The 57,671-nt window shown below is 53.0% G+C and carries 55 protein-coding genes, 1 tRNA gene and 1 pseudogene (2 of these 57 cut by a window edge); 15 read left to right on the plus strand and 42 right to left on the minus strand.

From position 1 onward, the window contains the following. The 21 genes from nuoN to ACFQ1Z_RS06060 all read right to left on the minus strand — a co-directional run. Positions 1 to 1,392, minus strand: the 5' portion of a protein-coding gene (gene nuoN / locus ACFQ1Z_RS05960) for an NADH-quinone oxidoreductase subunit NuoN (RefSeq protein WP_379056345.1). The gene continues 54 nt to the left of window position 1, outside the view; the window shows 1,392 of its 1,446 coding nt (coding positions 1–1,392); it begins with the start codon at positions 1,390 to 1,392; the stop codon falls past the left edge of the window. A 16-nt stretch (positions 1,393 to 1,408) separates the two neighbouring features. Beyond that, positions 1,409 to 2,917, minus strand: coding sequence for an NADH-quinone oxidoreductase subunit M (locus ACFQ1Z_RS05965; protein WP_379056346.1), 1,509 nt, complete (start codon positions 2,915 to 2,917; stop codon positions 1,409 to 1,411). Then, on the minus strand, positions 2,917 to 5,001 hold the full coding sequence (gene nuoL, locus ACFQ1Z_RS05970; RefSeq protein ID WP_379056347.1) for an NADH-quinone oxidoreductase subunit L: 2,085 nt from the start codon (positions 4,999 to 5,001) through the stop codon (positions 2,917 to 2,919). The genes ACFQ1Z_RS05965 and nuoL overlap by 1 nt, the downstream gene beginning before the upstream one ends. 5 nt (positions 5,002 to 5,006) lie before the next feature. Next, complete coding sequence (gene nuoK, locus ACFQ1Z_RS05975; protein WP_055825950.1) at positions 5,007 to 5,312, minus strand: NADH-quinone oxidoreductase subunit NuoK; 306 nt, start codon at positions 5,310 to 5,312, stop codon at positions 5,007 to 5,009. Positions 5,313 to 5,314: 2 nt separating this feature from the next. After that, on the minus strand, positions 5,315 to 5,950 hold the full coding sequence (locus ACFQ1Z_RS05980; protein WP_379056348.1) for an NADH-quinone oxidoreductase subunit J: 636 nt from the start codon (positions 5,948 to 5,950) through the stop codon (positions 5,315 to 5,317). Positions 5,951 to 5,968: 18 nt separating this feature from the next. Next, complete coding sequence (nuoI, locus tag ACFQ1Z_RS05985; RefSeq protein WP_379030951.1) at positions 5,969 to 6,460, minus strand: NADH-quinone oxidoreductase subunit NuoI; 492 nt, start codon at positions 6,458 to 6,460, stop codon at positions 5,969 to 5,971. A gap of 52 nt (positions 6,461 to 6,512) precedes the next feature. Continuing rightward, on the minus strand, positions 6,513 to 7,541 hold the full coding sequence (nuoH, locus tag ACFQ1Z_RS05990; RefSeq protein ID WP_379056349.1) for an NADH-quinone oxidoreductase subunit NuoH: 1,029 nt from the start codon (positions 7,539 to 7,541) through the stop codon (positions 6,513 to 6,515). Between the two features lies 1 nt (position 7,542). After that, positions 7,543 to 9,975: an NADH-quinone oxidoreductase subunit NuoG gene (gene nuoG, locus ACFQ1Z_RS05995; RefSeq protein ID WP_379056350.1), complete on the minus strand. Its 2,433-nt coding sequence runs from the start codon at positions 9,973 to 9,975 to the stop codon at positions 7,543 to 7,545. Between the two features lie 151 nt (positions 9,976 to 10,126). After that, positions 10,127 to 11,461 carry an NADH-quinone oxidoreductase subunit NuoF gene (nuoF, locus tag ACFQ1Z_RS06000; protein ID WP_379056351.1) on the minus strand — a complete coding sequence of 445 codons (1,335 nt, stop codon included), beginning with the start codon at positions 11,459 to 11,461 and terminating at the stop codon, positions 10,127 to 10,129. A gap of 11 nt (positions 11,462 to 11,472) precedes the next feature. Next, entirely contained in the window at positions 11,473 to 11,952 is a 480-nt protein-coding gene (gene nuoE / locus ACFQ1Z_RS06005) for an NADH-quinone oxidoreductase subunit NuoE (RefSeq protein WP_379056352.1), read from the minus strand. 46 nt (positions 11,953 to 11,998) lie between these two features. After that, on the minus strand, positions 11,999 to 13,252 hold the full coding sequence (locus ACFQ1Z_RS06010; RefSeq protein WP_379056353.1) for an NADH-quinone oxidoreductase subunit D: 1,254 nt from the start codon (positions 13,250 to 13,252) through the stop codon (positions 11,999 to 12,001). 96 nt (positions 13,253 to 13,348) lie between these two features. After that, positions 13,349 to 13,945, minus strand: coding sequence for an NADH-quinone oxidoreductase subunit C (locus ACFQ1Z_RS06015; RefSeq protein WP_379056355.1), 597 nt, complete (start codon positions 13,943 to 13,945; stop codon positions 13,349 to 13,351). Between the two features lie 33 nt (positions 13,946 to 13,978). Beyond that, on the minus strand, positions 13,979 to 14,458 hold the full coding sequence (locus tag ACFQ1Z_RS06020) for a NuoB/complex I 20 kDa subunit family protein (protein ID WP_055825969.1): 480 nt from the start codon (positions 14,456 to 14,458) through the stop codon (positions 13,979 to 13,981). Positions 14,459 to 14,507: 49 nt separating this feature from the next. After that, complete coding sequence (locus tag ACFQ1Z_RS06025) at positions 14,508 to 14,837, minus strand: NADH-quinone oxidoreductase subunit A (RefSeq protein ID WP_379057182.1); 330 nt, start codon at positions 14,835 to 14,837, stop codon at positions 14,508 to 14,510. A gap of 196 nt (positions 14,838 to 15,033) precedes the next feature. Next, positions 15,034 to 15,118: transfer RNA gene (locus tag ACFQ1Z_RS06030), tRNA-Leu, on the minus strand. A 9-nt stretch (positions 15,119 to 15,127) separates the two neighbouring features. After that, positions 15,128 to 15,472, minus strand: a complete 345-nt coding sequence (gene secG, locus ACFQ1Z_RS06035; protein ID WP_379056357.1) for a preprotein translocase subunit SecG — start codon at positions 15,470 to 15,472, stop codon at positions 15,128 to 15,130. 66 nt (positions 15,473 to 15,538) lie between these two features. Next, positions 15,539 to 16,321 (minus strand): triose-phosphate isomerase, encoded by a 783-nt coding sequence (gene tpiA / locus ACFQ1Z_RS06040; protein ID WP_379056359.1) that lies wholly within the window; start codon positions 16,319 to 16,321, stop codon positions 15,539 to 15,541. 130 nt (positions 16,322 to 16,451) lie between these two features. Beyond that, positions 16,452 to 17,531 carry an alkene reductase gene (locus ACFQ1Z_RS06045; RefSeq protein ID WP_379056360.1) on the minus strand — a complete coding sequence of 360 codons (1,080 nt, stop codon included), beginning with the start codon at positions 17,529 to 17,531 and terminating at the stop codon, positions 16,452 to 16,454. Between the two features lie 99 nt (positions 17,532 to 17,630). Continuing rightward, complete coding sequence (locus tag ACFQ1Z_RS06050) at positions 17,631 to 18,203, minus strand: YceI family protein (protein ID WP_379056362.1); 573 nt, start codon at positions 18,201 to 18,203, stop codon at positions 17,631 to 17,633. Positions 18,204 to 18,230: 27 nt separating this feature from the next. After that, the gene (locus ACFQ1Z_RS06055; protein ID WP_379056363.1) at positions 18,231 to 18,803 is read right to left on the minus strand and encodes a flavodoxin family protein; all 573 of its coding nucleotides are present in this window, start codon (positions 18,801 to 18,803) and stop codon (positions 18,231 to 18,233) included. Between the two features lie 51 nt (positions 18,804 to 18,854). Further along, positions 18,855 to 19,565, minus strand: a complete 711-nt coding sequence (locus tag ACFQ1Z_RS06060) for a pirin family protein (protein WP_379056364.1) — start codon at positions 19,563 to 19,565, stop codon at positions 18,855 to 18,857. Positions 19,566 to 19,669: 104 nt separating this feature from the next. On the opposite strand from ACFQ1Z_RS06060, the gene ACFQ1Z_RS06065 reads away from it, so the two are divergent. From ACFQ1Z_RS06065 to tadA, 3 genes are read left to right on the plus strand one after another with little or no spacing between them, the layout of a single operon-like run. Next, positions 19,670 to 20,587, plus strand: coding sequence for a LysR family transcriptional regulator (locus tag ACFQ1Z_RS06065; RefSeq protein WP_379056365.1), 918 nt, complete (start codon positions 19,670 to 19,672; stop codon positions 20,585 to 20,587). 36 nt (positions 20,588 to 20,623) lie between these two features. Beyond that, positions 20,624 to 21,079: a phosphate-starvation-inducible PsiE family protein gene (locus tag ACFQ1Z_RS06070; protein WP_379056366.1), complete on the plus strand. Its 456-nt coding sequence runs from the start codon at positions 20,624 to 20,626 to the stop codon at positions 21,077 to 21,079. 5 nt (positions 21,080 to 21,084) lie between these two features. Next, entirely contained in the window at positions 21,085 to 21,549 is a 465-nt protein-coding gene (gene tadA / locus ACFQ1Z_RS06075) for a tRNA adenosine(34) deaminase TadA (RefSeq protein WP_379056367.1), read from the plus strand. A gap of 85 nt (positions 21,550 to 21,634) precedes the next feature. Here tadA and ACFQ1Z_RS06080 read toward each other — a convergent pair whose 3' ends face one another. The 11 genes and pseudogenes from ACFQ1Z_RS06080 to ACFQ1Z_RS06130 all read right to left on the minus strand — a co-directional run. Continuing rightward, positions 21,635 to 22,480 carry a PEP-CTERM sorting domain-containing protein gene (locus tag ACFQ1Z_RS06080; protein ID WP_379056368.1) on the minus strand — a complete coding sequence of 282 codons (846 nt, stop codon included), beginning with the start codon at positions 22,478 to 22,480 and terminating at the stop codon, positions 21,635 to 21,637. Between the two features lie 83 nt (positions 22,481 to 22,563). After that, positions 22,564 to 23,451, minus strand: coding sequence for a PEP-CTERM sorting domain-containing protein (locus ACFQ1Z_RS06085; RefSeq protein WP_379056369.1), 888 nt, complete (start codon positions 23,449 to 23,451; stop codon positions 22,564 to 22,566). Between the two features lie 353 nt (positions 23,452 to 23,804). Further along, positions 23,805 to 26,483 carry a TonB-dependent receptor gene (locus tag ACFQ1Z_RS06090; protein ID WP_379056370.1) on the minus strand — a complete coding sequence of 893 codons (2,679 nt, stop codon included), beginning with the start codon at positions 26,481 to 26,483 and terminating at the stop codon, positions 23,805 to 23,807. A 233-nt stretch (positions 26,484 to 26,716) separates the two neighbouring features. Then, complete coding sequence (locus ACFQ1Z_RS06095; RefSeq protein ID WP_379056372.1) at positions 26,717 to 27,403, minus strand: Bax inhibitor-1 family protein; 687 nt, start codon at positions 27,401 to 27,403, stop codon at positions 26,717 to 26,719. A gap of 153 nt (positions 27,404 to 27,556) precedes the next feature. After that, positions 27,557 to 28,456, minus strand: a complete 900-nt coding sequence (locus ACFQ1Z_RS06100) for an aspartyl/asparaginyl beta-hydroxylase domain-containing protein (protein WP_379056374.1) — start codon at positions 28,454 to 28,456, stop codon at positions 27,557 to 27,559. 83 nt (positions 28,457 to 28,539) lie between these two features. Next, entirely contained in the window at positions 28,540 to 29,586 is a 1,047-nt protein-coding gene (nagZ, locus tag ACFQ1Z_RS06105) for a beta-N-acetylhexosaminidase (RefSeq protein ID WP_379056375.1), read from the minus strand. A gap of 19 nt (positions 29,587 to 29,605) precedes the next feature. Continuing rightward, positions 29,606 to 30,733, minus strand: coding sequence for a methyltransferase (locus tag ACFQ1Z_RS06110; RefSeq protein WP_379056376.1), 1,128 nt, complete (start codon positions 30,731 to 30,733; stop codon positions 29,606 to 29,608). A 68-nt stretch (positions 30,734 to 30,801) separates the two neighbouring features. Further along, positions 30,802 to 31,494, minus strand: a complete 693-nt coding sequence (locus ACFQ1Z_RS06115; RefSeq protein ID WP_379056377.1) for a queuosine precursor transporter — start codon at positions 31,492 to 31,494, stop codon at positions 30,802 to 30,804. Continuing rightward, positions 31,494 to 32,294 carry an ABC transporter permease gene (locus tag ACFQ1Z_RS06120; protein ID WP_379056378.1) on the minus strand — a complete coding sequence of 267 codons (801 nt, stop codon included), beginning with the start codon at positions 32,292 to 32,294 and terminating at the stop codon, positions 31,494 to 31,496. Before ACFQ1Z_RS06120 ends, ACFQ1Z_RS06115 begins: the two co-directional genes overlap by 1 nt. Then, positions 32,291 to 33,202 (minus strand): nickel ABC transporter permease, encoded by a 912-nt coding sequence (gene nikB, locus ACFQ1Z_RS06125; protein ID WP_379056380.1) that lies wholly within the window; start codon positions 33,200 to 33,202, stop codon positions 32,291 to 32,293. Before nikB ends, ACFQ1Z_RS06120 begins: the two co-directional genes overlap by 4 nt. Positions 33,203 to 33,381: 179 nt before the next feature. Further along, positions 33,382 to 33,858 (minus strand): annotated as a pseudogene (locus ACFQ1Z_RS06130) (L,D-transpeptidase family protein); the annotation flags it as partial. Between the two features lie 149 nt (positions 33,859 to 34,007). Between ACFQ1Z_RS06130 and ACFQ1Z_RS06135 the strand changes: the two are divergent. Next, the gene (locus ACFQ1Z_RS06135; RefSeq protein WP_379056381.1) at positions 34,008 to 34,697 is read left to right on the plus strand and encodes a VIT1/CCC1 transporter family protein; all 690 of its coding nucleotides are present in this window, start codon (positions 34,008 to 34,010) and stop codon (positions 34,695 to 34,697) included. 54 nt (positions 34,698 to 34,751) lie between these two features. Here ACFQ1Z_RS06135 and ACFQ1Z_RS06140 read toward each other — a convergent pair whose 3' ends face one another. Together ACFQ1Z_RS06140 and rlmD are read right to left on the minus strand one after the other, a co-directional pair. Then, a complete protein-coding gene (locus ACFQ1Z_RS06140; RefSeq protein ID WP_379057183.1) occupies positions 34,752 to 36,218 on the minus strand; it encodes an ABC transporter substrate-binding protein in 1,467 nt (488 codons plus the stop codon). Between the two features lie 16 nt (positions 36,219 to 36,234). After that, positions 36,235 to 37,593 carry a 23S rRNA (uracil(1939)-C(5))-methyltransferase RlmD gene (gene rlmD, locus ACFQ1Z_RS06145; protein WP_379056383.1) on the minus strand — a complete coding sequence of 453 codons (1,359 nt, stop codon included), beginning with the start codon at positions 37,591 to 37,593 and terminating at the stop codon, positions 36,235 to 36,237. Positions 37,594 to 37,659: 66 nt separating this feature from the next. On the opposite strand from rlmD, the gene ACFQ1Z_RS06150 reads away from it, so the two are divergent. Then, a complete protein-coding gene (locus tag ACFQ1Z_RS06150; protein ID WP_379056384.1) occupies positions 37,660 to 38,172 on the plus strand; it encodes a hypothetical protein in 513 nt (170 codons plus the stop codon). A gap of 64 nt (positions 38,173 to 38,236) precedes the next feature. On the opposite strand, the gene ACFQ1Z_RS06155 is transcribed toward ACFQ1Z_RS06150, so the two are convergent. From ACFQ1Z_RS06155 to cysM, 6 genes are all read right to left on the minus strand, one after another. Continuing rightward, complete coding sequence (locus tag ACFQ1Z_RS06155) at positions 38,237 to 39,019, minus strand: 3'-5' exonuclease (protein ID WP_379056385.1); 783 nt, start codon at positions 39,017 to 39,019, stop codon at positions 38,237 to 38,239. 197 nt (positions 39,020 to 39,216) lie between these two features. Beyond that, positions 39,217 to 39,696, minus strand: coding sequence for a hypothetical protein (locus tag ACFQ1Z_RS06160; RefSeq protein WP_379056386.1), 480 nt, complete (start codon positions 39,694 to 39,696; stop codon positions 39,217 to 39,219). 189 nt (positions 39,697 to 39,885) lie between these two features. Beyond that, positions 39,886 to 40,371 (minus strand): YdbL family protein, encoded by a 486-nt coding sequence (locus tag ACFQ1Z_RS06165; RefSeq protein WP_379056387.1) that lies wholly within the window; start codon positions 40,369 to 40,371, stop codon positions 39,886 to 39,888. Next, positions 40,368 to 40,610 (minus strand): hypothetical protein, encoded by a 243-nt coding sequence (locus tag ACFQ1Z_RS06170; RefSeq protein WP_379056388.1) that lies wholly within the window; start codon positions 40,608 to 40,610, stop codon positions 40,368 to 40,370. The genes ACFQ1Z_RS06165 and ACFQ1Z_RS06170 overlap by 4 nt, the downstream gene beginning before the upstream one ends. Positions 40,611 to 40,702: 92 nt before the next feature. Then, a complete protein-coding gene (locus tag ACFQ1Z_RS06175; RefSeq protein WP_379056389.1) occupies positions 40,703 to 42,691 on the minus strand; it encodes a hypothetical protein in 1,989 nt (662 codons plus the stop codon). Then, on the minus strand, positions 42,691 to 43,584 hold the full coding sequence (cysM, locus tag ACFQ1Z_RS06180; RefSeq protein WP_379056390.1) for a cysteine synthase CysM: 894 nt from the start codon (positions 43,582 to 43,584) through the stop codon (positions 42,691 to 42,693). The genes ACFQ1Z_RS06175 and cysM overlap by 1 nt, the downstream gene beginning before the upstream one ends. Positions 43,585 to 43,818: 234 nt before the next feature. On the opposite strand from cysM, the gene ACFQ1Z_RS06185 reads away from it, so the two are divergent. Further along, positions 43,819 to 44,943, plus strand: coding sequence for a GGDEF domain-containing protein (locus ACFQ1Z_RS06185; protein ID WP_379056391.1), 1,125 nt, complete (start codon positions 43,819 to 43,821; stop codon positions 44,941 to 44,943). Between the two features lie 94 nt (positions 44,944 to 45,037). After that, positions 45,038 to 46,021 (plus strand): hypothetical protein, encoded by a 984-nt coding sequence (locus ACFQ1Z_RS06190; RefSeq protein WP_379056392.1) that lies wholly within the window; start codon positions 45,038 to 45,040, stop codon positions 46,019 to 46,021. A 40-nt stretch (positions 46,022 to 46,061) separates the two neighbouring features. Here the strand turns inward: ACFQ1Z_RS06190 and ACFQ1Z_RS06195 are convergent, their stop codons facing one another. Beyond that, positions 46,062 to 46,565 (minus strand): disulfide bond formation protein B, encoded by a 504-nt coding sequence (locus ACFQ1Z_RS06195; protein WP_379056393.1) that lies wholly within the window; start codon positions 46,563 to 46,565, stop codon positions 46,062 to 46,064. Between the two features lie 112 nt (positions 46,566 to 46,677). After that, complete coding sequence (locus tag ACFQ1Z_RS06200; RefSeq protein WP_379056394.1) at positions 46,678 to 47,703, minus strand: transglycosylase SLT domain-containing protein; 1,026 nt, start codon at positions 47,701 to 47,703, stop codon at positions 46,678 to 46,680. Between the two features lie 232 nt (positions 47,704 to 47,935). On the opposite strand from ACFQ1Z_RS06200, the gene xseA reads away from it, so the two are divergent. The 8 genes from xseA to prmB all read left to right on the plus strand — a co-directional run. After that, on the plus strand, positions 47,936 to 49,156 hold the full coding sequence (xseA, locus tag ACFQ1Z_RS06205; protein WP_379056396.1) for an exodeoxyribonuclease VII large subunit: 1,221 nt from the start codon (positions 47,936 to 47,938) through the stop codon (positions 49,154 to 49,156). Positions 49,157 to 49,263: 107 nt separating this feature from the next. Next, positions 49,264 to 51,147, plus strand: a complete 1,884-nt coding sequence (locus ACFQ1Z_RS06210) for a potassium transporter Kup (protein ID WP_379056398.1) — start codon at positions 49,264 to 49,266, stop codon at positions 51,145 to 51,147. Between the two features lie 89 nt (positions 51,148 to 51,236). Continuing rightward, positions 51,237 to 52,073: a M48 family metallopeptidase gene (locus tag ACFQ1Z_RS06215; protein ID WP_379057185.1), complete on the plus strand. Its 837-nt coding sequence runs from the start codon at positions 51,237 to 51,239 to the stop codon at positions 52,071 to 52,073. Positions 52,074 to 52,174: 101 nt separating this feature from the next. Next, entirely contained in the window at positions 52,175 to 53,002 is an 828-nt protein-coding gene (dapD, locus tag ACFQ1Z_RS06220) for a 2,3,4,5-tetrahydropyridine-2,6-dicarboxylate N-succinyltransferase (RefSeq protein ID WP_055826029.1), read from the plus strand. Positions 53,003 to 53,259: 257 nt separating this feature from the next. Beyond that, entirely contained in the window at positions 53,260 to 55,332 is a 2,073-nt protein-coding gene (locus ACFQ1Z_RS06225) for a bifunctional diguanylate cyclase/phosphodiesterase (protein ID WP_379056399.1), read from the plus strand. Positions 55,333 to 55,453: 121 nt separating this feature from the next. Next, positions 55,454 to 55,807, plus strand: coding sequence for an ArsC family reductase (locus ACFQ1Z_RS06230; protein WP_379056400.1), 354 nt, complete (start codon positions 55,454 to 55,456; stop codon positions 55,805 to 55,807). 5 nt (positions 55,808 to 55,812) lie between these two features. Continuing rightward, positions 55,813 to 56,952 (plus strand): succinyl-diaminopimelate desuccinylase, encoded by a 1,140-nt coding sequence (gene dapE, locus ACFQ1Z_RS06235; protein ID WP_379056401.1) that lies wholly within the window; start codon positions 55,813 to 55,815, stop codon positions 56,950 to 56,952. Positions 56,953 to 56,980: 28 nt separating this feature from the next. Next, positions 56,981 to 57,671, plus strand: partial view of a 50S ribosomal protein L3 N(5)-glutamine methyltransferase gene (gene prmB / locus ACFQ1Z_RS06240; protein WP_379056402.1) — the 5' portion only. It continues 212 nt past the right edge of the window; only the first 691 of its 903 coding nucleotides appear in the window; it begins with the start codon at positions 56,981 to 56,983; its stop codon lies beyond the right edge, outside the window.

Here is a 57,671-nt window from a genome sequence, read left to right on the forward strand (position 1 = left end):
GAACAGGCCCAGGCCCAGCAAGGCCAGCGAGTGTACGCTTAATACAAAACGCATGTCCACAGGGGCAGTCAGCGGTGAGTTATCCGCTGGCGCGTCGAAATACATTTTGCGTACGATATTCAGGTAGTAGAAAGCACCTATCACTGCCATCAATACCGCCAGCACCACCTGCCAGGTGAACCCGGCCTGCCATGCCGCCTGCAACACGGTGAACTTGGCGTAGAAGCCTATGGTAGGCGGGATACCAGCCATGCTGAACATAATGATCAACATCATGAAAGCAAACCACGGGTGGCGCTGATTCAGGCCTTTGAGGTCATCTATCTGTTCCGCTTCAAAGCCCTGGCGGCTCAACAGCAGGATAATGCCGAAACCTGCGATCGAGGTCAGCACATAGGTGCTGATATAGAAAAAGCTGGAGGCAAAGCCATTGGCGTTCGCACTCATCATGCCAAACATGATAAAGCCTACATGCGAGATGGTGGAATAAGCCAGCATGCGCTTGAGGTTGGTTTGCACTATGGCGCTGAAATTACCAATGACGATAGACAGCACAGCCATCAGCATCAGCATATCCTGCCAGTCCTGCGCCAGCGGATGCAGGCCTTGTACCAGCAAACGCACTGTCATGGCAAAGGCTGCCAGTTTAGGCACAGAGCCTATCAACAGGGTCATGGGCGTGGGCGAACCCTGGTACACATCTGGCACCCACATCTGGAAAGGCACAGCGCCAAACTTGAAAGCGATGCCCGACACCAGGAACACCAACCCCAGTATCAATATCGGGCTCTTCTCCTGCTGCAGTATGCTATTGGCGATATCACTGACATCCAGGCTGCCGGTCATGCCGTAGATCATGCTCATGCCATATAGCAGCATGCCGGAAGCCAGCGCACCGAGTACAAAGTATTTCATGGCGGCTTCTGAAGCGCGCGGGTTATCACGGTCAAATGCCACTAGTGAATACAGACACAGTGACAGCAGTTCCAGGCCGATATAAATCGTCAGCAGGTTATGGCCGGAAACCATGATCATCATGCCCAGCAAGCCAAACAGCACCATGGCATAAAACTCGCCCCGGTAGAGATTGCGGTCCTGCAGGTATTTGCGGCTATAGACAAAGATCAGCGAGGTGCCCAGATACATCATCATCTTGATCACGTCTGACAGCGTATCGTCTATAAACATATGCGAGAAGGCAAAGCCTACCGCAGGCGTCTGCGTCTTAACCGTGAAGAATGCCGCCGCAAACAGCGTGAACTGGCTCAGGCCATAAATGATGGAACGGTTTTGCGGCAGGATGAACAGATCCAGCAGCAAAATAAACATGGCCATGCCCAGCAATACCAGTTCCGGCAACAGGGCGAGCAAATCGAATTGCATATTATCCATTTTCTTACATCCTGCCTTAATAGCCTGTGACCGGCAATTTTGAGATCGCCATATGTTTCAGGAATTCACTACTGGTCGCCTGCATGACCTCGGTGATAGCTTGCGGGTACAGACCAAAGCCTATCACCAGAATAGCCAGAACGCCGAGGATCAGGAATTCGCGTTTATTTAAATCGGTCAGCTCTGCCACATGGTGGTTGTTGACGTCGCCGAAGAAGACGCGCTTGGTCATCCACAAGGTATAGGCAGCGCCAAAGATCAGGGTGGTGGCAGCAGCAAAACCTACCCAGAAGTTGAATTTCACTGCCGCCAGAATGACCATGAACTCACCGACAAAGCCCGAAGTGCCTGGCAGGCCGCTGTTGGCCATGGCAAACAGCACCGCGAACCCGGCAAATACCGGCATCTTGTTGGCAACACCGCCATACGCCGAAATCTCGCGACTGTGCACCCTGTCATACAGCACGCCTACACTGAGGAACATGGCCGAAGAAATAAAGCCGTGCGAGATCATCTGCACCATCGCGCCTTCCAGTGCCAGCTGGCCAAACATGAAAAAGCCCAGCGTGACAAAACCCATGTGCGAGATAGATGAATAGGCGATCAGTTTCTTCATATCGGTTTGCACCAGGGCGACCAGCGCGATATAAACGACGGCGATCAGCGACAGCACTATCATGGCGGTGCTGAAGTAATGCGAGGCATCCGGCGCGATAGGCATGGCAAAGCGCAGAAAACTGTAACCACCGAGTTTCAGTGCGATGGCTGCCAGCACTACCGAACCGCCGGTAGGTGCTTCCACGTGCGCATCTGGCAACCAGGTATGCACCGGCCACATCGGGATCTTGACCGCGAACGCCATAAAGAATGCGATAAAAATATAGATCTGCGCCTGCATGCTGAGCGGCAGCAGGTAGTAATCAGCCAGTTCAAAACTGCCGGTCTGGTGATACAGGTGTATAAACGCCACCAGCATCAGCAACGAACCGAGCAAGGTATACAGGAAAAACTTGACCGTGGCGTATACGCGGTTAGGCCCGCCCCAGATACCGATCACCAGGAACATAGGGATCAGCATCGCCTCCCAGAACACATAGTAAAGGATAGCATCCAGCGCGGTGAACACACCTATCATGATGCCGCTCATGATCAGGAAAGCCGCCATATACTGGGCGATATGCTTGGTGATCACTTCCCAGCCGGCCAGTACCACGATCACGGTCGTAAAGCTGGTCAGCAGCACCAGCGGCATGGAGAAACCATCTATGCCCAGGTGATAATGCATATTGAATGCCGGCACCCATGGCAGCAACTCTTCAAACTGGAAGAAGCCATCCTGCACATCAAACAGTGTGTAGAGCGGGATGGTGACCAGGAAACTGGCCAGGCTGCCAGCCAATGCCAGCCAGCGCGTCAGTGACGCCTTGTGGTCGCCCCCGAGCAGCAATACCAGCACACCGGAGAATACCGGTAGCCAGACGGCCAGACTTAACCATGAAATACTTGTGAGGTCGGCTTGCATCATTAATTGATTTTTACAAAAAGAGTCATGAGAAGGAATACGCCTATGATCATTGCAAAAGCGTAGTGATAAATTAAACCTGATTGCACATTGCGTAATCTGGCGGCGATCTTGCCCATGGTCCTGGCGGTGCCATTCACCATCGCGCCATCGATCAAGGTGATATCGCCAAACTTCCACAACAGGCGGCCCAGGTAACGCGAACCACCGGCAAAGAATTTCTCATTAAAGCTGTCGAAACCGTATTTGTTATCCAGTATGCGGTAAATCAGGTCGAAACGCTGTTTGATCGCAGCCGGGATATCCGGGCGCTTCATATAGAAGAACCAGGACAGCAACACGCCAGACGCCGCCAGGATGAATGGCAGGCTGGCAAAGCCATGTATCGCCATGCCGGCCGGGCTGTGCATGAATTCATGGTAGTGATGCGCCAGGTGCTCCATTGCCGGATGTGCTTCAGCATCGACAAAAATCACGTTTTTGAAGAAATCGCCAAATACCATGGGTTCCAGCGCAAAATAACCGATCAGCAACGACGGGATAGCCAGCAGTATCAATGGCAGCTTCACCACCCAGCCTGGCTCATGCGGATCATCCTCAGAGCCCAGGCCGTGGTGATGGGCGTCATCATGCGCGTGATCGTCAGCGTGGTCGTCGTGTGTTTTATGCGCATGCGCATCTTTGCTGTCATGACTGTGCTCAGCATGTGCGTGTGCCGCATGGCGCCACTTCTCCTCACCATGAAACACCAGGAAATACAGGCGGAAAGAGTAGAACGCGGTCACGAATACGCCGACGATGACGGCAAAGTAGGCAAAGCCGCTACCCGGGATATGCGACAACTCGACTGCTTCTATGATGCTGTCTTTGGAGTAAAAACCGGAGAAGAATGGCGTGCCTATCAAGGCCAGTGAGCCTATCAGCGAAGTGATCCAGGTGACAGGCAGGTATTTTTTCAGGTTGCCCATGTTGCGTATATCCTGGTCATGGTGCATGCCCATGATCACAGCACCCGCACCCAGGAACAACAGTGCCTTGAAGAAAGCGTGTGTCATCAGGTGGAAGATCGCCACCGAATAGGCGGAAGCACCCAGCGCGACCGTCATATAACCCAGCTGTGACAGTGTGGAATAAGCCACCACGCGCTTGATATCGTTCTGGATGATACCGAGGAAACCCATGAACAAGGCGGTAATGGCACCTATCACCATCACGGTAGACAAGGCCGTGGTCGATAATTCATACAGCGGCGACATGCGCGCGACCATAAAGATACCGGCGGTGACCATGGTCGCCGCGTGGATCAGGGCAGAGATAGGGGTCGGGCCTTCCATGGAATCCGGCAGCCACACATGCAAAGGCACTTGTGCCGATTTACCCATGGCACCGACAAACAACAGCAGGCAGGTGACGGTCATCAGCGACCAGGAACAGTTACCCAGCAGATTGACCTGCGCCCCGGCCAACGCAGGTGCACGCTCAAATACGGTGGCGTAATCCAGGCTGCCAAAATAGTAGAGCACCATGCCTATGCCCAGCAGGAAACCAAAGTCACCTACCCGGTTGACCAGAAAAGCTTTCAGGTTGGCATAAATCGCGGTCGGCCGGGTGAACCAGAAACCGATCAGCAGATAAGACACCAGGCCTACTGCTTCCCAGCCGAAAAACAGCTGCATGAAGTTGTTGCTCATCACCAGCATCAGCATGGAGAAAGTAAACAGCGAGATATAGCTGAAGAAACGGCTATAGCCCGGGTCTTCATGCATATAGCCTATGGTGTAGACATGCACCATCAGTGACACGAAAGTCACCACCACCATCATCATCGCACTCAGGTTATCGATCAGAAAACCGACTTCAAAATGAATATCGCCTGAATTCAGCCAGGTGTACACCGATTCATTGAGGGTAAAGCCAGCCAGCGTCTGGCTCAGTATATGCACCGACAAGGCAAACGCCGCGCCCACACCGGCAATGGTGATGACGTGTGCAGCCCAGCGTGGCAGGTAATTGCGCAACAAGCCGACCACCGCGGCTGCCAGCAAGGGCAGCAGAGGGATAAGAATCAGGATTTGTTTTATTGTCATTGCACTTAACCTTTTAACTGATCCAGATCATCAACATTGATGGTATGCAGATTACGGAACAGCACCACCAGGATGGCGAGACCTATCGCTGATTCAGCCGCCGCCACCGTCAGTATGAAAAACACGAACACCTGCCCGGCAATATCGTTGAGGTAATGCGAGAAGGCAATGAAATTCAGGTTCACCGCCAGCAGCATCAGCTCTATCGCCATCAGCAAAATGATGACGTTCTTGCGGTTGAGGAAAATACCGATCACGCTGATGGCAAACATCAGGGCACCCAGGATCAGGTAATGAGACAAGCCGACCATGATTATTTTTTCTCCTCTGTCGCCGGTGCAGTGGCAGGCGCCGGTGGCTCTACCTCGGCTGGCATGGACACAATACGCAGCCTGTCGCTACGTTTCACTTTTACCTGCTCGGACGGGTTCATCGATTTGTTATCCTGGCGCTCGCGCAACGTGAGTACGATGGCCGCGATCATGGCCACCAGCAGCACCACGGCAGCCAACTCGAACGGCAGCAGATAATCGGTATACAACACTTTGCCCAGGGCTGCAGTATTACTGTAACCATCAGGCGCGGTTACCGCCTGGCTGGGGTGCAGATTTTTGGCCGACAGCACCATCACCATCTCGCCCATCATGACCACGCCGAAGGTCAGCGCCAACGGCAGATTAGACCAGAAGCCTTCACGCAGCTTGTCGATATTGATATCCAGCATCATCACCACAAACAGGAACAGCACCATCACCGCACCTACATAAACCAGTATCAGCGCGATAGCGAGGAACTCTGCTTCGAGCAGCAGCCAGATGCCGGCAGCGGTAAAAAAAGCCAGTACCAGGAACAGCGCGGCATGCACCGGGTTGCGGGTAGTAATGACACGTATGCCGGAAAACAGCAGTATCGCTGCCAGCACATAAAAAACTATATCGGTGAATATCATGGATTTTCCTGTCCGCGCCTAGCGATAAGCCTTGTCCTGGGTACGATCGGCCGCGATCTCGGCCTCATATTTATCGCCGACTTCCAGCAACATTTCCTTGGTATATAACAGGTCACCGCGCTGCTCGCCGTGATAATCGAATATACGTGTCTCGACTATGCTGTCTACCGGGCAGGACTCTTCGCAAAAGCCGCAGAAAATGCACTTGGTCAGGTCTATATCGTAGCGCGTGGTTCGGCGGCTGCCATCTTCACGCTGGTCAGACTCGATGGTGATCGCCATTGCCGGGCACACCGCTTCGCACAATTTGCAGGCGATGCAGCGCTCTTCACCGTTAGGATAACGGCGCAAGGCATGCAGACCACGAAAGCGGTTAGACTGCGGCGTGCGTTCTTCCGGGTACTGGATAGTGATCTTCTTGGCAAAGAAATAGCGTCCGGTCAGGGCCATGCCTTTCAGCATTTCCCATAACATCAAACTGCCTAATGTATTTTTAATCGCGTTCAACATGGTAAGGTTTCTGTTATCCCTGTATGTGCATGGTCCAATATATGAATATCCATCAATGGAACAAGTAAGCCCACTGTGTTTGCATCATGGCGGCTACCACGACTATCCATACCAGTGTGATTGGAATAAATACTTTCCACCCCAGACGCATGATCTGGTCATAGCGGTAACGCGGAAAGGTCGCGCGGAACCATAAGAACATAAACAGCAGGAAAGCGACTTTGGCAAATAGCCACAAGATGCTATCCGGCAAGAATGGCAGTGGTGACAACCAGCCGCCGAGGAACATCAGTGCGGCCAGCATGGACACCAGTATCATATTGGCATATTCGGCCAGGAAGAACACCGCGAACGCCATCCCAGAATACTCGACATGGAAACCGGCCACGATCTCGGACTCACCTTCGGCCACATCAAACGGTGCGCGGTTGGTTTCGGCAACTGCGCTGATGAAATAGACAATAAACAACGGAAACAGCGGAATAAAGTACCAATGCCAGAAACCGCCCTCCTGCCCCATCACTATCTTGCCCAGATTGAGCGAGTTGGCACACATGAGCACACCCACCAGCGTGAAACCCATGGCGATCTCGTAAGACACGATCTGCGCGGCTGAACGCAGCGAGCCCAGAAAAGCGTATTTGGAGTTGGAAGCCCAACCGGCAATGATCACGCCGTAAACCGCGACTGACGTCATGGCCAGGATATACAGCAAGCCGGCATCGATATTGGCCAACACCAGCGTCGCATCGAACGGGATCACCGCCCAGGCCGCAAAGGCCGGCGCGATGGTCAGGATAGGGCCTATGAAAAACAGCACCTTGTTCGACGCCGTCGGCAGGATGATCTCTTTGAACAACAGTTTTAATGCATCGGCCACCGGTTGCAGCAAACCAAGCGGACCGACACGGTTAGGCCCTATGCGCACCTGCATAAAGCCTATCACCTTGCGCTCAAAATAGGTCAGGTAAGCGACGCAGACCATCAAAGGCAGCACAATGGCCACGATTTTCACCAGCGTCCAGCTCACCAGTTGCACATCTGGCCAGTAGGAACCAAATAATTCAGCAAAGAATTGCATGTTATGCCATCTCGGTCAGTTGTTTTTCGTAGATCACCACTTGCTCGGCGGCTGCTTTTTCTATGGTGATATCGCCCATCAGGTCACCCAGGCCCACGGTCAGCGGGTGTGCTGCGGCCACGCGTACGCAACCTTTGGCCACATGGTTATCCAGGCGCACCTTGAGTACAGCGCTGCCTTTATCCTGACGCGCGACCACGATATCGCCATCCTGCAGGCCCAACTCGGCCAGCTGTTCACCATGCATGCGTGCCATAGGGCGGATGTTGTATTTGGTTTTCTGCAACGGCGTTGAACGACGCACGATAGGATCAGACTCGTATTGCGGTACTTCACCTATGCGCTGCAGACCCAGTTTCTTGATATTGACCTGGATCTCAACCAGCTCTTTCAGGTTGTTGTTCAGGCTACGCCAGACCACAGCCGAAGGCTTCTCGCCATTGAAGACTGCATTTTTCACTTCTTCTGAACTGTTGTAGTCAAAACCAGGCAAGCCCAGGGTATTGGCCAGCACGCGTAACACTTTCCAGCCCGGGCGGCACTCGCCTAAAGGACGCGTCGCCGCCTGGAAGCTTTGTACCCGGCCTTCCATACTCATAAAAGTACCCGAGGTTTCGGTGAACGGCGCGATAGGCAACAGGATATCGGCGTTTTCCAGCGCGCTAGACTTGTAGGCGGTCAACGCCACCACGCATTCTGCTTTTGCCATGGCCTCATTGGCCAATGCCGCATGCTGGCAATCCAGTTCAGGTTCGATATTCAATAACAGGTAGGCCTTGCGCGGCACTTCGAGCATGGCGCGTGCATGCATGCCGGTGGCAGCTGGCATCACGCCTATCATGTGCATGCCGGTGCTGTTGGCTGCCGGTGGCAGGATACCGCCCTTGGCACCACTGATACCGCCTATGGCCTCGGCCATGCTGTACATTTCGGTAAAGCGCGGGTCGCTGAGCGCCATATTGCCGAGGAAGATACCGACTTTAGGCGCGATCAGGATCAGGTCTTCGCGGATACCGGCCAGGCTTTCTGCGATCTTCTGCGTGTTAGGACGGACCTGTATCTCTTCGAGTAACTTGTTCAGTGTCGGCGGCAGGCACAGTGACAGCTTTTGCAGGCCGGACATGCCTTTGAGGATCTGCCCGAGCACGTTCACCATATCGTTAGGGCGCACGATCACTTTGTGGGCGATATCCATCAGCGGGTCATTGTCTAGCGGGCTGACTATGCTGAGCTCGGCACCATTGGCGACCGCCTTGCGGATACGCTGCGCCAGCAGCGGGTGTTCGTTACGGATATTGGAGCCTATCAGCAGAATGCGGTCCAGCTCTTCTATCTCCTGGATATTGCAGCCCATCCACGGCGTACCGGTGCGCTTGCCATCCAGGCGGAAGTCAGTCTGGCGCAAACGGTAATCAACGTTGCCACAACCCAGGCCTTCGGCCAGTTGCTTGATCAGGTAGCCCTCTTCCATGGTGCTGTTAGGTGAAACCAGCACGCCCAGCGCATCGCCACCATATTGTTTGGTGATGTCCTTGAGCTGGCCGGCAGCGAATTCGAGTGCGGTTTTCCAGTCGGTCTCCTGCCATTGCCCGTTGTGCTTGATCATAGGCACTTTCAGGCGGTCCGGGCTGTTCAGGCCTTCGTAGGAGAAACGATCGCGGTCAGACAGCCAGCACTCATTGATAGACTCTTTTTCACGCGGCAATATGCGCATGACTTTGTTGTCTTTGACGTGGACTTCAACATGTGAACCCAGGCCGTCATGCGGGGCGATAGAAGGCCGGCGTACCAACTCCCAGCTACGTGCCGAATAACGGAACGGCTTGCTGGTCAGCGCGCCTACCGGGCACAGGTCTATGATGTTGCCACTGAGCTCGGAGTTGACCGATTGATCGACATAAGCGGTGATCTCGGCATGTTCACCACGGTTGACCAGACCCAGCTCCTGCATGCCACCGACTTCCTTGAGGAAGCGCACGCAACGGGTACACTGGATGCAGCGCGTCATATCGGTGCTGACCAGCGGGCCTATGTTCTTGTTAAAGACTACGCGTTTTTCTTCGGTGTAACGTGAACCGGAAGCGCCGTAAGCCACCGCGATATCCTGCAGATCACACTCGCCACCCTGGTCACAAATAGGGCAATCCAGCGGGTGGTTGATCAGCAAGAACTCCATCACGCTCTTTTGCGCTTCGACCGAGGCTTTGCTACGGGTGTAAATCTTCATGCCATCGGCCACCGGCGTCGCGCAGGCTGGCAATGGCTTATTGAATTTTTCTACCTGCACCAGGCACATGCGGCAGTTGGCGGCCACCGACAGTTTTTTGTGATAGCAGAAACGCGGGATGGCTATGCCTACCGCATCCGCAGCATCAATAATGGTGCTGCCGTGTTCGACCTCTAGTGGTTTGCCATCAATTTCAATATTTAGCATAGTTTCAGCACTGTATTATTCGTTACAAAACATATAGTTAAATGAGCGAGCGCGTGAAGGAGAAGGCGCACGGCACGCAGAAACCGGAATGTACTGATGTACATGAGGATTTCGAGTACCGCGCAACGCAGTCATTCGCACGCGCAGCCATTTAACGACCGTCAATCATGGACTTGCCATGCTGTATGTAGTACTCAAACTCCGGGCGGAAATGCTTGATAAAGCTCAGCACCGGTGTCGCCGCTGCATCTCCCAGCGCACAAATGGTGCGGCCAGAAATGTTATTGCTCAAATCGGTCAGCAGATCCAGGTCTTCCATCTTGCCTTTGCCATCCACGATACGCTCAATGATGCGATAGACCCAGCCGGTGCCTTCACGGCAGGGCGTACACTGGCCACAACTTTCTTCATAAAAGAAATAGCTCAGGCGCTTGAGAGTTTTCACCATGCAGGTAGTGTCATCCATGACTATCATGGAACCCGCCCCCAGGCTGGAACCGGCTTTGCTCAGGCCATCGTAATCCATGGTGGCATTTTCAATGGCACTGGCTGGCATCACCGCAGTAGAAGGCCCGCCAGGGATGACTGCCTTTAGTTGACGGCCTTTCCAGATACCGCCTGCCATTTGCAGCAGGTCTTTAAAAGGCGTGCCCATTTTGATCTCATAGTTGCCAGGTTTTTCTACATGGCCTGACACCGAGAACAACTTGCTACCACCAGAGTTAGGCACGCCCAGGTCAGCAAACGCCTGGCCGCCGTGCTGCATGATCCACGGGATAGAAGTATAGCTCTCGGTATTATTGACATTGGTCGGCTTGCCAAACACACCATAACTGGCGGGGAAAGGCGGCTTAAAGCGCGGCTGGCCTTTTTTGCCTTCTATGGATTCGATCAGGGCGGTCTCTTCGCCACAGATATAAGCGCCGTAGCCGTGCACGGCATACAGGTCAAAACTGAAATTGCTGCCAAACAGGTTTTCACCGAGGTAGCCCGCTTCGCGTGCTTCTGCCAGTGCGGCTTCAAATATCTCGTAATCCTGCCAGATCTCGCCGTGTATATAGTTGTAACCTACACGTGCGCCCAGGGTATAAGCGGCGATCGCCATGCCTTCTATGAGCTGATGCGGGTTGTAACGTATGATGTCGCGGTCTTTGAAGGTGCCGGGTTCACCTTCATCGGTATTGCAGACCAGGTATTTGGTGCCATCGTAATAACGTGGCATAAAACTCCACTTGAGGCCGGTGGGGAAACCCGCACCGCCGCGTCCGCGCAAGTTGGAGACTTTGATCTGGCTGATGATTTCCGGGGCCTTGGTTTTTTCTGCTACCAGCCGCTTGAGCTGCACGTAACCGCCCAGCTTTTCATAAGTGGCCAGTGCGGCCGGGTTTTCTTCAGTCAGTGTGCGCAAGGTGACCAGCGTTTGCCCGGCCAGCTCGGTTTTCACCACTGGGGCCTGCTTGACTGGGTTAGTTGAAGTATTTGCCATTCACGCTTCCTTCAGCCCTTATTCAGCTCGTTAATGAGCGCATCCACTTTTTCAGTGGTCAAAAATTCATGCATCTGGCTGTTGTTGACATGCAACAGTGGAGCGCCACCACAGCAGCCCATGCACTCGCCCTCTTTCAGACAGAATTTGCCATCGGCGGTGACTTCATTAAAGCCGACACCGAGTTTATGTTGCAGGTGTTCAACGATCTCATCCGAACCGCGCAGCATGCAGGAAATATTGGTACAGATAGTGATCTTGTGCTCGCCTACCGGTTCCAGGTCGTACATATTGTAGAAAGTGGCGACTTCCAGTGCGGCGATCTCCGGGATGCGCAGGTACTTCGCCACTTCGGAGATGCTTTCCTTGGATAACCAGCCGCGTTCCATCTGCACAATGCGCAAGGCTGACATCACTGCCGCCTGGCGCCTGTCTTTAGGATACTTGGACAGTTCGTACTCTATTTTCTCTATCGCTTCTGCACTTAACATGCTTGTACCTTAATCTCTTTTCGATCTGCGGCTGTCACGTATCCGGTTATCTATCGATCTCGCCGAACACGATGTCTTGTGTACCAATGATAGCCACCAGATCGGCGATCATATGCCCTTTGGTCATTTCATCCAGCGCGGCCAGGTGCGCAAAACCCGGCGCCCGTATCTTCAGCCTGTAAGGTTTGTTGGCCCCATCTGAAATCATATAGATGCCGAACTCACCTTTAGGATGCTCTATCGCGGCATAGGCTTCGCCTACCGGCACGTGAAAACCTTCGGTAAACAACTTGAAGTGGTGGATCAAGTCTTCCATATTGGTTTTCATGCCTTCGCGGTTAGGCGGCGCTACTTTGTTATCATCAGTGATGACCGGGCCGGGGTTCACGCGCAGCCAGTCTATACATTGCTTGATGATGCGATTGGACTGGCGCATTTCTTCCACGCGCACCAGGTAGCGGTCATAACAGTCGCCGTTGACGCCCAGCGGGATATCGAAATCCATTTTGTCATAGACTTCATACGGCTGTTTCTTGCGCAGGTCCCAGGCGATGCCGGAACCGCGCAGCATGGCGCCGGTCAACCCCAGCGCCAGGGCACGTTCAGGCGTCACCACGCCTATGCCCACGGTACGCTGCTTCCAGATACGGTTATCGGTCAGCAGGGTTTCGTACTCATCGACATAAGTGGGAAAACGGTTAGTAAAATCTTCAATGAAATCGAGCATGGAACCCTGACGGTTCTCGTTCAGTTTGTTGATCTCGGCTGCACTGCGGAATTTGGTGGTCTGGTGCTGCGGCATTTTTTCCGGCAGGTCACGGTAAACACCACCCGGACGGTAATACGCCGCATGCATACGCGCGCCGGAAACCGCCTCATACACATCGAACAGGTCTTCACGCTCGCGGAAAGCATACAGGAACACTGTCATCGCCCCCACATCCAGCGCATGTGCACCCAGCCATAACAGGTGATTGAGGATACGGGTGATCTCGTCAAACATGACGCGTATGTATTGCGCGCGTACCGGCACTTCCAGCCCCAGCATCTTTTCGATCGCCATCACATAAGCATGCTCGTTGGCCATCATGGACACATAATCCAGCCTGTCCATATAAGGCACACTTTGCAGGTAGGTGCGATTTTCAGCCAGCTTTTCGGTGGCCCGGTGCAACAAGCCTATATGCGGGTCTGCACGCTGTATCACCTCACCATCCAGCTCCAGCACCAAACGCAACACACCATGCGCCGCAGGGTGCTGCGGGCCAAAGTTCATGGTGTAATTCTTAATTTCTGCCATAGCTAGCAAGCCCCAAACATGCAATATTCAGCCCGAGCAAAGGCAGAACTTTGAAAAGAGAATGAACGACTGTGGTTGCAGACAACGGTCAAACGATCAACCATGATGCTTTCCTTCATCACGAATCAGGCGCGGCACATTGTTACGCGGGTCTATAGACACCGGTTGATAAACGACACGCTGCTGCACCGGGTCATAACGCATTTCCACATTACCTATCATGGGGAAATCTTTACGGAAAGGATGGCCGACAAAACCGTAATCGGTCAGCAAACGGCGCAGGTCGGGATGGTTCTCGAACATCAGGCCATAGAGGTCGAACGCTTCACGCTCGAACCAGTTAGCCACCGGCCAGACATCGACCAGGGTAGGAAAAACCGGGAAATCATCATCGGTGGCAAAAGCGCGTATGCGCACACGCTGGTTCAAACCGACCGATAAAAGATGCAGTACCACGGCAAAGCGCGGGCCTTCCCAACGGCCATCAGCATAATCGGAATAATCCACACCACACAGGTCGATCAGCTGCTCGAACCTGAGTTCGGCATGGGTCTTCAATTTATCGGCCACGGCCAGCAAGTGTTTAACATGCACTTCAACCGTGATCTCGCCCAGCTTTTGCTCCAGTTTCACCACGCCATCACCCAAGGCTAACTTGAGCTGTGCGGACAAATGTTCTAGTTTTGCGGACATAGTGTGGTTTCTTGGGCTGGTTATTCGTTAGCGTCAGGTTCTGGCGATGGTATTGGTACGTTTGATCTTTTTCTGCAGCTGGATGATGCCGTACAACAGCGCTTCAGCGGTCGGCGGGCAACCCGGCACATAGACATCGACCGGCACGATACGGTCACAACCGCGCACTACCGCATAAGAATAATGGTAATAGCCGCCACCGTTGGCACAGCTACCCATAGAGATCACCCAGCGTGGCTCTGCCATCTGGTCGTAGACTTTACGCAGGGCCGGCGCCATCTTGTTCACCAGTGTGCCGGCGACTATCATGACATCCGATTGACGCGGGCTGGGGCGGAAAACAATGCCAAAGCGGTCCAGGTCGTAACGCGCGGCACCGGCATGCATCATTTCAACCGCGCAGCAGGCCAGGCCGAACGTCATAGGCCATAAAGAACCGGTACGCGTGTAATTGATCACCGTATCCAGGGTGGTGGTGACAAAGCCTTTTTCCAGTACGCCTTCAATACTCATAGCATGTACCCCATTCCCATCAACTGTACTCTACCCAGTCCCATTACACCTAGTCCCATTCCAGCGCACCCTTCATCCACTCGAAGATAAAGCCGACCACCAGTACAAACAGGAACACCATCATTGCCCAGAAACCGGCAGCACCGATTTCCTGGATGACGATAGCCCAGGGGAAGAGAAATGCAATTTCGAGATCGAACAGGATAAACAGGATGGCAACCAGGTAGTAGCGCACATCGAACTTCATACGCGCGTCTTCAAACGCTTCAAAGCCGCATTCATAAGGAGAGTTTTTTTCCGCATCAGGCCGGTGCGGAGAGACAAGTTTACCGACGATAAGTGGTCCCAGGCCAACGCCCAAGCCCACCAGGGTAAACATTAAAATCGGGAAATAATTTTCTAACACTGATTTGCCTTAATCGATCATGTTAACAAGTCATTTCACTGCAAACCAAAACGGCCTGACAAGCACACACGAAACACGCCCAAGCAAACAATCCCAAACAGCCAGCGTCGTTAAATGTATCAACCCTGCAATCAAAACACAATCACAGCCAGATCACACATGACGTCACTGGTGCCGTCGGCGAGACTCGAACTCGCACAACTTTCGTCACTACCCCCTCAAGATAGCGTGTCTACCAATTCCACCACGACGGCTTAAAAAAACTAGTTTGGAATATCTTTGGGTGTATTTTCAACCGGCTTGGCGGGTTGAGCCGCTTCACCTTTGGCCGGAGCCTGTTGTGTCAACGGGGATTTAACCACGCTGCCAGAACCCGCTTTATGACTGGACATAAATGCCAGCGTCAAACTGGTTGCAAAAAATACTGTAATAAAAATCGATGTCAGCTTACTGAGCAAATTGGAAGAGCCGGAAACCCCAAACAAACTACCTGAGGCACCACTTCCGAACGCCGCACCCATGTCAGCGCCTTTGCCGTGCTGTAATAAGACCAGGCCAATCACTGAAGCAGCTGCCAACACATGAATGACGAGAATGACGTTTTCCATAATCCTTTAATCCGATAAATGAATAACAATTGCGCTTGTGGCACTTTTGTTATTTAGCTAGAGGTACTATTTTACAGGGACGGCCTGACATATTTTTATAAATTGCTCTACATCTAATGAGCAACGGCCGACCAGCGCACCATCTATTTCCTTCTGATTTAATAATTGTACCGCATTTTGTGGATTTACGCTGCCCCCGTACAGGATTTTTAACGAGGCCGAGGCTGATTTATCGGCACTCGCCACCGTGTCACGGATAAACTGGTGCATGGCGACAGCCTGTTCTGCAGTGGCAGCCAGGCCGGTACCTATGGCCCAGATAGGCTCGTAAGAAACGATAGCGCCGGCAAACGCCTCGCCACCAAACAGGCGAATTATGGTTTCCAGCTGCTTGCCGACCACCCTCTCCATCACGCCGGCTTCACGCTCCAGCAAGGTTTCACCTACGCACAGGATAGGGGTCAGGCCGTGGCGTTTGGCCACCATCATTTTTTCAGCGATATTCTCATCTGATTCACAATAGGCGGTGCTGCGCTCGGAATGGCCTATGATCACATAGCGCGCGCCAAAATCCTGCAACATGCTGGCACCGACTTCACCGGTGTAAGCGCCCTGCTCATATTTGGCAAGGTTCTGCGCGCCCCAGCCCAGCCTGGTCGACGACAGCAATGACTGCGCCTGCGGCAGGTAGGGGTAAGGCACACAAACGACGACATCAGTTTGCGGCAGCGATTGCAGGCCGTGCAGATATCCTGTTATCAACGCCTGGTTCAGCGCCAGGCTGCCATGCATCTTCCAGTTGGCGACAACTATTTTATTGCTAGAGGTGGTTGAATCAGCTTGAGACATGCAGAAATTAACTCACAGTGTACGGAGCGTCAGCTCGGTTGAATTTGCTTTGCGCGAATTCTACGCCCGCACACTGTGAGCGACAAGCCCGGTCGGCAAAAACCCGGTAAAAAACCCCGGCAAAGAAACTCTAGGCGGTCAGGAAAGGATAATCGGTATAACCGTGCTCGTTGCCGCCATAGAACGATGCAGAGTCGGCTTCGTTCAAAGGCGCATCTTTTGCATAACGCGCCACCAGGTCGGGGTTGGCGATAAACGGTACGCCAAAAGCGACCGCATCGGCATGGCCGCTGGCGATCACCGCATTGCCGCGCGCTTTATCGTAACTCAGGTTGGCAATGTAGCCATTGTTAAACTGTTTACGCAGCGCTTCAAAATCAAACGGCTCGGACTCGCCACCACCATGAATGCCGCCTTCTACCGCATGCAGATAAGCCAGGTCGAACTGGTTAAGGGCCTGTGCCACATAATTGAATGTCTGCTGTGGCTGGCTGTCTTTCATGTCGTTGAACGGGTTGACCGGCGAGATACGCACGCCTACCTTGTCGGCACCTATGGTATCGACCACTGCCTGCACCACTTCCAGCAATAAACGGGCACGGTTTTCCACTGAGCCACCATAGGCATCCTGCCTGTGGTTGCTGCCGTCACGTAAAAACTGGTCCAGCAGGTAACCGTTGGCTGCATGCACTTCGACACCATCAAAGCCGGCAGCGATCGCGCAACGCGTGGCATGCACGTAGTCTTGCACGATGACAGGCAGCTCATCGAGTTCCAGCGCGCGCGGGGTGACGTAATCCTGCAGCCCCTGATAAGTAAAAGCCTGGCCAGCCGGCTTGATCGCCGAAGGCGCTACCGGTTGCGCCTGGTTAGGCAACAAGCTGGGGTGGGAGATACGGCCCACATGCCAGAGCTGGATCACGATCTTGCCGCCCTGGGTGTGCACAGCATCAGTCACTGCTTTCCAGCCGGCGATCTGTGCGTCGGTATAAATGCCAGGCAATGCCGGGTAACCATGTGCCATAGGCGTGATTGGTGTCGCTTCGGTAATGATCAGGCCGGCAGTAGCGCGCTGCTCGTAATACGTCACATTCATGGCTTGCGGCACGCCGCCCTCGCCTGCCCGGTTACGCGTCAGTGGTGCCATCACTATGCGGTTTTTCAAACTGATAGCACCCAGCTTTGCTGGGGAAAATAAATCCAATGCCATTGCATTCTCCATATTGATATTTTCAAGAAACTTTTAAACGACGATACGGAGCGAGGCAAAACCTTGCCAGGCATCCGTATCTGTTACCAGTTATTAGTGCTATTTAGCTTTGACGCCTTCAATGAGCAAGGTGACTTCTATCTCGTCACCGACTGGTGCATTGGCACCCGTGGCCCAGCCATAACCATAATCAGACGCTTTCAAGGTGACATGGCCTTCAAAACCGGCACGCTGGCCGCCCCATGGGTCAGCGCCGTAGCCCAGCACGCGCACCGGGATATCCACCAGCTTGGTCACGCCATGAATAGTCAGCTTGCCTTGCAGGATGGCCTGATTCTGGTTAGAAGCGGTGACTTTGGTGCTTTCAAACTGGATCTGGGTGTATTTGGCCACATCCAGGTATTTATCAGCCTTGATATGTTCATCGCGTTTGGCGAAACCGGTGTTGACACTGGCGACATTGATGGTGGCCTTGATGGTCGCTGAATTCAGATTGGCAGGGTCCAGCGTGATCACGCCGGTCACATCGTTAAAAGTACCGGATGTTTTGGCAACCACGTGGCGTATGCTGAAATTGGCAAAACTGTGCGAGGCATCGATATTGTATGTTTCAGTGGCGGCCCAGGCCTGAGAGGCTGCCAGCATGCTGATGGCCAGGAATATTCTTTTCATTTATTTCTCCTTATTGGTTTTGGATTGTTATTTAGTGACAGAAAATCGTTGGGCAACCGTGGCAACACGCTCACCCAAATGCTCGGCGGTCAGCAAATCACTTGGGATCGGACCGAACTCGGGGCCTTGATCAGCATTGGCCTGTGCCATGGCGCCCAAAAAGCCGCCCAAACGATTTAAATCGTTGACCGAGCCCTTGCTGTTATTGTTCCCCGGCAATAAGTCTTGCCCTACCCAGATCATGCCATGCTGTGCGGCAAACACGGCCAACTGTATCAGGGTATTCAACTTGTCGCCGCTTTGGCTGGCAGAGGTGGTGAAACCGGCGGCGATCTTATCCTGCCACTCGCGCACATACCACTTCTCCGAACTGGCATCCATAAAAGCCTTAAACGCAGCGGCGGCAGACCCCATATAAGTCGGAGTACCGAAAATAATGGCATCACTAGCTTTCAGCACATCCCACTGTTGCTGGGCCTGTTCCACTGTTAAAAGATGCACGCTGATGCCTGCTACCTTTTCTACGCCGCGCGCAACCGCTTTCGCCTGCTCCGCAGTATGTCCATAACCACTGTGATACACGATAGAAACTTGAGTCATTTTTGTACTCCCTCAATTAAAGTCAATAATAGCAAAGTCGTTGATAGCAATTTATTCAGCACTACCAGGCAGATCAAACCACAACACTTCACTTTCTGCCTGCGCGCGCATCTCCAGCTGCGTCGCGCTGTCTATCTTGAGCGCATCGCCGGTCGCCAGTCGCTGGCCGTCTATCTCCACCTCACCACGCGCGATATGCATGTAAGCGCTACGGCCGGCGCTGACTTCAAGCGGCAAACTGTGGCCAGCTTCAAGCACTGTGGCACAGAGTGTCACATCCTGATGTACTTTTAATGAACCATCCCAGGCATCGGGTGAGGCGATCAGTGCCCAGCGATTCAATTTGCTGGCGACAGCAATGGTTTTTTCCTCATATCCCGGTGCCAGATTCAATGTCGCAGGCGTGATCCATATCTGCAATAAATGCGCGGTGGTTTGATCAGAAGCATTCATCTCGCTATGACGCACACCGGTGCCGGCTGTCATGCGCTGTACATCGCCAGCGCGTATGACTGAGCCATTGCCCATGCTGTCGGTATGGCGCAACTCGCCTTCCAGCATATAGGTGATGATCTCCATATCCTGGTGACCATGCATGCCAAAGCCTTTGCCAGGTGCGACTTTGTCGTCATTGATGACGCGCAACACCGAAAACCCCATATGGGCCGGGTCGTAATAGTTGGAAAAAGAAAAGCTGTGAAAGCTTTCCAGCCAGCCATGATTGGCGTAACCACGTGTATTTGAAGGGCGAATGTTCAACATTTATTCACTCCGTTTGAAAGATTAAATGTATGATAAAAAAACACTAAGCTGATTGATAGCGAAACATTTTGCATCAGTCGTTCAATTTTTTTGATGAAGAAATTATGAGCATTAAACTCAGCCTCGAAGCGCTGGAAGTCATAGACATGATAGACCGCAAAGGCAGCTTTGCGGCAGCGGCCGAGGCCTTGTACCGCGTGCCTTCGGCACTGACTTACAGCGTGCGCAAACTGGAAGAGGATTTAGGCATAGAGTTGTTTGACCGCAGCGGGCACCGTGCTACCCTGACGCAAGCCGGGGCGGAGCTGCTCAAAGAAGGTCGTTATTTGCTGGATGCCGCCCAGACGCTGGAATGCCGGGTGCGTAGAATAGCCACTGGCGTTGAAACCGATATTGCGATCGCCATCAGTGACCTGTTCGATTTCCAGCCTGTCCTGGATTTATTACAAGCGTTTTACCAGCAAGGATTTGGCACCCGCGTTAAACTTTTGCGTGAAGTCTACGGTGGCAGCTGGGATGCCCTGCAAACCAACCGCGCAGATATTTCAATAGGTGCGCCAGGTGATTCGCCACCCGGCAATGGTTTTGGCACGCATTTGCTAGGGCAACTGGAATTTGTATTTGCGATTGCGCCACATCATCCGCTGGCAGCTCTGCCCGAGCCATTGAACGCCGATGATATCGTGCAGCACCGGGTAGTCGCTGCAGCCGATAGCTCGCGCAACCTGCCGCCGCGCACCTCAGGCATACTTTCCGGTCAGGATACCCTGACCGTTCCCGACATGCAGACCAAGCTGCAGGCGCAGATCTCCGGCATCGCCATCGGCTATTTACCCAAACAAATGGCGCAATCAGCCGCCGACCAAGGCCTGCTGCTGATCAAGCAAGTAGCTGAACCCAAACCAGTGGCACCGACCTTTATCGCCTGGCGCCAGCAACGCCCGGCCGATATGGGCAAAGCCATGCAGTGGCTGCTCAAGCAACTCTCAGAACTCACTTTGGAGCAATTACTCAGCAAATGATTTATCATTTGGGCTGGATTGCCTAACGGAAACAGCATGTCCCAAGAACAACTACCAGAAGAATTCGAACCACTCAACCGCATCGCCATCAAGGCCATGTTATGGCTGAATGGCCTGGCCCACATCATCATAGGCATGGCACTCGCCATCTCGGTGATCATGTTCACCTGGCTATTCTTTATCGATGTCAAAGAAGCTGCCTCGACCAACACCCTGGTGCATGGCTTTTTACGCGCGTTGGGCACCCTGATGCTGCTGTGGTCTATCTCGGCACTGATCTCGGCCGAGATCCGCTATCTGCGTGGCCACAAACTGCTGGTGGAAACCTTTGTCGAAGTGGTGCTGGTCATGTTTCTGCGCAAACTGATCGTGTTGCCGGTGCAGGACGCGACCCCGACCTATCAGGAGATAGGCATCTGGCTGGCTGGTGCTTTCACCATGAGCCTGGTGTATATCCTGATCCGCCTGGCCGATAAACCCAGCAGCAAATAAACAGCATGCAAGATCAGGAATACATGCGCATGGCCATTGCGCTGGCACAAGAAGCCGCCAGCCTGGGTGAAGTGCCCGTAGGTGCAGTGGTGGTTAAAGATGGCGCAGTGATAGGCCGCGGCAAAAACGCCCCCATCAGCCTGAACGACCCCACCGCCCATGCCGAGATCCAGGCCATGCGTGAAGCGGCTAACTACCTGGGTAACTACCGCCTGGTCGATTGCACTCTATATGTCACGCTGGAACCCTGCGCCATGTGCAGCGGTGCCATCCAGCACGCACGCATCGCCCGCCTGGTCTATGGTGCCAGCGACCCCAAAACCGGCTGCTGCGGCAGTGTGATCGATTTAATGGCCGAACAAAAACTCAATCATCATTGTGAAGTCACAGCGGGTGTTAGCGCCGAGGAGTGTGGCACGCTGCTAAGTAGTTTTTTCAGACAGCGCAGGCTGGAGAAAAGCAAAACTTAACAGCCATGATTTAAAGCAGCCACAGTGGATAAGCAAAAAAATAAACCCGCCTATGGCGGGTTTATTGTTCACTACTTAAATTGAATTAAGCAGATTTACGACGGCGCACAATAGTACCGATCAAAGCCAGACCTGCCATCATCATGGCGTATGTTTCAGCTTCTGGCACTGCAGTCACAGTGAAACCACTCAGGAACATGTCCTGACGGATACGGCCGCCTTCAGATGCAGAACCACCTTGTACGATATGAACAGCGTTAGCAGTCCAATCAATTCTGTATTGATCAGCACTGACTCTCAGCAAATATAATGCACTGTTAGGACTGTCTTCATCGATACTCACATCAGTACGGATGGCCACTTTGTCAGCATCAAAATAAGCGCCTGTACTGGCTGTTCCTGCATTATAGACTGGAGCAGGATCATTTGGTGCAGGGTTACCATTGGAACCATTCTGATAGTAATCAGAGCGTGACGGGTCACGTAAACGGTATCCATCTACCGGGGCAGTTGCATAAACATCTGAAGCAAACACCCATGCAGCAGAAATCGTACCTGCGTAATCAGCAAAACCGCTACGCACGATAGAATTGATTTCTGTAATGCCGTTTGAGTCGTTATCTAACTGAAAATAGCTACCAATAATATATGAGTTAGTTGCGCTATCCAACCATACTGAATCAGTAAAGATACCTACTGCAGCACTGTTTATCGGTGAATAAACGGTAGAAGTCACAGAGTTTTGCAGTGTCCATGTCGGTGACAGGCCAGCAGTTAGATAAAATGGATCAGTGGCAATGTTATTTGTACTACCAGGTGTACGAGCACCGGTATTCAAAACATCGACAAATCCGCCAGCATATGCGCTAGAAGTTGCTGCTAAAGCAAAGGCTGCCGCAACAAAAGACTGTTTCCAAAGCGTTACTTTCATAGTAATATTTCCTCACAATTTGAAGTTAATTAGATGGCGGGGTAGCATTTACTCCCCGCTCTTTTTTTTCATGGCATTTAGTTTTATGCAGCACCTTGATTTTTACGACGACGTGCTGCAATTCCCACCAAGCTCAGCCCAGCCATCATCAAAGCATAACTTTGCGGCTCAGGCACAGCAGTTGCTGAAGCTACGAACCCGCTGATAAAACCGCCGACTACTGGCTGACCCTCCTCACCTGCCTGAAAATAACCAATGGCTTTTGAACCTAGGGAGTAGTATTGAGCATCGGTCTTGACTAGAAATAATCCACTCCATGGATTACCCTCAGAAACACTGAAGTCGCCTTTTTGACGAACTACATTTTGGTTGTAACTTACGACAGAGTTAAAGCTATGGTCATCGGTTAGCGCAGCTTCATATAAACGTAAATCGTTATCGCTTGAAAATAGCCAAGCTACCTGAGGAGTGTAAGTGCCGGTTGTAGAGAAATTGTAGCGATAGAGAAAGTTTGCCTCCTCATTGTTTGCAACCTGATTTAGATATCGAGTTGCAAAAACCAGCTTACCATCGGCACTATCCTGATAAACGAAATCGTAGACTGTCGCTTGTTTAGAGCCGGGAGACAAATCGACACCGGTAGTAACTCTCCAATCCAGCAGTGTTAATGTTCCTGTACTTTTAATATTGGCTGGATTGTTTGGATTGCCAACATGTGTGGCGTAATCAATAGTTGAAGCAACCACAAAACCATTTGGATTACTTGCTTCATATCCCGCAAGATATGTTGCATCTTGAACCAACAGATGAAACTGATCAGCATTTGGGTTTTGAGCTCCAGACTTGATCCCGCCATTTACGGTACTTAAAATCGTTCCGTTACCATTAGTTAATTGGACGAAATTACCAGCATAAGATGCAGTTGCTGTAACGGTTAACAATGTAGCTAACACCAATGTTTTTAATTTCATTGCTATTTCTCCTAAATATAGTTTTTTTTAAACCAACTTCTAATCCTGATGCCTATTTGTAATAGTTTGAATGCCATCATTTCTGTTTAACGCAAAGGATGTGCCATCAACCATGAGACAACAAATCTTTAATTTCAGGACTTAGGAGAAAACCTCTTAATTCTCAATTAGTACTATAAATATCAGAAACTTATAAATTAACTCCATCTACAGACTCATATCCTAGATAGCTAAATTCCTTGCAAGTTAAATATAATTAACATAAAAAATTTAGCTACAGCTAATAATTGGTGGTTTTAAACAGCCATATAAAAACTCGACCACCACCACAAACTGGGTCGAGATTAATTCAGTCAGTCAGGCTGATCTTTTAAACTTTGGGATTTCTTGACCTTATCCCATCCCCAATCGAAATTTATGCCAACCCAAGCTGCTCGTGGCGCACCAGGACTGATAAAAGTTGAGTTAACCCAGTTATTGTCTAAACGAACAAAGTTACCATTTGAATCCAAGACAGGATTTCCACCTGAATCAAGTGGTGCACTGACTTGAAACGCACCCTGCGGACTAAATGGGTTACGACCTAAATTGCCAGCCGTTGCATACTCTTTATTGAAAAGATTATCCAATCTTGCAAATAGTGAAACACCGTTATTGAAGCGATAATTAGCGCGTAGATTGAACACAGCATATCCGGAGATCTTTCCTTCGCCAGTGTAGTCATATAAATCGCGAGTTCCATTCACTCTCGCACCCGCACGAGGCACATGGTCATTATTTTCATTACCTCTCACATACGAAAATGAGTGAGCCACCATACTTAATGTGAAATCAAATTCGGGCGTCACTAGATAATTCCAATTAGCCTGCACTATATGATTTGGCATACCTGGTAACTGATCACCCGGTGAGACATATACATATGCCTGCCCACAAGTCGGGCATGTTCCTGCAGAGTTGCTGCTATTGGCATCATTGATTAGTTGTGAGCTACTTTGAAAAGTGGCCTTCATCCAAGTGTAATTCAGGCCAAAAGTGCTTTTTCCCCACACCCCTTTCAAACCCATTTCCAGGCCCTCACGACGAGTCTTTCCGAAATTATCGAAGACTCCTCTATTTTTCTGACCCAATGGTATGAATAAGATGTCATCAGTGAGATCTGTTCGGAATGCACCAACATTCCAATCAAAACCGGCCACCGTTCCACGTAAACCAGACTCATAACCAGTCGACCGTACTTGTTTTAAATATGGGTCAGCTGTTAATGAGGTTGGAATAGTGCAACCAAACTGAAAATTGTCACTAGTACCCTCTAATCCTGTATGGTCTTTAGCACATCCAAGCTCAATAACAGAAGGAACACGCGAGCCACGACTAACATTTCCATATACGGTTAAATTCTCTTTGGCCTCCCAAGCTGCACCTAAAGATGGATTAAAACTCCGATAATCGTAGTCTCCAGTTGTACATATGAACCGGTTGAAATCGGTGGCGAGTCTTTTAATATCAGCACACGCTTGGAATTGAGGCAAAAAGAACTGTGGCCGAAAGTTATACATATCATTACCACGATCTGATCTCAGCTCATTTTTAACGTTGGACCAGCTTAAGCGTGAGCCGAAAGTAATATGTAAAGTGTCAGTAGGTGACCAAGTGTCAGTAAAAAATATGGCTTTGCTTCGACTTGAGCCTGTCAGATCGTTCCGGATAATGCCCGGAGCACTAGTTTGTATGTAGAATTGGTTATCTTGATCGGCAAACCAAGGGTCATTGGTAAAATGAAAGACATGGTTTGCATCAAGTGCGCCGAGTGACTGGGATTGCAAAAAATCTATCTTGTTCTCATCCAAACCCGCACCAATAGCAATTTGGTGCTTATCACCTTCATACGTCATCTGCAGGGAAAATCCATCAGCATTAGACTTCAGTGAGGATTGATTGAGAATACCGTTTAAAGAAATGAAGCGGTCATCCAAGCCATCGGAGTTTGCATCTAAACCACTACTAAGAACCTGCAATCTTCTTAGTCCCTGATAAATGTCTGCTCCTACAGCATTTTGGTTCAGGCCACGCCTATACGTTAGTGCAGATAGACTCACCCTGTCATTTACATACCACGTACCGGACAGACTGTAATGTTCTAAGCCGTTTTTGGCCTCGTCCGGAGAAGTAAATACCTGTTTCCGGTCAACTTCAGCCATTTCGATTGGCAATACTCCATTACCAATCAGTGCTGTATCGACATTTAAGGCAGTCAAATTAATTTGACCCGCATCAAAACGGACTGTGGCTTTGTTGAATAACTGACGCACATTACTTGGTGAGTTCACACGCCAACCATCTTCGTTGAAATGCGTATATGCAGTGAACAAAGCAACCCTGTCACCATGTATCCCATTCGAAAATTGCGTTTGTTTCCTGCCCCAATCCCCTACGAGCTGTTGCGCGCGTAAAAAATGATCTGAAAAACCATCTTTAGTTGTAATTGCTAATGCTCCACCAAGTGTATTTTGACCAAACATTGGGTTCGATCCGGGAATAATATTTAGTGTTGAAATTGCATTCATCGGGATTAAATCCCAATTGACCACCTCGGCAAAAGGTTCATTGACTCGCACACCATCAAGGTAAACAGAAATACCCTGTGGCGTACCGATTTGAGGTGAAGCCGTAAAACCTCGGTAATTTAAATCCTGTTGAAAAGGATTACCTGTGTAGTCAGTCACGCTCACCGATTGCATATTACTATTAAGAAATTCGGTAACGTTTGTAGCTTTTGACTCAGAAATTTCTTTATCAGTAGCAGTTTGAATATTGGTAGTTGCGGTTTCCCTGTCGATTGGCAAGCCTGGCAAAGGCGTAATGATACGGCGCCGCTTGGCCTTGATTTCGATCTCGTCCAATTGGATTGTCGTATTTAACTCGGCCGCTTTGGTATTGTTATTTGCAGGTGCTTCATTCACCTCTGCAGCAGTAGACACACATGAATAAGCTGCTAGAAACAGCACTGACTTTAATTTATTTTTTATCACTTCACTTCCCCCATTGCGGAGGAGGATTGCAAAAATCAAACCATGTGAGCTATATATTTTTTATCAATAAAATCAAACACTTGCACCCTTAATACAAGATTACAATCAGTTAATTTGGCTGCATTAAGCCAGGGCTGGTTGCAAACAGCCTTAAACAATAAATTCAATAGAAAAATGGTTGTAGGCAATAAAAAAACCCGCCGGAGCGGGTTTTTTTATTGGCTGAAAATCACTTAATCGCGATTACCCAGCAAAGCCAGCAATATGTTCAACAGGTTCACGAACAGGTTATATACATCGAGGTACAGGCTCAGGGTCGCCATCACATAATTGGTCTGGCCGCCACGTACGATCTGGTTCACGTCATACAGGATGTAGCCGGAAAAGATCAGTACTGAAACGCCGGAAATAGCCAGTGACAAGGCCGGGATCTGGAAAAACATATTTGCCAGGCCAGCCACGATCACCAGGATCAGACCGACAAACAGGAATTTGCCTATGCCGCTGAAATCACGCGCCGGTGATGAACCGATACCAGCCAGAGTGAGGAAGGTGATGCCAGTACCGGCGGCAGCCAGACCAACGATCTCAGCACCATTGCTCAGATGCAATGCGTACTGCAGGATAGGTCCCAGCATGATACCGAAGACAAAGGTCATGGCCAGCAACAACCAGACACCGATGCTGCTATTCTGGTTAATGGAGATCAGTTTGAACATACCGAACATCACGGCGAAAAAGCCGATAGTGAATATGAACGGATGTGCGGCTAAAAAGCCGAAATTCATTTGCAGGCCGACATAAGCACCGATCACGGTAGGTACCATGCTCAAGCCGAGCAAGGCGTATGTGTTACGCAACACGCGGTTCTGCGTATCGGATAAACTACCCTCACGACCTAAAACTTGCATATCTGACATAATATTTTGTTCCTCTCAAATAAAACGTTATTACTTATAACTTCAAGGACTAAGATAAGGGTAAACGGACAAAGTTTCAAGTTTAATCATCACATTTAGCTGATTTAGCACTAAATGCAAGATCTTCCTGATGGCCTGGACCTTCCAGATAACCTAGATCTTCCAGATGATATAGATGACCAATGCGATTAAAGCTATCCGTGTGACCTGGTACAGGGTTTTGTTCCAGCGTTTGAAACGTCTGCGGTATTGACCTACCACCCAGGCGTAGTGGAACAGGCGGTTGATGACACCGGTCTGGTCGCCCTCTTCATTAGGCGAGCTGGCGGCGGTCACTATGGTGTTTGCCAGAAAGCGGTTCACTGCCTGCGCCCAGCCATAGCGCATGGGGCGCTCTATATCGCAAAACAGGATGATGCGGGTCTGGTCGGTTTTGTTATAGGCTTCGTGGATATAGGTTTCATCAAACATGATGGCCTGCCCGTCACGCCAGCTATAGTCCTCGCCATCGACCTTGATATAGCACAGGTCACTATTCGGTGTAGTCAGGCCCAGGTGGTAGCGCAATGAACCGGCATAGGGGTCTCTATGCGGGTTCAGGTGTGCGCCTGGCGGCAACTCGGCAAACATGGCGGCTTTGACGCTGGGGATGCTCTGCAGCAAGGCCACGGTTTGCGGGCAGTAGATGCTGGCCGAAGGGTGTTCGGCGTCATACCACTTCAGGTAAAACCGCTTCCAGCCGGTTTTAAAGAATGAGTTAAAGCCGGCATCATTATTGTTTTTGGCCGCGGCGATGCGCTCCTGGTCACGCACATGCAGCGCTTCTCTAAGGATGTCCTGCCAGCGGTCACTGATGACTTTTAATTCAGGGAACTCACTGACCTGCACATAAGGGGTGGTCGGCGCTTTGGAGAACAGGTAGAGAAACACATTGAACGGCGACACGATGCCGGAGTGGTCGAATATCTGCCGGTAAAAACGGTGCCGCACTTTGCCGCGAAAGTGCACATAGCTGACAGACGCTAAAAATACCCCTAAAACGATCCATTTCATAGCGATTACCGATGATTGAGTCTGAAAATATTAGTTATTATTAAGCACCGAGCTTACTTTATCCTGAACAGTTTAGAAAGTACTCAGGCAAATAAATCTGTTTCTTTAAGGCCAACCAGTGCCACACGTTTCACGGCAGCGACATAATCCGCCGATTCACGCAGTGCGACCATATCCGCCGGGTGGTGCGCACCGTGCATACGTGCCAGCCGCGCAATAGTCTGTGCTGAAATGCTCCAGCTCAAGTTTTGCAGCAATTCATCCGCCAGATCTGGGCGATTGCACAACAGCACCATATCGCAACCGGCATTGAGTGCCGCCAGAGTGCGTGCAGTGACATCGCCGGCCACGGTGGCGCCTTCCATACTTAAATCATCGCTAAAGATCACGCCGTTAAAACCCAGGCGCTCGCGCAATACTTTTTGTAACCAGCGTGGCGAAAAGCCGGCCGGTTTTTCATCGACTTTAGGGTAGATCACGTGTGCCGGCATGATGGCGTGCAGGCCTTCGTCTATCATCTGGCGGAAAGGCTGCATATCGTTCTGTGCGATCTGGTCAAACTCGCGCTCATCGACAGGGATACTGACATGCGAATCGGCCACCACAAAGCCATGCCCGGGGAAATGCTTGCCCACTGCCGCCATGCCGCCTTTTTTTAGGCCCTGCATCAGGCTGAATGCCAGCTCGTTGATCGCCTGCGGGTCGCGATGGAAGGCACGGTCACCGATCACCAGGCTATCGCCGTAATCCATATCCAGCACCGGGGTAAAACTGAAATCAACGCCATGGGCGCGCAATTCGGCTGCCAGGATATAGCCGGCTTCAACCGCCAGCTCTTTCGCTTTGCGCGGATTCTTATCCCATATATGGCCGAACTCACGCATGGGCGGGATCTTGGTAAACCCTTCGCGGAAGCGTTGTACGCGCCCGCCTTCGTGATCCACCGCGATCAGCAACGGCGGCTGGCGCACGGCATGGATGCTGGCGGTAAGCGCCTTGAGCTGCTCGCCACTCTCAAAGTTACGCGCAAACAGGATCACGCCACCTACCAGCGGATGTTGCAAACGGCGGATATCTTCGGCAGTTAACTCTTTGCCAACCACATCCAGCATCACGGGACCTAAAGACATAACGTTTCCTATTAAATAACTAAACCGATTTTAAACGATAAAGGCTGGTCACTTCTTTAGAGCGCGCCGCGAATAGCGGATCTTGCTTATCCTGTGCCTTGCCGTGTTTGGGCTGGGTATCTGACTTGTGTATCACATGCAGCCCGGCGGCTGTTATCCAGGCTTGCAATTCGTCCGGCTTGCGCAAGCCTATCAGCTCTGCCAGGTCAGACATCACCAGCCACGCCTCGCCATCCGGGTTAAGATGCGCTTTCAGGCCGTTTAAATAGCCTTTCAGCATCTGGCTGTCCCGGTCATACACCGCCTGCTCTATGGTGGTATTGGCTTTGGCAGGCAACCACGGCGGGTTACAGACGATTAAATCAGCCTTACCCTCCGGGAACAGATCTGCCTCAACCACCTGGATATTGCTCTGCATATTCAGGCGCTGTATGTTCTCGCCGGCACAGATCAGGGCGCGTGGATTAGTCTCGGTGGCCATCACCTGCTTTATACCACGCGTGACCAACACAGCTGCAATGACACCAGTACCGGTGCCTATATCCCACGCCACTTGCGGGTTATTGAGTGGCGCCTGGTCTATCAGTTCCAGATATTCGCCACGCACAGGCGAATACACGCCGTAGTGGGCGTGGATATTCGCGTTGAGTGCAGGGATAGGCACGCCCTTTTTACGCCACTCATGCGCACCTACCATGCCTAGCAGTTCGCGCAGTGACAGCACCAGCCTGGCCGGCAGCTTGTCTTTCTTCTCGTCCATGATCAGCGCGCCCTGCACTGCCGCTTTTACATCTGGCGCACGCGGCAACTCGCATTGCCCATATTTGAGTTCTATCAGCACTTTGTTAGTGATGTTGGCACGGCCTATCTGCCGCGCACGGTGCTGGTGAAAGCTTTCCAGCATGGTTGCTGCCGGTTTGACTGGTTTACGGTCCACTCTGCGCGTGATGGCTTGCAATAGTTGCTTGGCGTTCTGAAAGTCGCCGCGGTAGAGCAAGGCGGTGCCTTCGCAGGCAAGGCGATAGGCTTCATCCGCTTTGGTGGTATCGTCAGCGATGACCAGCGCTTTCGGCGGCGGATTACCCGCCTCCGACTGCCAGTCAGCGGTTTGTGTCTTGTTTTTTTCGTACCAGTTAATTTGGTTCAATGGGTTTCCGATAGGCAAAGTATATGGGTAAAAACAGGAGTGCATGCCCTCCCGTTTATGGACCCGCGTTAAAGTTTAAACGGGCTAAAGTCCGTATGCGTGTCGTAATAATCTTCGTTTTCTGCACGCTTGAGAAAGGCAACAGCTTTGTATGTGACTGGCGTAAAAGCTATTTCGACCAGCACTTTGGCCACAAATTGCGCCAACAAGATCTGCGGCATCATAGCATCTGGAAACTCCCCAGAGCCATAAAATGCGAGCGGGAAAAACAATATCGTATCTACCGCTTCACCAAACAGAGTAGAGCCTATGGTACGACTCCACAACCAGCGCCCGCGCGTAAGTATCTTCATTTTGGCCAGCACGAACGAGTTCACGAACTCCCCGGCCACGAATGAGAGCAAGGAAGCGATGGCGATACGGGCGGTAGAACCGAATACAGACTGATAGGCGGCCTGGTCGTGCCACTCTGGTGCCGGTGGCAGGGCCACGATCACCCAGGCCATCAGGCTGGCAAAAGCCAGGCATACAAAGCCGGTCCAGATGACACGTCTAGAGGCAGCGTAGCCATAAACTTCGGTGAGGATATCACCAAAAATAAAACTGATAGGGAAAAACATAATGCCCGCACCAAACGTCAGCGAGCCCAGCAGCGGGGCCTGGATCTCGGTGATCTTGCCAGGCCCTATGATATTAGAGCAGACCAGCACAACGGCAAACGCCGCCATGATAAAGTTGTAATAGCGATACTGTTTTTTCATCACCTCACCTTACTCTCGCTGCGTACATCCAGTTTGTCGCGTAACACATCGCCACCGAGGTTGATCGCCAGGATCAGGCTCATCATGCACGCACCTACCGTCAGCACATAATGCGGTGCCACCAGCATAAACCTGACTGCGTCACGCAACATGGCGCCCCAGGAAGCATTCGGTGCCTGTATGCCCAGGCCCAGAAATGACAGTGAAGCTTCGGCTATCATCACGCTGGCCATGCTATACGCGGCTTCAACCAGCAGGATGGAGATCAGCAACGGCAATATATGCCGCAGCATGACGCGCAAGGAGCTGGCACCCAGCGACTCGGCCGCCAGCACATGCAGGCGCTCACGTAATGCCAGTGTCTGCCCACGCGACAGGCGCGCATAAGTCACCCAGCCGGTCAGGCATAACGCCAGGATCAGGTTATTGATGCCGGCGCCCAGCACCGCAGCAAAGGCGATCGCCAGCAGAATACCGGGGAAAGCCAGAAAGATACTGGTCACCTGCATCAATGCCTGATCGAGCTTGCCGCCTTTGTAGCCGGCGATCAGCCCTATGCTGATCCCTATGGTCATGGTCACTGCCGTGACCACCACGGTGACCAGAAAAGAAACCTCTACCCCGCGTATCACCCGTGCCAGTATGTCGCGCCCCAGGTCATCAGTACCCAGCCAGTGTTGCGCGCTGGGCCATTGCAAAATCGCTTCAAGATCAGTGTGATTGGGGTTGCAACCGACGATATGCGCGACCAGCACGGCCAGCAGCCAGAAAGCCAGCGTGGCTAATGAAAAAGTCTTCATAGTGACCCTCTGGTGCGCGGGTCCAGCCAGCGGTAAGCGACATCGGTCAACTGGTTGATCAGCACATAACTCAACGCCACCACCAGCACACAGGCCTGTGTCACCGGGTAATCGCGCTTTTCTATGCTATCTACCAGCAGCCGGCCTACGCCGTTCCAGCTGAAAATGGTTTCTGTGATCACGGCACCGGCCAGCAGGCTGCCCATTTGCAGGCCGACGATGGTGACCATAGGTAGCAGTGCCGCGCGTAGCGCATGCCGCAATAACACCTGCCGCTCGCTCAGGCCTTTGGCACGCGCGGTGCGTATGTAATCTTCATTCAACACTTCCAGCAGGCTGGTGCGTGTCATACGGGTGAGGATAGCGCTCAGGCCCAGCCCCAGTGTCAGTGCCGGCAGTATGATGGCGGCCGGGCTGCCCATGCCGCTGACCGGCAACCAGCCCAGCCACACGGCGAACACCAGCATCAGCACCGGCCCCAGCCAGAAAGCAGGCATGGCGGCCAGGCGTATGCTCAGCATGGTCACCATCACATCCTGCCAGTGCCCGGCTTTCAACGCCGACCAGATGCCTAAGGGGATACCTATCAGCAAGCCTATGCTGAGTGCAGTGACTGCCAGCAGCAGCGTGGCCGGGTAAGCCTGTGCCAGCAGCTGCGTGATCGGTGTTTGCGTGTGTATGGAGACCCCGAAATCACCTTTAAACAGATTCAGCACATACTGGCCGAACTGCACATGCACCGGTTGGTCCAGCCCAAGCTGGGCCTTAAGCAGCAGCCGGTCTGCCGCGCTGGCAGATTCACCCAGCATGACATCGACCGGGTCGCCCGGCACCATATGCAACAAGGCAAAGGTCAGGCAAAGCACGCCGGCGACCACGGGCAACAATGTGGTGATTCGCCTGATCATCCGCCTGCGGTTGTGTCGGGGGTGGTCTGGGTTGCGCTGGCTTTATTTTCACCAGGGTTGATTTCACCAGGCTTGATTTCACATGGGTTATTATCACTATGCTTGATCTCGCCAGCCTGACTTTTGCCGGTCTGATCTTCTACAGTCTGCAGCCTGGCTTGCTGGCCATCTGCATCCTGGTCCAGGATATCCACCGTAGTGCCTGCCGGCACCAGGTCAAACAAGGCGATCAGATCGGCATTACGCATGCGCACACAACCGTGCGAGCCAGGCGCACCAAATTCGGTCTGGTCGGGTGATCCATGGATATAAATATAACGCTGCATGGTATCTACATTGCCGAGCCGGTTCTTACCCGGTTCGCTGCCGCTCAACCAGAGAATGCGGGTCAATATCCAGTCGCGCTCAGGAAACTGCGTTTTCAGCTCCGGGGCAAAGATCTCGCCGGTCGGCCTGCGCCCGACGAATACCGTGTTCTCAGGTGCACCGGCACCGATCTTGGCACGGATGACATGCTTGCCCAAGGGCGTACAACCGCTGTCTTTCACACAGCCGACACCGTTGGCGGCAGTTGAAACCGGGTAACGGCTGACGAATGTGCCGTGATCGTCAAACAATGTCAGTGATTGTTCAGGGATGGAGATAGCTATATGCATAAACATTATTCTAAGCGATTTGTGCCGGATTGGATTCAGAATCCGGCATCAGGGGCAGATTTCAGATGACGCACAGCAGGCAGTCACTGCATGTTTTAATGACAATTAGAATTACAATGGCAGGCATCCCATTTTGATAAGTATTGATCATGCCGCATCATGAAATGCATTTTTTACAGCGCAGTGGCTGGCTGCGAGCTTCTGTGCTGGGCGCAAACGATGGCATTATTTCCACTGCCAGTTTGCTGATGGGGGTGGCGGCAGCCGGTGCCGATAACAGCGCCCTGCTGGTGACCGGTGTCGCCGGGCTGGTCGCCGGTGCGCTTTCCATGGCCACCGGCGAATATGTGTCTGTCAGTTCGCAGACGGATATAGAGCAGGCAGACCTGGCGCGCGAAGCCAGGGAGCTGCAGGACAACCCGGACAGCGAGCTGCGCGAACTCACCGGCATTTATATAGCGCGCGGCTTGTCGCCGGATCTGGCGCAGCAGGTGGCGCAGGCCTTGTCACACCACGACTCACTGGCCGCGCATGCGCGCGATGAACTGGGCTTGCATGAGGTGAACCAGGCGCAGCCGCTGCAGGCGGCGCTGGCCTCGGCCCTGGCATTTGCCAGTGGCGCCACCCTGCCCTTGCTCACGGCTTGGCTGGCACCGCATGCGCAAGTACAGAGCTGGCTGATCTTCAGCACCTTACCGTTTTTAGGCCTGTTGGGGGCAGTCGCTGCCCGTGCCGGCGGTGCCAGTGTATGCAAAGGTGTCAGCCGTATTGTCATCTGGGGCGCACTCGCCATGGCCGCGACCGCACTGATAGGCCACTGGTTCGGCGTGCATGCCTGATCGCACTGCCAGGGTTCAGGGCCAGGGTTCAGGGCCAGGATTCGAGGCGAGGATTCAGAGCTGGGCGGGTTGAAACACTATGCTGGTCAGGCCATCCCAGTTGCCGTCTGCCATGGGCTGGTAAGACTTGACGCTGGTCTGATAGGCGGCAAACTGTCCTTCATACCAGAGCGGGATATACGGTAATTGTTCATGGATACGGCGGGTGACCGCCGGCCAGTCCTCTTTTTTCAGCAAACCATCCAGCAGCGCATCGCGGTAACCGCCACGGTTGAAGCCGGCCGGTGGCATACTGCCTGAACCGAATACCTTGCCGTAGATCTCCGGCGTTTTAATCCCTACCCAGGTCAGGCCGGACATCTGGAAATTACCTTTTTGCACATCGGCAAAAAAAGTACCCCAGTCCAGGCTCTTGATCTGCAGGTCTATGCCCGCCGCCTGCATCTGCGACTGCAGAATGGTGGCCAGGCGTACCCGTTGCGGGTCGGTGCTGGTTTTATAAACCAGCGTCAATGGCAGTTTGACGCCAGCCGACTCTAACAACTGCCTGGCTAATTCCGGCTGGTAGCCATAGGGCTGCAAGGCCGGGTTGCCGGCATAGTGCTCTGGCGGCAGGATGGCATTCGCCTGACGGCTGTGGCTGACCATCACTTTATTGATGATGGCCTGGGTATCTATGGCATGTGCAATGGCGCGCCTGACCCTGACATCGCGCAAGAACTCGGCCTGTACATTCAGGCCCAGGTAGGAATAATTGGCTCCGACCACGGTCCTGACTGAAATATGGTCTTGCTTTTGCAGGTATTTGATCAGTTCTGGCGGCAGGTCACCCTGGATCAGGTCGACTTCGCCGCGCTTGAGTTTAAGCACGCGCACATTGGGGTCTTTCACCTCACTGAAGCGGACTTTAAGGCCGTCGCTGAGCCTGACCAGCTGCAGTTCACTGTCCCAGCGATCCAGCCTGAACGGCCCGCTGCCCACAGGCGCATGGCCGAAATCATGCTCGGCAGCGATCTGCGCGGCGGGCAAGATACCTATGATCAGTCGCGCGGCAAAATGCGGGTCTGGCCGGCTAAGTGCAAAGTCTATGGTCTGGCTATCCGGGGTAGTGATGTGCTGGATATGCTTGAACTCAGCCGTATGTGGCGAGTTTTTCAGTTGCAGTAGGCTTTCATAAGTGGCCTTGACATCAGCAGAGGTGACGGGCGTGCCATCATGAAAGCGGGCACCTGGTTGTTGCAGCTGAAAACGGTAATGACTGGGGTCCAGCATTTGCCAGGCGGCCAGCCCTGCCACCTCATGCGACGCGGCATCAAACTCGACCAGCCGCTGGTACAGCAGGTGATTGATACGTTCTGAAGCGGCATCGGTGGCAAATCTAGGGTCCAGGTTCACCGGCGCCTGCGCCACCGCAAACACCAGAGCGCGTGGTTCGCTTTCTGGCTGGCAGCCGGAAAGTATTAACGCCAGCGCTATCGTCAACACTGGCAGTGCAAGTCTCAGCAGACCCGCGCCTGCCATTTTATTCAGCGACACCTCAGGCTCTTTCAAACAGCGCGATGGATTCCACATGCGCGGTGTGCGGGAACATATTCATCACGCCGGCTGCTTTCAGGCGGTAGCCTTTGGACTGCGTGAGTATGGCGACATCGCGCGCCAGGGTGGAAGGATTGCATGAGACGTAGACAATGCGCTCGGGCGCGCCCTGGCCATCATCCGGCAGCGACTTGATCAGTTCCATCGCCCCGTCGCGTGGCGGATCTATCAGCCACTTGTCAAAATAGCCCAGGCCTTGCAAAAGTGTCGGCGTCATATCAAACAGGTCAGACTCGGCGAACTCGACATTGGTTATCTGATTCAGGCCGGCGTTCTCTATCGCCCGTCTGACCAGCGCCTGTGCGCCTTCCACACCATAGACTTGCGCGCCGCTGCGGGCGATAGGCAAAGTGAAATTACCCAGGCCGCAGAAAAAGTCGGCGATGCGCTCACCGGCTTTGGGCTGCAATAACTGCATGGCGCGACGTATCATGACGCGGTTGATGCCAGGGTTGACCTGGGTGAACTCTATGGGGCTGAACGGATATTGCAGATTGTATTCCGGCAGGCTGTAATGCAGGCGGTCGCTATGCCCGAACAAAGGTTTAGCCGTATCCGGCCCTTTGGTCTGCGTCCAGAACTGCACGCCATGGGCGGCTTCAAACGCGGCCAGCAATGGCAGGTCACGCTCTTCCAGGGCTTCGAGTATGCGTAGCAGCAATACGGTCGCATCTTCACCGACTGCCAGCTCTATCTGCGGCAGGCACTGCTTCACACTGAGCTGGCCTATCAACTCTTTGAGCGGCACTATCAGGTCAGAAATAGCCTTAGGCAGCACCTGGCAGCTATCCATAAAGGTGACGAAGCTGGTGCCTTTTTCATTGAACCCGACCAGCACACCGCCTTTTTTCTCCACATATTTCACGCGCAGGCGGGCTTTATGCCGGTATTGCCACGGCGTGCCCTGTATAGGCGGCAGCATCTTTTCGGGTTTGATACGCCCTATGTGCCACAGATCGGCTTCCAGCAAGCGCTGTTTGGCAGCGACTTGTGCCGAAAACTCCAGGTGCTGCATGGCGCAACCGCCACAGGTACCAAAATAGCTGCAACCAGGCGTGACGCGCTGGCTGGAAGGCTTGAGCACCTCCAGCGTGGCAGCCACCTCATAGGTAGGCTTGGAATAATGGGTGGCGAATCGCACGCGCTCGAAAGGGAGTGCGCCTTCGATAAACACTACTTTGCCATCGACATGGGCGACGCCACGGCCTTCCTGGTCCAGGGATTCGATCACGGCGATACGGGGGGCTTGTTTCGCCATTGACGCTGGCGACAGGCGGGTTCTTTGACGGTTGCTTCTCATAGCTGTTATTTTACCTGAATTGGGCTTACAATCCCTCAACAAGCACTGCAAAATAAGGGAGACCATATGTTAAAACAATGGAGTCTGAGTATTGCAATAGTGATGGCATTAGCCACCTCTGCGACTTGCCTGGCTGATGAGATCGCCATACAGCAGGACGCACAGGGGGTGAGTTATGTGACTGGCGGCATAGGCTCGGAAGAAGTCGAAGCGCTGGAAGCATACAAAAAACAATTCAATCTGTATTTTTTGTTTTCTGAAGGCAGGATAGGCCGCCTGGTCGATGATGTCAGTATCAGCATCATCGATGGCAAGAAACAGACCGTGTTCAGCCTTGAACACGCTGCCCCCAGATTACTGCTAAGTCTGCCAGCGGGCAAATATACCGCCGTTGCCACCTACCAGGGCCATACCCAGCGTTACACCTTCAACCTCACAGCTAAAAAATCACAACGCGTGATCCTCAACTGGAAAAACAGCCAGCTTGATGACGAGTCACGCGAAGAGAACCGGCAGGATGAAGTCCCGCCTGCAGAGATTAAAAACGACACTAGGGCAGATGCGTCAGGTGCCAGTTAAGTCTGGACTGTTGGCCTGGATTTAGACTTAACAGGCTGTAGACTTAGCTAGGCTATAGGCTTAGTCAGGCGGGCTGGGCCCAGGCCTGCAGGAATTGTTGCCAGTGGCTGCCGGGGTAACTGGTCAGGGTCTCACGCACCAGCTGGATCTCTTGCTCGTAGGTGGCGTCAGTCAGATGGCCGCGCATCTTCAAAAAGCGCAAATACACCAGGTGGGTATTGGCAACGTCAGTTTCACAGTAATCGCGGATGGCCTGGATCTCGCCATCCAGATACGCCTGCCACACTTTGCTGCCATCCATGCCCAGCTTGCCGGGAAAGCCGCATAACTGGGCCATCTGATCCAGCGGCGCATTGGCGCGGCCACTGTACATCGCCAGCACATCCATCAGATCCAGGTGCCGCATGTGGTAGCGGCTGATATAGTTATTCCATTTGAATTCTTTGTCATCTTCGCCCAGGTCCCAGTAGCGCGGCGCGCTGATGCCATGCACCATGGCGCGGTAATGCAATACCGGCAGGTCAAAACCGCCACCGTTCCAGCTCACCAGGTTGGGCGTGTATTTTTCGATGCCATCAAAGAAGCGCTGTATGATCTCGGCCTCGCCTGAGTTTTCATCGCCCAACGTCCATACCCTGAACTGGTTGCCTTCACGCATGGCGCAAGAGATCGCACACACACGTTGCAAATGGTGTGGCAGAAAATCAGTGCCATTCTGCTGGCGGCGCTGGTGAAACGCGACATTGGCGACATCACTGTCGCTCAAGCCGGCAGGCAGGTCGTGCAACTGGCGTATGCCGTCTACATCGGGAATGGTTTCAATATCGAATACAAGACTGCGCAGCATGAGAACAACAATCCGGCTGGATCGCCCCACAAAAATAATATGGTCGTAACCATAGCACAGGCGATGGCGACCTCACCAGCCGAAAATTCTGATCCTAACTACAGCATCAACAACTACAACACCACGCAGTGGCTAGGCAGCCACACTTGATCTACCGCATATTTACCGGCAAACCAGACTGCCAGCCCATTGCGGGCTTAGGCGATTTCCAGTTGTAGAATATCTTGGTTATTGCTTTCCTGCAGCCACTCGGAAGGCGCTTTGTGCAGCCGGATAGGCGCTTTCATCTCGTCGCCTTCAAAGGTGAGGATGGCATAACTGACTTCTTCCGGTGCTGCTATAGGGGTGAATTTGCCAAAGCCAAAATCCGCATTACGCATGACTTGCCAGGCACCTACCGGTTCGGTGTATTCGGGTTTGGAAAAGTAATGTGCGATCTGCCTGTCGGTCGCCGTTTTCAGCGCGCAATCATTTTCACGCGATAACACCGACCATCGATAATCCAGGCCATCGGCGATAGGCTGTAACTGCAGGATATACCAGTGCAGGTTTTCTCGCACCAGTTGTATCAGGGAACGGACGCGGCCGGTTTGCTGATTCAGGATGTAGTAGATGCCTGAGTCCTCTTGCCGGATGGTTTGGCCCAGCCTAGGTAGAACGAAAAGATTATTTGCCACAACAAACTCCTTCCATCGCAATATGCACTTTATTTGTATGCAATGACCATGCCTGAAACTGAATTCCGGGCTTTTTACTGCTCTGTTTTTCGATTTGTGCGGGCGATAAAAAATCCGCCTGTCTGGCCGTTATGGCACGGCCAACTGCCTCATGCTCTTATAAAGCGTTTCTATACAAGGCCTTAGCACTTATTTTTTCTGCCACTGGCCGTCGCGTTGCACTGACCAGCCGGGTTGCGCACGGTCTATCCAGCGCTGGGCGAAAGTGCGCTGTATCTCGCCTTCCCACTCGGGGTGACCATTTGCGGCAGCAATACCCTGATATAAACGTGAGCGGTCTGCGTTTTCCTCTTTCACCAGTGCGGCCAGCGCACTACGTTGGGACAGTGGCACCAAACCTGCATCTTTTACCGCGACAAATCCGTCCGCGGTCAAACCGACAGCGCCTGATTGATAATAAGGCGCCAGCAGCTGATGGCGGTTTTGCATGCTGGCCTTCACTGCGGCGACCGCAGGGGTATTCACATCCAGATCAGCCGCCGCCTGTGCCTGTGTCGTCAACACACCCAGCAGCAGCACGCTCAATAACAGCTGCTTAAAGATGTGATAGCCGTCACGGCTAAATAGTTGCAACTGCAACAAGCACGGTAGACTGGTTTTGCTGATGGTATTCATGGTGCTGACTCCTGATTAACGCTAGGGGCGACGGCCGGGGCCGGGCTGGAAGATGAGGCTGGCGCAGCGGCCGGGGTCTGTCCGGCCGGGGTCTGCCAGATTTCGTCTATCACTTTATCCGCCGCTTTTTCTGCCGCTGCTGCCGGGAAATAGATATTGATAGTCACACAGGCCGTCAGTTCAATCGCAGCAGCCAATACTACGCCAGTGCGCAGCCAGCGCATATATTTGTTATTCATGGCAACATTCATCTGCTTCCTTTCCTATGACCCCTGGGGGTTAACTAACACTATGGTCACCTGACTCCATGGTCAGCTAACTTTAGGCCTAGCTAATCGATAATGATCTTGCTATTGCTATCTGTCACGCGCTGCATGCGTGCCAGCACATCTTTCCAGCTCACATATTGCGTGTAGCCGTTGACATTGACTGAAGGCGCGCCCTTGCCTTTGACGATCACAAAGCCATCGGGAATCGCTTCTACCCCACCCATCTTGCAAATATCCCCACGCAATTCACAGCGCAGGCCTATCTTTTCATAGCCGAACTCTTTGAAAAAACGCAGGAAAGTACGCTGCAATGCCGCCGCCGTGCCTTCGCCGCCCAGAGCAGTGATATTCTCTACCGCCCGTTGCGAGATCTTCTTTTCAAACGGTCCATCAGCAGTCTGTATGATCGCATCCATATACACAGGTTTCCAGTTCTGCAATTGCAGGTGTTTGATATCACCTTCGAGCTTGCCACTGATAGAGCCAAAATTAAAGGTGCGCGTGATCTCGCCCAGGTCTATATCGCGCATGGTGAAATTGGCGTGCAATTTGGGTACCGCGCCCAGCGGGTCAGCGATATCCAGGTCAGACATGCCGACCATGCCGTTAAACAGCCTGAACTGCATATCGCCGGTCATGCGTAACTCATGGTTGGCATAGGTGATCAAAGGCACCGCGCCGCTGATCTGGCCACGCATCACCGGCCAGTCCAGCGCCTGGCTGAATTGTGCCATGCTGATAGGTTGCATAGCCATCTTCACATGCCAGACCATACTCTGGTTGATCCAGGCAGCGGAAATATCCTGAAAGTCCAGTGCGCCATCGAGTATGGGCAGCTTGAGGCTGGGCGAGGTGATGGAATAACGGTTCACCTCCGCCTGCCATTGGGTCCGGCCCAGGGGGACCTTGAGGATATGGCCGGACTGGTAACCCATGCTGATCTGCTTGGGCTGATCGTAATCCCACGGGATATCGGCATTAAAATGGCTGAAGCCAAACTTGCCACTCTGGTCTTCTACGCTGGCATCTGCGATATTCAGGTGGAACTTGAGCGGCTGCAGGCCTTGCGCTTCAAATGACCAGTCAGCCTTGCCAGACACCTGCAAATGGCCGAAGGCAGAATTGGGGATCAGTGGCTGTATAAATGCCTGGTAGACGCCGTTAAAATCCACATCACTGGCATCGACTTTCAAAGTTTCGAATGCCTTGCTGACCAGGTTGACCCGGCTTTGGCTATGCAGCGTGCCCACGCCTGGCAAACTGAGCGTGGCCTGTTCGATATCGAGGTAAGGCTGTTTATAAAAGCCGCGTATCTCAAAGCGTTTGTTGCCATCGGCAAAGTAAAACGGCTGCCAGAACAACTCGCCCTGCTGCCAGTCGACCACGCCCTGCCAGCGCCAGCCACCTGCCTGCTGGTGCGCAGAAAGATGGATTTTTCCGCTGAGTTTTTCCGCCGCATGCAAGCCTGCTGCATCGCTGAACTTTGCCTGCTTGAGGGATAAGTCCAGCTCTACCCCTTTTGCCATTTCAGCTGTATCGGCCAGGCTTTTCCAGCTGGGTGTCACCAGCAGGTCAAACGGGATATGCGAACGGCTATCGCTATACAAGCCATCGGCACAGCGCCAGGTTTCGCTGGCAGCTTGTGCCGGCACCAGACAATCGAGATGGAACTTGCCCCACACCTCGTCGTGCACGGCTTTGACTTCAGCATCTAATGATAAAACCGGCAGCCTGTTCTGGTGCCGGTAATCGAGGAAGATACGCGGGTGCCTGACCTGGTAAGCCGGCATCTGCAGCTGATCAGAAGTGATGAGCAAGGTCGGTCGCTGGCTGATATCCAGCGAGATATTCGGTTTATCCAGCGTTGCATCACCGAGTTGCAGACGACTGGCGTTGATTTTTACCTGCTGTTTGCTGCGCAGATCCAGCACGGCATCGGCTTTATCCAGCTGAAACAGGTCACTGCTTATGCTGTCTGCGCTGAGGCTGATTTGGGTGATGGCACAGGCTTGTGCCGACCAGAGTATCAGGCTCAGGCACCAGCTGCGCATCAGTCGGGAAACACTCCGGAAGACAGGTACCTGTCGCCGCGGTCGCAGACGATGGCGACGATCACGGCGTCGTTCACTTCTCTGGAGAGTTGTAGTGCCGAATACAAGGCACCACCACTGGAGATACCGGCAAAGATACCTTCTTGCTGGGCCAGTTTGCGCGTGGTGTCTTCAGCGTTTTTCTGGCTGACATATCGCAGTTCGTCTATACGGCTGGCATCAAAAATCCTGGGCATATAAGCCTCTGGCCATTTGCGTATGCCAGGGATCTGGGCGCCTTCTTCCGGCTGCACGCCTATGATACGGATAGCCGGATTCTGCTCTTTCAGGTATTGCGAGGTGCCCATGATGGTACCGGTAGTGCCCATGCTAGAGACGAAATGCGTGACTTTGCCGGCGGTGTCGCGCCAGATCTCCGGCCCGGTGCCTTCATAATGCGCCAGCGGATTATCCGAGTTACCAAACTGGTCCAGCACTATACCCTTGCCTTCGGCCTGCATTTTCAGTGCCACATCACGCGCCAGCTCCATGCTGCCATCCTTGGGCGTCAGCACCAGGTCAGCGCCATACGCTTTCATGCTCTGGCGACGTTCTATGGTCTGGTTTTCCGGCATCACCAATATCATCTTATAGCCACGCATGGCGGCAACCATGGCCAGCGCAATGCCGGTATTGCCGCTGGTTGCTTCTATCAGGGTGTCACCAGGTTTGATCTGGCCGCGTTGCTCGGCACGCAGGATCATACTGTAGGCAGGCCTGTCCTTGACCGAACCGGCCGGGTTATTGCCCTCTAACTTGAGCAGTATGGTATTGCTGGTATTCGGATTGATGCGCTGCAAGGCAACCAGTGGTGTGTTGCCGACAAAGTCATCTAAAGTTTTATATGGTTTCATAACAGGCTGACAGCGTTTTTTCCGGACTAGCCGCCGGAATCATCCATCATTCAAATATCCAGAATTGAGGTGATAATTTCATACACGCGCCAGCTTAATATATGTAAAATTACCATGAAGTTCCTGACTTAGCTGACGCAGTAGCCATTTTACATAAACTGACCGCTACACAAAAACAATAATTGCCAAGGAAACCGGATATTGAAAAACTGGATCAGCAAGCTGCTTGTCGTCATGTTACGTCCGATCCAGCTTTTCCCGGAATTAACAGATACGGTCAATGTCCGCTATAAAGTCATTTTCCTGAACAATGTGTTCACCTTTGCCGGGCTGGCCTCACTGGCCATGAGCTTGATACGCTGGAACAACGACCCTTTCCTCGGCAAAGTCGATCTGCTGTTTTCCTGCATTGCCTTCATACTGCTATGGATATTGCACAGATACCACAAAATGGTGGAGCTGATCGCCAGCATCGCGCTCTGGCTATGTTTTGTACAGTTCCTGACCGTGTTTTTTGTCGGCAATGGCAATGCCACCCGTAGCGGCCTGTTACTGCTTATCCTGGCAGCAGCGTTTTACCTGAAAGGCCGGGTCGCCGGTTACTCCATGCTGGCAATACTGCTGTCACTGGTGATAGGCAATCATGTGCTCGGCTTGTTCCCCTCTGATTATAGTAACCTTGATCTGCTGAGCCTGGGCTTTTACCTGCTGGCGCAGTTTTTCATCATCCACAATTACGAAAGCCTGCGTGAAACACAGACCAGCTACCTGAAAGCGCTGAACAGCGATCTTGAAGCCCAGGTCCAGCAGCGCACAGAACAACTGGCGGCAGCCAACCAGGCGCTGGAAATGGAAAAACTCAATTTGACCAGGCTCTCCAGCACCGACCACCTGACCGGGCTCAGTAACCGCCACCATTTTGAAACCAGGTTTGCCGAATATCCGCCCAGTGCCAGCAGAAAAACCGCCGATGCGCTGATCCTGATCGACATAGACAATTTCAAGAAAATCAATGATACCTATGGCCATGTGCTGGGCGACAAGGTGCTGAAAAGTGTTGCCAGCTGCATGCAGAAACACAGCCGTATTTTCGACATCACCGTGCGCTGGGGTGGCGATGAGCTGGTCATCTATGCGCCGCGCACCAATTTGAAACAGGCCTGCCAGCTGGCCGAGAAGATACGCAAGCATATAAATGACTTGCCGATTGAAGAGTCAGGGCCTATAACCATCAGTGCCGGTGTCGCCGTTTTGCAGCCTGGCGACAGCCTTTCGCAACTATTGAACCGTGCCGACAAAGCGCTGTATGAAGCAAAACAGGCCGGACGCAATAGTGTGTATGCCGCAGCCCCGGCTTAAGTTATAGTTTATGTCAGTTATAGTAGTGCTTTTTCCCACCCATCCTGTTTAGTGTTGATAGATGATATTCAGAAGTAGTGTTTTAATTGGGGCATTGAGTTTTTTCAGCCTGCTGGCACAGGCCGAGCAATGGCAAACAGTGCAGGGCCGCGAAAAATTCCTCACCGTTGCGGTAGACCTCGACTCGGTGCAAGTCGGGCAACTCGACGATATGATACGTTTCAAACTGCGCGCAGATGACCATGACGACACCATCACCACCAGGTTCGTGCAGGCGTCATGCAGTGAATTCTCTATGGAAGCCGAACGTGAGCTGGTGTTTCATAAAGCGAGCATGGCTACCGAGACCCTGGACTGGAAAAATGATGGCAGCCTGAAAAACAGCCCGGAGTTCAGCCGGGCCAGACTGTCGTTCTGGGGCATCACCCAGGCCTATGGCCAGGCCATCTCGCTGGCTTGCCGCCGAGTAGGCAACCGGGCGCCGGAGCGATTGCAAAGCATGCCCACTGAGCAATGTGCGATCACCAACCCGCTGCGCAAAGTGGCTTGCGCCAGCCACGCTAGCTGGCGCGCCAATTACAAGCTGTATATGTCACGCTCGCATGATGTGATACACAACTGCGGCATTGCAGAAGAGCGCATGACCAAGCAGGCAGCCTGGCTGATCAAAAGTGTCATGCGTTGCCAGAATGAAAGTTGCGGTAACGAGATCCTGGAAGGCTGGATACACAAGCGTGGCGAAGATATCGCCAACGTCATCCACCTGCAAAAGCAAGCCGCTTATGCCGCGAGTAGTCAGTCAGCACCGTTGTGCCAATCGCTCAATCAGGCAGATCAGGCCATCGCCAGCATGCATACCGAAGAGATTTACGCCAAAGCCAAATATCTGGGCTGCCTGAAACGGGAAAGCGCCAGATTACGCGCCTCTGATATCCCCAATGATATGTTGTCGCAGCTGGCTGAGCATTCATGCGAAAGCCAGTTTCAGGAATGGCACGACACGATCTCCCGGCAATCGGCCATGCTGGATGAGCAGTTGCCAGCAGTGAAAGCCAGGGCCTTGACCAGGCAGGATTAAAACAAAGCCCGGCCAGGGCCAGATTCAAACCAAGATAGTCTTAACGGTTGCAACGCCTGACGCAGAACAGGAACACCGCGTAGCTGCCAAATGCGACAAAACTGATCAAGCCCAGTTGTGGCAGGGTCAGGCCGAGCAAAGTCCAGTCGATCGCGGCGCAGTCACCGGTACCGCGAAATACCAGCGTCAGTGCTTTCTTGAGTGGAAAGTTCTCAAACATGTAATCAAAACCCACCCCGCAATCGGCAATGATCTCGTCTTTGTGCACCTGCAACCACCAGTGCCGGATAGCCACCCCTACCCCACCGAGCGCGGTGAGCACTTCAACCACCAGCAGCGCGCCGCTTAACCACGATCTGGGTGTGACAAAAGCATGCAGCAGAAACACCAGGCCCAGGCCCATAAAGATCATGCGCTGTGAAATACACAGAGGGCATGGCTCCAGCTGGTAATGCACTTGTATGGCCAGCGCCAGAGCCACTATGCCGAAACAGCCCAGAAACCCTACTATATAGCCGCTTTTGCCTTTAAACCATTCACACATTACTTGCTCCTGCGCACTGAATAAAACCGAAATTGTAATGGATATTGCGCTGATGCGGCTGCTGGCCCGAGCAGAGCCGCTGATTTTTCATAGCTGTTGGCGGCCAGCCGTGTCAGGCGGCAGCAGCTGCGCTCTGGCTCTGGCGCATGGCTGATTTTTGCCTGAGCTCATGATGTTTCTTTTTATAATAATGGGCGATGCGTTTCACATAACTGCGCGTTTCCGGGTATGGCGGGATACCCTGATGCCGCTGCACGGCGTTTTCGCCGGCGTTATAAGCGGCCGCCACCAACTCCACATCACCTTTAAAATGATTGATCAGCCAGCGCAAGTACGCCAGCCCGCCTTTGATATTCTGCTCGGGGTCATAAGCATCTTTAACATGAAACCTGGCCTGGGTAGCCGGCAATAACTGCATCAGGCCCTGCGCCTGTTTGCGCGAGGTCGCTTTAGCGTTAAAACCTGACTCCACCGCGATCACCGCCATGGCCAGGTCTACATCCACACCGTATACAGGCGCGTGCTTTTTCACCAGCTGATAGACAGGGCCGCGCTTGCGGTACAACACCTGCGCTGCGGAATTCTCCTGGCCATGCATGCACGACGGCAGTTTTGCCAGTTCGACATTGCCCGGCTCCTTATCCAGCCACTCCCTGGCATCTCTGTGGCCTTGTATCGCCGCCAGGCTGAAAAAACGCGCCGCAATATCATGATTGACTGCCACCCCTTTGCCGGTGCTGTAAAACCAGCCCATGGCAAATTGCGCATCGGGGTCGTGTGCTTCACCGGCCAGCGCGCAATAATGGCTATATGCCTGCTCATAACTGTTTAAACCTAGTGCATTCCTGGTCCCCGAAGCGAGACTGGTTTGCAGCTTGATAAACTGCTTGTAGCCTTCATTCTGCATTTTGGACTGTTCGCGGCTATAGCTCACCACAGGCTCGCTAGTCTGCGGCGGCGTCTCGGTTTCAACCACTACTGCTGATTCCGGCGGCGAGTTTGTCAGCACCTCATCGACGGTAGCCGCATCCTCGGCGCTGGACGGCCGTGGCCATACTGCCAGGCAGGCCATGCTCATGCACAGTGCAGCCACCAGGAATATGTTACGAGATGGATAAATATCTGTTTTTATTAGCATTTAGACACAGTTTTTGACAGCATTTTCACGCAAGTGCATGACCAGGCAGCCATATCAGACTATTTATTAGTGACTGCTATGCGCCGGCAAAGTGCCCGTTATCAGCGTTAAAGTTTGGATAAAAAATATAGGCAAACATCATTTTTATAGCTATTTTCTTGCAGCAAGACGCTGGCCGGCGTACGCAGAAAAATTACCCCAAGCACCAGCAGCTGTTGGATAATGTGCGCCTATGGCTAGTTTGTTATCGACCTCCTCCAAGCAACTCTTGAGTGTCAGTGATCTGACACGACTGACTAAAGAACTATTGGAAACCAGTTTTCCGCTGTTCTGGATCAGCGGCGAAATCTCCAATTTCACGCGCGCGGCCAGTGGTCACTGGTACTTTTCGCTCAAGGATTCCAAGGCGCAAGTGCGTTGCGTGATGTTTAAAGGCCGCAACAGCCTGGTGGAAGGCATACCGCGCGAAGGCGATTCAATAGAAGCACGCGCAACGGTGACCCTGTATGAGGCGCGTGGTGATTTCCAGCTGACGATAGAGTTTATGCAGCCTGCCGGTTTAGGCCGCTTGTATGAAGCCTATGAACAATTAAAGCAGCGCCTGCAGGCAGAAGGCCTGTTTGACCAGGCGCGCAAAAAACCCATTCCTGCCGACCCGCATCGCATAGGGGTAGTCACCTCGCCCGATGCAGCGGCCTTGCGCGATGTGCTGACGGCGATACGCAGACGCTATCCGGGCATGGCGGTGATCATCTACCCGACACCGGTACAAGGCAAAGGCTCGGCAGAGCTGATCGCCAATGCCATACGCCTGGCTTCTCAGCGACAGGAAGTCGACACTTTGCTGATCTGTCGCGGTGGCGGCAGTATTGAGGATCTATGGTCGTTTAATGAAGAAGTGGTCGCACGCGCGATCGCAGATTGCCGCCTGCCTACCATCAGTGGCGTCGGCCATGAAACCGACTTTACCATCGCCGATTTTGTCGCTGACCTGCGCGCTGCCACGCCGACTGCCGCCGCCGAACTGGCCTGCCCGGACCAGTCACAGTTGCGCTCACAGCTCAGCCAGCTGGACGCCCGACTCAGGCGCGCCATGCAATCACTGCTGCAAAAACAGGCGCAGACGCTGGACTATCTGTCGCGGCGGCTGGTTTCGCCAGCGCAGCAGCTGCAGCAGCAAAAGCAATCGCTGCAACAATGGCAGCACCGCCTGCAGTTAGCCATGCAACATCTGTTGCAGCAGGGATCCCGCCGGCTGGACCACTTGGCGACCAGTCTGCAACAGTTGAATCCGCACCAGGTGCTGGCACGCGGCTATGCCATCGTGCAAAAAGCGGATGGCCGCCCGGTGACAGACAGCCAGCAACTGGCGCCGCAGGAAGCACTGCGACTGACCTTGCACCAGGGCGCTGCCGAAGTGGTGGTCACGCAAATCGCCAACCCCGATACTTGATATTTATTATTCATTCTTAACATAGTCATACCGCTACGGCAGCGAAAGTCTTTGGTTAAGCTGTCAAATTGACAGATAATAAACCTTTGCTTTACGTCGTTCACTCAATGGACAATACAAAAAGTCAGCCCGCGGCCCTCCATACTATGGCGCTTGCCGCACTCGGGGTGGTGTTTGGTGATATCGGAACCAGCCCCCTGTACACGATGAAAGAAGTCTTTGCAGTAGGCCATCATCCGCTGTTGCTCACGCAAGACAATGTTTACGGCATTTTATCGTTGATCACCTGGGCGCTGCTGCTCATTGTTTCTTTCAAGTATGTGGCTTTTATCATGCGTGCGGATAACCGTGGTGAAGGCGGCATCATGGCGCTGCTGTCATTAGCCAGCCGTTATGCTGGCGGCGACCCGGACCAGCGTAAACGCATCATGATGCTGGGTATCATAGGTGCCTGCATGTTTTATGCCGACGGCATGATCACACCGGCCATCTCGGTATTATCGGCAGTAGAAGGCCTGGAAGTCGCCGCGCCGCAACTGGATGACTGGATAGTGCCTATCACGCTGCTGGTGCTGTTCTTGCTGTTCTGGGCACAAAGCAAAGGCACGGCGGTGATGGGCGCGTTTTTTGGCCCGGTCATGCTGACCTGGTTTGCCGTGCTGGGCATACTCGGCGTCATCAATATCAGCCACCACACCGAGATCCTCAAAGCTCTCAGCCCTTATTACGCCTTTCTGTTTTTCAGCACCCAACCCAAGATCGCCTTTATCGCCCTGGGTGCCGTCGTGCTGGCGGTCACCGGTGCCGAAGCACTGTATGCCGACATGGGGCATTTTGGCCGCAAACCGATACGCCTGGCCTGGTTTCTTTTCGTATTGCCGGCCCTGATCTGCAACTATTTCGGCCAGGGCGCACTGATACTTGCCGACCCTGAATCCATACAGAACCCTTTCTACCACCTTGCCCCCGACTGGGCGTTGTTCCCGCTGATCCTGCTGGCGACACTGGCGACCGTGATCGCCTCGCAGGCGGTGATCACCGGCGCATTTTCAGTCTCGCGTCAGGCCTTGCAACTCGGTTTTATCCCGCGCATGCACGTCGCCCATACCTCAGAACAGACCGAAGGCCAGGTGTATATGCCCAGGGTGAACTGGGGCCTGATGGTGGCGACCATGGGCCTGGTGGTGATTTTCGGCAGTTCCGGCGACCTCGCTGCGGCTTACGGCATCGCCGTGACTGGCGACATGGTCATCACCACCTTGCTGGCAGCCGTGGTTTTCCATCATTTATGGGGATGGAGCAAACTGAAGACCGCTTGCCTGATCTCGCTGTTCCTGGTGATAGATCTGTCTTTCTTTACCGCCAATATCCTGAAGATCCCTGATGGCGGCTGGGTGCCGTTGCTGATGGGGCTGATCATTTTCACCCTGATGCGCACCTGGAAAACCGGCCGGGCATTGCTCTATCGCATATTGCGCTCAGAATCTATGGAGCTGGTGCCGTTTATCCAGGCCATAGGTGCGCACCCGCCTGCCCGCGTCAATGGTGCCGGCGTGTTTATGACACCCAACCCGGATGGCGTGCCGCATGCGCTGCTGCACAACCTCAAACACAACAAGGTGTTGCATGACAGCGTGGTGATACTGACCGTACGTTTTGAGGATTACCCTTATACCAGCCAGGAAGAACGCATCGCGGTGGAAAACCTGGAATATGGCTTTTATCGCGTCACCATACGCTATGGCTATATGGATGAACCGGACCTGCCGCGCGACCTGGCCCTGACTGAAGCGCTGGGCCTGACGCTGGACACCATGGATACCTCATTCTTTGTCGGTAAAGAAAGTCTGATCGCTTCGGATAAACCAGGCATGGCGTTCTGGCGCAAAAAGATCTTTATCGGCCTGTTCAGGACTGCGGAAACCATCACCAACCAGTTCAAGCTACCGCCCAACCGCGTGGTGGAACTTGGCTCACAAGTCAGGATCTAGCACTTTAGCCAGACAGTTAAAACTGAGTGAGCAGCGTCGCCTATCGTAGTAAAATCCGTGTATCACCCTATGCGAGATCAACCATGACCATGAAAACCAACCTCATCATTGCAGCCTCGGTATTAAGCCTACAGTTGGCAGGTTGCGCCACCACCAGCACCACCAAGGCCGGCGCCGTCGGCGTAGAGCGTAAACAGTACGTAGGGCTGGTGTCGGAAAAAGAAGCCGAGCAGGAATCAGCACTGGCCTACCAGAAAACGGTTAAAGAAGCCCAGGACAAAAAGGTGCTGAATACCGATAGCAAGGAAACGCAGCGCGTGCGTAATATCGCCAACCGCCTGATCGCTCAGGTCGGCGTGTTCCGCCCGGACGCCCTGAACTGGAAATGGGAAGTCAATGTCATGGAGAGCAAGGAAGTGAACGCCTATTGCATGGCCGGTGGCAAGATCATGGTGTATACCGGCCTGCTGGACCAGATCAAGCCTAGTGATGACGAACTGGCGGCAGTGATGGGCCACGAGATCTCGCATGCACTGCGTGAACATGTACGTGAACAGATGTCACGCGCCAAGGTACAACAATACGGCCTGCTAGGCCTGGCTGCGGCGGTAGGCGTCACCACCAAAAACGCAGACAATGCCAATGCTGCGCTGGCACTGGGCGGCACAGTGGCTGCCGTGGCACTCACGCTGCCCAACAGCCGTACTGCAGAACACGAAGCCGACGAGATAGGCCTGGAACTGGCGGCACGCGCGGCCTATAACCCCGAAGCAGCGATCACGCTATGGAACAAGATGAATGCGCTGGGCGGTTCTAAACCACCGGAATTCCTGAGCACCCACCCCTCTGGCGACAGCCGCATTGCCGACCTCAAGTCTATGATGCCCAGAGTGCTGCCTTTATACCAGGCGGCAAAATCCAAATAGGCGCGACCGCTCCTTACATACCTTGCCACATGCAAAGCACTAAACACCCGAAATTAGGTTAAAATTTCGGGTTTTACTCATTCCTATCAATAGAGAACATCATGGACCCACGTCTAAGTATCATTGAGGCGGCTTTTGAAGACCGCGCCAACATCAACCCGGCCAATGCATCGGCAGAGATCAAGCAAACTGTTGCTTCTATTCTTGATGACCTGGACGCTGGAAAACTGCGCGTCGCCAGCCGTATCGGCGATACCCAACAATGGGAGACACACCAGTGGCTGAAAAAAGCCGTGCTGCTGTCTTTCCGCCTGAAAGATAACTACCTGATGGATGATGGCGTGACCCGCTATTTCGATAAAGTAGACCCGAAATTCGCCGACTACACTGAAGAAGACTTCAAGGCCGGTGGCTTCCGCGTAGTGCCTAACGCCATCGTGCGTAAAGGCTCGTTTATCGCCAAAAACACGGTGCTGATGCCTTCTTACGTCAACATCGGTGCTTATGTCGGTGAAGGCTCCATGGTGGACACCTGGGCCACTGTCGGTTCATGTGCGCAGATCGGCAAGAACGTGCACTTGTCTGGCGGCGTAGGCATAGGCGGCGTGCTGGAACCAGTGCAGGCCGGCCCTACCATCATTGGTGACAACTGCTTTGTAGGCGCACGTTCTGAAGTGGTTGAAGGCGTAGTGGTTGAAGATAACTGCGTGATCTCCATGGGCGTTTATATCGGCCAATCGACCAAGATCTATGACCGCGAAACCGGCGAAGTGCATTATGGCCGCGTACCGGCAGGTTCAGTGGTGGTGTCGGGCAACCTGCCTTCCAGCGACGGTAAATACAGCCTGTATTGCGCAGTGATCGTGAAAAAAGTCGATGCCAAAACATTGAGCAAAGTCGGCATTAACGAATTATTACGCGGCATCTGATTTTAGGCCTGTTTCAAGGGCAAACCCTGTCTGCAAGCCGTCGGCCAGGCGCTGGATGTCATCCTGCCCTGGCCTGGCGCTGATTGCCAGGCTCAAGTTATCAGTTGTAAAGGTCGTTATCTAAGAGATTGCCGTGACTGGATGCCAGCACGGCAGTATTTAATGTGGAGAATGCATCAACTAGCAGCAAACTGATCAGCAATACAACGTAGTAGTGTCACAACACCAACAATCAAAATAATCGTGCAATCACTTATATGACTACAACGCAACTCTTTATCCCGATTCTGTTCACATTCAGTGTGATCGGGTGCTATTTTGCGTTTGAACTGGTCGACCGCCTGCGCAAAGTCACTGCCAAAGAGCACGACGCCATGCTCAGAAAAAATGCGCTCATCGTCGCACTGGGCGTGTTTATGCTGCACTGCGGCTATCAGATGTCCGCAGATAACTTTCCCAAGATCACTGAACACCCGGTAGACTTTATCGGCAGCCTGCTGTGCGCATATATGCTGGCACTTTCGCTGCTTAACACCGTCAACAAAAAGAAACTGCCACTGCGCGAGCTGTTATACGCGTCATTTGCCGCGGCCATCAGCGGCTACCTGCTTTCGTATTTTTACCAGATCAGTGCCGGCACCATCAATGCGCGCATAGATACCTGGACCGCGCTGTTCGCGTTTTTCCTGACCTGCCTGACCTCGGCTCTCGCCATCGTCACCATGCTGTGGATCAAGAGTTATGAAGGCCGTGCCCTGCAACGCCTGAAACTGATGTTTTCGGTAGAGATCGCGCTGGGCTTTCTTGCTTCGCACGCGGCGATCAACCTCAGCATACTGCACAACAATATGTTTATCGGCCAGCCGACTGACCAGGCTGGTAATTACCTGGTGTTGCTGCTCACCCTGGCGCCGGTGCTGCTGTTTATCACCTCGTTCATCCTGGTGATCTTTTATGAGCGCAATGTCGATCTCACGCAAAGCAAACTGACTTTCCGCAATACGCAAGTCGGTAACAAGAAATTCCTCGCTTACGACCCGCTCACGCACCTGCCTAACCGCGATGCGCTCAACCAGCACCTGGCCATCAGCGCCAAACGCTGTGACCGCAATGGCGAGTCACTGGCGCTGGCCTATATCGATCTTGACCACTTTAAACCGGTCAACGATCAGTTTGGCCACCATATCGGCGACCTGCTGCTGATAGAGGTTGCCAAACGCATCAGCAACGCCATCCGCAACTGCGATTATGTGGCACGCGCCGGTGGCGACGAATTCATTGCCGTGCTCAGCGAGATCGAGAATCACCAGAGTGCGGTGACTGTGATCCAGCGCATCATTGATTCGCTGCGCGAGACCTTCGTCATCGAGAATCATGTGATAGAGATCTCCTGCTCTATCGGTATTTCCATGTATCCGCAGGATGGCAATCTGCAAAAACTCAAACTGAATGCCGATGCCGCCATGTACAAGGCCAAGGAAAACGGCAAGAACCAGTACCGTTTCTTTGATGCCGAGATCGAGCAGGCTTCGGACGAAATGCAGCAAACTCGCATAGAGCTGAAAAAAGCCATCACCGAGCAGGAATTCAGGCTGTTGTTCCAGCCCAAGGTCGATGCGGTGACGCGCCTGGTGCACGGCGCAGAAGCCTTATTGCGCTGGCAGCACCCTACCCGCGGCCTGCTCTCGCCTACCCATTTTATTGAAGCAGCCGAACGCTTTGGCATGATAGAAGAGATCAATGCCTGGGTGATCTCGCAAACCTGCAGCACCATCAGCCAGGCCAGGGACAGAGGCATAGACCTGAGCATTTCGGTCAACCTGTCTAACCAGCAGTTCAGGAACAAAAACCTGGATGCGCATATACAATCCATACTCGAACAACACCAGGTAGAAGCGCGCAACCTGATCCTGGAAGTATCGGAAACCACCGCCATCCATCATCAGGCCCAGTTCAAGGAGACCTTGCGCCACTTTAAGAAACAGGGCCTGAAGATCTCGCTGGATGATTTTGGTTTGCACCCGTTCAGCCTGACCCATCTGCAAGACCTGGAGATCAGTGAAGTCAAACTGGACCGCTCATTAACCAAGGGCGTGGCGGCCTCTAAAACCTCGCTGTCCATCGTGGAAGCGATCGTCAAGCTGGCGCATGCGCTGGATCTGAACGTGGTCGCCGAAGGGGTGGAAGATGAAGACCAGCGCCAGGCCCTGGTCAGTATCAACTGCGACCAGATGCAAGGTTATCTGTTCTCCAAACCGGTAGAACAGAAATTCCTGTTTGATGTGTTCAGTGAGCTGCAACTCCGGTCCACCACCAAAAGCCTGTTTTAGCCATATTGCAGCAGCGCCTGCACGCAAGCTGCAAACGCGCTCTAGGCCAGGTTTACCGAATAAATCTCTACACCGCAGTCGCTGGCTGGTAAAATGCCTTTTTTAAGCAAGAATTATCGCCATGAAACTTTACGGCATCCCCAATTGCAGCACGGTCAAAAAAGCACGCGCCTGGCTGGAACAACACGCCATCGCTTATGAATTCCACGATTTCAAGAAACTGGGCCTGGACGCGGCCACCGGCCAGCAATGGCTGACCCAGCAGCCCTGGGAAAAACTGGTCAACCGCAGTGGCATGACCTGGCGCAACCTGAGTGACGCCGAAAAGAATGCCGTGGTCGACGCCGCCAGCGCATTGCCGCTGATGCAGGATAAAACCTCAGTCATTAAACGCCCGCTACTGGTCGACAACGGGCAGATCCTCGCGCTGGGCTTTAACGATGCCGACTACTCCCAACTTTTTGCCAAAGAATAATGCTTATGTCCAAGACCCTGGAACTTGCCATTGATTTACTCAAACGCCGCTCGCTGACACCGGCAGATGCCGATTGTCAGGAAACCATGATAGCGCGCCTGGAGCCGCTGGGCTTCAAGATAGAACGCATGCGCTTTGGCGAAGTGGATAACTTTTACGCGCGACGTGGCACCAGCAGCCCGCTGATTGTCTTTGCCGGCCATACCGATGTGGTGCCTACCGGCCCGCTTGATCAATGGCATACACCGCCGTTTGAACCGACCATTAAAGATGGCATGCTCTATGCGCGCGGTGCGGCCGATATGAAAACCTCGCTGGCAGCGTTTATCACCAGTATTGAAGAGTTTATTGCAGAAAATCCTGACCATCCAGGTTCTATAGGCTTGCTGGTGACTTCGGATGAAGAAGGCATCGCTATCGAGGGCACCGTGAAAGTGGTAGAAGCACTACAGGCGCGCGGTGAAACCTTTGATTACTGCATCGTCGGCGAACCGACCAGTAACAAACTGGTGGGTGATATGATCAAGAACGGCCGTCGTGGCTCCTTATCCGGCAAACTGGTGGTCAAGGGTATACAGGGCCATATCGCCTACCCGCACCTGGTGAAAAACCCTATTCATTTAGTCGCGCCGGCGATCAAAGACATGGTGGAAACAGTGTGGGATAACGGCAACGAATATTTTCCGCCGACCTCGTGGCAGATCTCCAATATGAACGGCGGCACCGGTGCCACCAATGTGGTGCCCGGTGAAGTCGAGATCCTGTTTAATTTCCGCTATTGCCCGGAAGTAGATGGTCAGGGCAGCTCTGAAGCCAGCCTGCGCACACGCGTGCATGCCATCCTCGATAAACATGCGCTGGAATATGCACTGGACTGGGAACACAACCAGTCTTACATCACACCACGCGGTGAGCTGGTAGCCGCCATCAGCGAGGCGGTACAGCAGAGTTACGGTATCACACCGGAACTCTCCACCACCGGTGGCACCTCGGATGGGCGCTTTATTGCCGATATCTGCCGCGAAGTGATCGAGTTCGGGCCGTTGAACGCCACCATACATAAACTCAACGAATGCGTAGCGGTGGCCGATATCGAGCCGCTGAAACAGACCTACAAGCTCACTATGCAAACCCTGCTGAAATAACCGCTGCAATCGCCGCTGAAATAAGTCTATGACCAACACTTTACAAACCATACGTGACTGGCTGCGCTACGCGGTCAGTCGTTTTGAAAACTCGGATATTTTTTACGGCCATGGCACTGACAACAGCTATGACGAAGCCGTATGGCTGGTCATGAGCGCCCTGCACCTACCGCATGACACACTGGATAATTTTCTTGATGCACGCCTGACTGCAGAGGAGAACCAGCATCTGGCCACCTTGATAGAAAAGCGCGTCAGCGAGCACACACCTACGGCTTATCTGGTGAACGAAGCCTGGTTGCGTGGCTATAAATTCTATGTCGATGAGCGGGTGATCGTGCCGCGTTCGTTTATCGCCGAACTGCTGGAAAACGGCTTGCAGCCCTGGGTAGAATTCCCGGAAATGGTCGAATCTGCCGCCGATATCTGCACCGGTTCTGGCTGTTTGGGCATACTGCTGGCCGAGGCTTTCCCGAATGCGCATATTGATGTCATCGATATTTCAGCGGATGCCATTGACGTCAGCAATATCAATATCCAGCGCTATGGCCTGGAGGATCAGGTGCAAGCGGTGCAATCGGATATGTTTACCGCACTCAAAGGCCGTAAATACGATGTCATCATCAGCAACCCGCCGTATGTGGATGCACCCAGCATGGCTGAATTACCGGCCGAATATCGCCAGGAGCCGCAACTGGCCCTGGGCAGCGGTGAAGCCG

The organism is Methylophilus luteus, assembly GCF_042676265.1.
In the GTDB taxonomy this organism is placed as follows: Bacteria; Pseudomonadota; Gammaproteobacteria; order Burkholderiales; family Methylophilaceae; genus Methylophilus; species Methylophilus luteus.

Bases quoted from the DNA above. Each gene is read 5' to 3' on its own strand.
- tadA (WP_379056367.1), top strand. From the start codon at position 21,085: ATGCAAGATCAGGAATACATGCGCATGGCCATTGCGCTGGCACAAGAA.
- nuoH (WP_379056349.1), bottom strand. From the start codon at position 7,541: ATGCAATTCTTTGCTGAATTATTTGGTTCCTACTGGCCAGATGTGCAA.
- ACFQ1Z_RS06025 (WP_379057182.1), bottom strand. From the start codon at position 14,837: ATGTTTACCCTGGTGGGCTTGGGCGTTGGCCTGGGACCACTTATCGTC.
- ACFQ1Z_RS06200 (WP_379056394.1), bottom strand. From the start codon at position 47,703: ATGCTAATAAAAACAGATATTTATCCATCTCGTAACATATTCCTGGTG.
- ACFQ1Z_RS05980 (WP_379056348.1), bottom strand. From the start codon at position 5,950: ATGATATTCACCGATATAGTTTTTTATGTGCTGGCAGCGATACTGCTG.
- xseA (WP_379056396.1), top strand. From the start codon at position 47,936: ATGGCTAGTTTGTTATCGACCTCCTCCAAGCAACTCTTGAGTGTCAGT.
- ACFQ1Z_RS06060 (WP_379056364.1), bottom strand. From the start codon at position 19,565: ATGTTGAACATTCGCCCTTCAAATACACGTGGTTACGCCAATCATGGC.
- ACFQ1Z_RS06150 (WP_379056384.1), top strand. From the start codon at position 37,660: ATGTTAAAACAATGGAGTCTGAGTATTGCAATAGTGATGGCATTAGCC.
- ACFQ1Z_RS06225 (WP_379056399.1), top strand. From the start codon at position 53,260: ATGACTACAACGCAACTCTTTATCCCGATTCTGTTCACATTCAGTGTG.
- ACFQ1Z_RS06230 (WP_379056400.1), top strand. From the start codon at position 55,454: ATGAAACTTTACGGCATCCCCAATTGCAGCACGGTCAAAAAAGCACGC.
- ACFQ1Z_RS06165 (WP_379056387.1), bottom strand. From the start codon at position 40,371: ATGAATACCATCAGCAAAACCAGTCTACCGTGCTTGTTGCAGTTGCAA.
- secG (WP_379056357.1), bottom strand. From the start codon at position 15,472: ATGGAAAACGTCATTCTCGTCATTCATGTGTTGGCAGCTGCTTCAGTG.
- ACFQ1Z_RS06170 (WP_379056388.1), bottom strand. From the start codon at position 40,610: ATGAATAACAAATATATGCGCTGGCTGCGCACTGGCGTAGTATTGGCT.
- ACFQ1Z_RS06215 (WP_379057185.1), top strand. From the start codon at position 51,237: ATGAAAACCAACCTCATCATTGCAGCCTCGGTATTAAGCCTACAGTTG.
- ACFQ1Z_RS06185 (WP_379056391.1), top strand. From the start codon at position 43,819: ATGTTACGTCCGATCCAGCTTTTCCCGGAATTAACAGATACGGTCAAT.
- ACFQ1Z_RS06020 (WP_055825969.1), bottom strand. From the start codon at position 14,458: ATGAGTATTGAAGGCGTACTGGAAAAAGGCTTTGTCACCACCACCCTG.
- ACFQ1Z_RS06195 (WP_379056393.1), bottom strand. From the start codon at position 46,565: ATGTGTGAATGGTTTAAAGGCAAAAGCGGCTATATAGTAGGGTTTCTG.
- ACFQ1Z_RS06065 (WP_379056365.1), top strand. From the start codon at position 19,670: ATGAGCATTAAACTCAGCCTCGAAGCGCTGGAAGTCATAGACATGATA.
- cysM (WP_379056390.1), bottom strand. From the start codon at position 43,584: ATGAAACCATATAAAACTTTAGATGACTTTGTCGGCAACACACCACTG.
- dapE (WP_379056401.1), top strand. From the start codon at position 55,813: ATGTCCAAGACCCTGGAACTTGCCATTGATTTACTCAAACGCCGCTCG.
- nuoI (WP_379030951.1), bottom strand. From the start codon at position 6,460: ATGTTGAACGCGATTAAAAATACATTAGGCAGTTTGATGTTATGGGAA.
- nuoG (WP_379056350.1), bottom strand. From the start codon at position 9,975: ATGCTAAATATTGAAATTGATGGCAAACCACTAGAGGTCGAACACGGC.
- ACFQ1Z_RS06175 (WP_379056389.1), bottom strand. From the start codon at position 42,691: ATGCGCAGCTGGTGCCTGAGCCTGATACTCTGGTCGGCACAAGCCTGT.
- rlmD (WP_379056383.1), bottom strand. From the start codon at position 37,593: ATGAGAAGCAACCGTCAAAGAACCCGCCTGTCGCCAGCGTCAATGGCG.
- ACFQ1Z_RS06050 (WP_379056362.1), bottom strand. From the start codon at position 18,203: ATGAAAAGAATATTCCTGGCCATCAGCATGCTGGCAGCCTCTCAGGCC.
- nuoL (WP_379056347.1), bottom strand. From the start codon at position 5,001: ATGACAATAAAACAAATCCTGATTCTTATCCCTCTGCTGCCCTTGCTG.
- tpiA (WP_379056359.1), bottom strand. From the start codon at position 16,321: ATGTCTCAAGCTGATTCAACCACCTCTAGCAATAAAATAGTTGTCGCC.
- ACFQ1Z_RS06080 (WP_379056368.1), bottom strand. From the start codon at position 22,480: ATGAAAGTAACGCTTTGGAAACAGTCTTTTGTTGCGGCAGCCTTTGCT.
- ACFQ1Z_RS06100 (WP_379056374.1), bottom strand. From the start codon at position 28,456: ATGAAATGGATCGTTTTAGGGGTATTTTTAGCGTCTGTCAGCTATGTG.
- ACFQ1Z_RS06210 (WP_379056398.1), top strand. From the start codon at position 49,264: ATGGACAATACAAAAAGTCAGCCCGCGGCCCTCCATACTATGGCGCTT.
- ACFQ1Z_RS06045 (WP_379056360.1), bottom strand. From the start codon at position 17,531: ATGGCATTGGATTTATTTTCCCCAGCAAAGCTGGGTGCTATCAGTTTG.
- ACFQ1Z_RS06115 (WP_379056377.1), bottom strand. From the start codon at position 31,494: ATGAAAAAACAGTATCGCTATTACAACTTTATCATGGCGGCGTTTGCC.
- ACFQ1Z_RS06055 (WP_379056363.1), bottom strand. From the start codon at position 18,803: ATGACTCAAGTTTCTATCGTGTATCACAGTGGTTATGGACATACTGCG.
- nuoE (WP_379056352.1), bottom strand. From the start codon at position 11,952: ATGTTAAGTGCAGAAGCGATAGAGAAAATAGAGTACGAACTGTCCAAG.
- ACFQ1Z_RS06120 (WP_379056378.1), bottom strand. From the start codon at position 32,294: ATGAAGACTTTTTCATTAGCCACGCTGGCTTTCTGGCTGCTGGCCGTG.
- ACFQ1Z_RS06155 (WP_379056385.1), bottom strand. From the start codon at position 39,019: ATGCTGCGCAGTCTTGTATTCGATATTGAAACCATTCCCGATGTAGAC.
- dapD (WP_055826029.1), top strand. From the start codon at position 52,175: ATGGACCCACGTCTAAGTATCATTGAGGCGGCTTTTGAAGACCGCGCC.
- ACFQ1Z_RS06010 (WP_379056353.1), bottom strand. From the start codon at position 13,252: ATGGCAGAAATTAAGAATTACACCATGAACTTTGGCCCGCAGCACCCT.
- ACFQ1Z_RS06140 (WP_379057183.1), bottom strand. From the start codon at position 36,218: ATGGCAGGCGCGGGTCTGCTGAGACTTGCACTGCCAGTGTTGACGATA.
- ACFQ1Z_RS06015 (WP_379056355.1), bottom strand. From the start codon at position 13,945: ATGTCCGCAAAACTAGAACATTTGTCCGCACAGCTCAAGTTAGCCTTG.
- nikB (WP_379056380.1), bottom strand. From the start codon at position 33,202: ATGATCAGGCGAATCACCACATTGTTGCCCGTGGTCGCCGGCGTGCTT.
- nuoK (WP_055825950.1), bottom strand. From the start codon at position 5,312: ATGGTCGGCTTGTCTCATTACCTGATCCTGGGTGCCCTGATGTTTGCC.
- nuoF (WP_379056351.1), bottom strand. From the start codon at position 11,461: ATGGCAAATACTTCAACTAACCCAGTCAAGCAGGCCCCAGTGGTGAAA.
- nagZ (WP_379056375.1), bottom strand. From the start codon at position 29,586: ATGTCTTTAGGTCCCGTGATGCTGGATGTGGTTGGCAAAGAGTTAACT.
- ACFQ1Z_RS06070 (WP_379056366.1), top strand. From the start codon at position 20,624: ATGTCCCAAGAACAACTACCAGAAGAATTCGAACCACTCAACCGCATC.
- ACFQ1Z_RS05965 (WP_379056346.1), bottom strand. From the start codon at position 2,917: ATGATGCAAGCCGACCTCACAAGTATTTCATGGTTAAGTCTGGCCGTC.
- ACFQ1Z_RS06095 (WP_379056372.1), bottom strand. From the start codon at position 27,403: ATGTCAGATATGCAAGTTTTAGGTCGTGAGGGTAGTTTATCCGATACG.
- ACFQ1Z_RS06135 (WP_379056381.1), top strand. From the start codon at position 34,008: ATGCCGCATCATGAAATGCATTTTTTACAGCGCAGTGGCTGGCTGCGA.
- ACFQ1Z_RS06085 (WP_379056369.1), bottom strand. From the start codon at position 23,451: ATGAAATTAAAAACATTGGTGTTAGCTACATTGTTAACCGTTACAGCA.